At 65.9% G+C, this 56,881-nt stretch carries 48 protein-coding genes and 1 tRNA gene (1 of these 49 only partly in view); 25 read left to right on the top strand and 24 right to left on the bottom strand.

What is annotated here, in order from left to right:
- From mctP to ACOJB8_RS17425, 3 genes are all read right to left on the bottom strand, one after another.
- Window positions 1-1,406, bottom strand: the 5' portion of a protein-coding gene (gene mctP, locus ACOJB8_RS17435; protein WP_368729691.1) for a monocarboxylate uptake permease MctP. The gene continues 145 nt to the left of window position 1, outside the view; the window shows 1,406 of its 1,551 coding nt (coding positions 1-1,406); it begins with the start codon at window positions 1,404-1,406; its stop codon lies off the left edge, out of view.
- Window positions 1,403-1,636, bottom strand: coding sequence for a DUF3311 domain-containing protein (locus tag ACOJB8_RS17430; protein WP_342920986.1), 234 nt, complete (start codon window positions 1,634-1,636; stop codon window positions 1,403-1,405). The genes mctP and ACOJB8_RS17430 overlap by 4 nt, the downstream gene beginning before the upstream one ends.
- A 314-nt stretch (window positions 1,637-1,950) precedes the next feature.
- Window positions 1,951-2,889 carry a class I SAM-dependent methyltransferase gene (locus ACOJB8_RS17425; protein WP_342947919.1) on the bottom strand — a complete coding sequence of 313 codons (939 nt, stop codon included), beginning with the start codon at window positions 2,887-2,889 and terminating at the stop codon, window positions 1,951-1,953.
- Window positions 2,890-3,180: 291 nt separating this feature from the next.
- Here ACOJB8_RS17425 and ACOJB8_RS17420 point away from each other — a divergent pair, with 291 nt between their 5' ends.
- Complete coding sequence (locus ACOJB8_RS17420) at window positions 3,181-3,906, top strand: hypothetical protein (protein ID WP_475013450.1); 726 nt, start codon at window positions 3,181-3,183, stop codon at window positions 3,904-3,906.
- 31 nt (window positions 3,907-3,937) lie between these two features.
- On the top strand, window positions 3,938-4,525 hold the full coding sequence (locus ACOJB8_RS17415; RefSeq protein ID WP_069265370.1) for a hypothetical protein: 588 nt from the start codon (window positions 3,938-3,940) through the stop codon (window positions 4,523-4,525).
- A 69-nt stretch (window positions 4,526-4,594) separates the two neighbouring features.
- Here ACOJB8_RS17415 and ACOJB8_RS17410 read toward each other — a convergent pair whose 3' ends face one another.
- From ACOJB8_RS17410 to ACOJB8_RS17390, 5 genes are all read right to left on the bottom strand, one after another.
- Complete coding sequence (locus tag ACOJB8_RS17410; RefSeq protein ID WP_069265371.1) at window positions 4,595-5,095, bottom strand: DNA-deoxyinosine glycosylase; 501 nt, start codon at window positions 5,093-5,095, stop codon at window positions 4,595-4,597.
- A 19-nt stretch (window positions 5,096-5,114) separates the two neighbouring features.
- Window positions 5,115-5,771 (bottom strand): chorismate--pyruvate lyase family protein, encoded by a 657-nt coding sequence (locus ACOJB8_RS17405; protein WP_342947917.1) that lies wholly within the window; start codon window positions 5,769-5,771, stop codon window positions 5,115-5,117.
- 497 nt (window positions 5,772-6,268) lie between these two features.
- A complete protein-coding gene (locus tag ACOJB8_RS17400; protein WP_475013449.1) occupies window positions 6,269-8,326 on the bottom strand; it encodes an ankyrin repeat domain-containing protein in 2,058 nt (685 codons plus the stop codon).
- A gap of 595 nt (window positions 8,327-8,921) precedes the next feature.
- Window positions 8,922-10,835, bottom strand: a complete 1,914-nt coding sequence (gene htpG, locus ACOJB8_RS17395; RefSeq protein WP_342947914.1) for a molecular chaperone HtpG — start codon at window positions 10,833-10,835, stop codon at window positions 8,922-8,924.
- A 109-nt stretch (window positions 10,836-10,944) separates the two neighbouring features.
- Complete coding sequence (locus ACOJB8_RS17390; protein ID WP_069265373.1) at window positions 10,945-12,432, bottom strand: aminotransferase-like domain-containing protein; 1,488 nt, start codon at window positions 12,430-12,432, stop codon at window positions 10,945-10,947.
- Window positions 12,433-12,627: 195 nt separating this feature from the next.
- On the opposite strand from ACOJB8_RS17390, the gene ACOJB8_RS17385 reads away from it, so the two are divergent.
- From ACOJB8_RS17385 to ACOJB8_RS17355, 7 genes are all read left to right on the top strand, one after another.
- Window positions 12,628-13,317, top strand: coding sequence for a VOC family protein (locus ACOJB8_RS17385; protein WP_475013448.1), 690 nt, complete (start codon window positions 12,628-12,630; stop codon window positions 13,315-13,317).
- 22 nt (window positions 13,318-13,339) lie between these two features.
- Window positions 13,340-14,245 carry a DMT family transporter gene (locus tag ACOJB8_RS17380; protein ID WP_368616987.1) on the top strand — a complete coding sequence of 302 codons (906 nt, stop codon included), beginning with the start codon at window positions 13,340-13,342 and terminating at the stop codon, window positions 14,243-14,245.
- Between the two features lie 108 nt (window positions 14,246-14,353).
- Complete coding sequence (locus ACOJB8_RS17375; protein ID WP_368683921.1) at window positions 14,354-15,553, top strand: PLP-dependent aminotransferase family protein; 1,200 nt, start codon at window positions 14,354-14,356, stop codon at window positions 15,551-15,553.
- 72 nt (window positions 15,554-15,625) lie between these two features.
- Window positions 15,626-16,090 carry a RidA family protein gene (locus ACOJB8_RS17370; protein WP_069265377.1) on the top strand — a complete coding sequence of 155 codons (465 nt, stop codon included), beginning with the start codon at window positions 15,626-15,628 and terminating at the stop codon, window positions 16,088-16,090.
- Window positions 16,091-16,226: 136 nt separating this feature from the next.
- The gene (locus ACOJB8_RS17365; protein ID WP_342947910.1) at window positions 16,227-17,105 is read left to right on the top strand and encodes a PhzF family phenazine biosynthesis protein; all 879 of its coding nucleotides are present in this window, start codon (window positions 16,227-16,229) and stop codon (window positions 17,103-17,105) included.
- Window positions 17,106-17,424: 319 nt separating this feature from the next.
- A complete protein-coding gene (locus ACOJB8_RS17360; protein WP_069265379.1) occupies window positions 17,425-19,800 on the top strand; it encodes a bifunctional diguanylate cyclase/phosphodiesterase in 2,376 nt (791 codons plus the stop codon).
- Between the two features lie 109 nt (window positions 19,801-19,909).
- Complete coding sequence (locus ACOJB8_RS17355; protein ID WP_475013447.1) at window positions 19,910-21,115, top strand: chromate transporter; 1,206 nt, start codon at window positions 19,910-19,912, stop codon at window positions 21,113-21,115.
- Between the two features lie 20 nt (window positions 21,116-21,135).
- Here the strand turns inward: ACOJB8_RS17355 and ACOJB8_RS17350 are convergent, their stop codons facing one another.
- The 3 genes from ACOJB8_RS17350 to ACOJB8_RS17340 are packed head-to-tail and all read right to left on the bottom strand — an operon-like array spanning window position 21,136 to window position 24,817.
- Window positions 21,136-22,158, bottom strand: coding sequence for a histone deacetylase family protein (locus tag ACOJB8_RS17350; RefSeq protein ID WP_475013446.1), 1,023 nt, complete (start codon window positions 22,156-22,158; stop codon window positions 21,136-21,138).
- A gap of 23 nt (window positions 22,159-22,181) precedes the next feature.
- Entirely contained in the window at window positions 22,182-23,453 is a 1,272-nt protein-coding gene (locus tag ACOJB8_RS17345) for a Zn-dependent hydrolase (RefSeq protein ID WP_475013445.1), read from the bottom strand.
- 44 nt (window positions 23,454-23,497) lie between these two features.
- Complete coding sequence (locus ACOJB8_RS17340; RefSeq protein WP_475013444.1) at window positions 23,498-24,817, bottom strand: MFS transporter; 1,320 nt, start codon at window positions 24,815-24,817, stop codon at window positions 23,498-23,500.
- A 151-nt stretch (window positions 24,818-24,968) separates the two neighbouring features.
- Here ACOJB8_RS17340 and ACOJB8_RS17335 point away from each other — a divergent pair, with 151 nt between their 5' ends.
- Window positions 24,969-25,919: a LysR family transcriptional regulator gene (locus tag ACOJB8_RS17335; RefSeq protein WP_475013443.1), complete on the top strand. Its 951-nt coding sequence runs from the start codon at window positions 24,969-24,971 to the stop codon at window positions 25,917-25,919.
- 39 nt (window positions 25,920-25,958) lie between these two features.
- Here ACOJB8_RS17335 and ACOJB8_RS17330 read toward each other — a convergent pair whose 3' ends face one another.
- The 4 genes from ACOJB8_RS17330 to ACOJB8_RS17315 form a co-directional block, all read right to left on the bottom strand.
- Complete coding sequence (locus ACOJB8_RS17330) at window positions 25,959-26,417, bottom strand: CopD family protein (RefSeq protein WP_069265385.1); 459 nt, start codon at window positions 26,415-26,417, stop codon at window positions 25,959-25,961.
- Window positions 26,418-26,646: 229 nt separating this feature from the next.
- Complete coding sequence (gene parC / locus ACOJB8_RS17325; RefSeq protein WP_069265386.1) at window positions 26,647-28,962, bottom strand: DNA topoisomerase IV subunit A; 2,316 nt, start codon at window positions 28,960-28,962, stop codon at window positions 26,647-26,649.
- Between the two features lie 38 nt (window positions 28,963-29,000).
- Window positions 29,001-30,992, bottom strand: a complete 1,992-nt coding sequence (locus ACOJB8_RS17320; RefSeq protein ID WP_475013442.1) for a DNA topoisomerase IV subunit B — start codon at window positions 30,990-30,992, stop codon at window positions 29,001-29,003.
- Between the two features lie 296 nt (window positions 30,993-31,288).
- The gene (locus ACOJB8_RS17315; RefSeq protein ID WP_475013441.1) at window positions 31,289-33,217 is read right to left on the bottom strand and encodes an ATP-binding cassette domain-containing protein; all 1,929 of its coding nucleotides are present in this window, start codon (window positions 33,215-33,217) and stop codon (window positions 31,289-31,291) included.
- Between the two features lie 219 nt (window positions 33,218-33,436).
- Between ACOJB8_RS17315 and ACOJB8_RS17310 the strand changes: the two genes are divergently transcribed.
- From ACOJB8_RS17310 to ACOJB8_RS17270, 9 genes are all read left to right on the top strand, one after another.
- Window positions 33,437-33,619, top strand: a complete 183-nt coding sequence (locus ACOJB8_RS17310) for a rubredoxin (protein WP_069265388.1) — start codon at window positions 33,437-33,439, stop codon at window positions 33,617-33,619.
- A 184-nt stretch (window positions 33,620-33,803) separates the two neighbouring features.
- Window positions 33,804-33,878, top strand: a tRNA-Arg gene (locus ACOJB8_RS17305).
- A gap of 116 nt (window positions 33,879-33,994) precedes the next feature.
- Window positions 33,995-34,267 carry a hypothetical protein gene (locus tag ACOJB8_RS17300; RefSeq protein ID WP_069265389.1) on the top strand — a complete coding sequence of 91 codons (273 nt, stop codon included), beginning with the start codon at window positions 33,995-33,997 and terminating at the stop codon, window positions 34,265-34,267.
- A 118-nt stretch (window positions 34,268-34,385) separates the two neighbouring features.
- On the top strand, window positions 34,386-34,649 hold the full coding sequence (locus ACOJB8_RS17295; RefSeq protein WP_069265504.1) for a hypothetical protein: 264 nt from the start codon (window positions 34,386-34,388) through the stop codon (window positions 34,647-34,649).
- Between the two features lie 138 nt (window positions 34,650-34,787).
- Window positions 34,788-36,116: a DNA (cytosine-5-)-methyltransferase gene (gene dcm, locus ACOJB8_RS17290; protein ID WP_083245301.1), complete on the top strand. Its 1,329-nt coding sequence runs from the start codon at window positions 34,788-34,790 to the stop codon at window positions 36,114-36,116.
- Window positions 36,117-36,156: 40 nt separating this feature from the next.
- Window positions 36,157-36,606, top strand: coding sequence for a very short patch repair endonuclease (locus tag ACOJB8_RS17285; protein WP_475013440.1), 450 nt, complete (start codon window positions 36,157-36,159; stop codon window positions 36,604-36,606).
- Window positions 36,607-36,792: 186 nt separating this feature from the next.
- A complete protein-coding gene (locus tag ACOJB8_RS17280) occupies window positions 36,793-37,296 on the top strand; it encodes a YbhB/YbcL family Raf kinase inhibitor-like protein (protein ID WP_475013439.1) in 504 nt (167 codons plus the stop codon).
- A gap of 71 nt (window positions 37,297-37,367) precedes the next feature.
- Window positions 37,368-38,774, top strand: a complete 1,407-nt coding sequence (locus tag ACOJB8_RS17275; protein ID WP_342947899.1) for an MFS transporter — start codon at window positions 37,368-37,370, stop codon at window positions 38,772-38,774.
- A gap of 110 nt (window positions 38,775-38,884) precedes the next feature.
- Complete coding sequence (locus ACOJB8_RS17270; RefSeq protein ID WP_069265393.1) at window positions 38,885-39,475, top strand: hypothetical protein; 591 nt, start codon at window positions 38,885-38,887, stop codon at window positions 39,473-39,475.
- 170 nt (window positions 39,476-39,645) lie between these two features.
- Here ACOJB8_RS17270 and otsA read toward each other — a convergent pair whose 3' ends face one another.
- The 4 genes from otsA to ACOJB8_RS17250 form a co-directional block, all read right to left on the bottom strand.
- Window positions 39,646-41,118, bottom strand: coding sequence for an alpha,alpha-trehalose-phosphate synthase (UDP-forming) (gene otsA / locus ACOJB8_RS17265; protein ID WP_083245302.1), 1,473 nt, complete (start codon window positions 41,116-41,118; stop codon window positions 39,646-39,648).
- Between the two features lie 221 nt (window positions 41,119-41,339).
- Window positions 41,340-41,561: a hypothetical protein gene (locus ACOJB8_RS17260; RefSeq protein WP_069265394.1), complete on the bottom strand. Its 222-nt coding sequence runs from the start codon at window positions 41,559-41,561 to the stop codon at window positions 41,340-41,342.
- Between the two features lie 477 nt (window positions 41,562-42,038).
- Complete coding sequence (locus ACOJB8_RS17255; RefSeq protein ID WP_069265395.1) at window positions 42,039-43,424, bottom strand: sigma-54-dependent transcriptional regulator; 1,386 nt, start codon at window positions 43,422-43,424, stop codon at window positions 42,039-42,041.
- 309 nt (window positions 43,425-43,733) lie between these two features.
- A complete protein-coding gene (locus ACOJB8_RS17250; RefSeq protein ID WP_342947898.1) occupies window positions 43,734-44,051 on the bottom strand; it encodes a hypothetical protein in 318 nt (105 codons plus the stop codon).
- A 389-nt stretch (window positions 44,052-44,440) separates the two neighbouring features.
- On the opposite strand from ACOJB8_RS17250, the gene ACOJB8_RS17245 reads away from it, so the two are divergent.
- From ACOJB8_RS17245 to ACOJB8_RS17235, 3 genes are all read left to right on the top strand, one after another.
- The gene (locus ACOJB8_RS17245) at window positions 44,441-45,523 is read left to right on the top strand and encodes a sigma-54 interaction domain-containing protein (RefSeq protein WP_069265397.1); all 1,083 of its coding nucleotides are present in this window, start codon (window positions 44,441-44,443) and stop codon (window positions 45,521-45,523) included.
- A 340-nt stretch (window positions 45,524-45,863) separates the two neighbouring features.
- Entirely contained in the window at window positions 45,864-46,376 is a 513-nt protein-coding gene (locus ACOJB8_RS17240; RefSeq protein WP_069265398.1) for a hypothetical protein, read from the top strand.
- A gap of 5 nt (window positions 46,377-46,381) precedes the next feature.
- Window positions 46,382-46,939: a hypothetical protein gene (locus tag ACOJB8_RS17235; RefSeq protein ID WP_406952912.1), complete on the top strand. Its 558-nt coding sequence runs from the start codon at window positions 46,382-46,384 to the stop codon at window positions 46,937-46,939.
- An 82-nt stretch (window positions 46,940-47,021) separates the two neighbouring features.
- Here the strand turns inward: ACOJB8_RS17235 and ACOJB8_RS17230 are convergent, their stop codons facing one another.
- Together ACOJB8_RS17230 and ACOJB8_RS17225 are read right to left on the bottom strand one after the other, a co-directional pair.
- Complete coding sequence (locus ACOJB8_RS17230; protein WP_069265506.1) at window positions 47,022-48,371, bottom strand: ABC transporter ATP-binding protein; 1,350 nt, start codon at window positions 48,369-48,371, stop codon at window positions 47,022-47,024.
- A 40-nt stretch (window positions 48,372-48,411) separates the two neighbouring features.
- Window positions 48,412-50,175: an ABC transporter permease gene (locus ACOJB8_RS17225; protein WP_368610239.1), complete on the bottom strand. Its 1,764-nt coding sequence runs from the start codon at window positions 50,173-50,175 to the stop codon at window positions 48,412-48,414.
- 766 nt (window positions 50,176-50,941) lie between these two features.
- Between ACOJB8_RS17225 and ACOJB8_RS17220 the strand changes: the two genes are divergently transcribed.
- On the top strand, window positions 50,942-52,621 hold the full coding sequence (locus tag ACOJB8_RS17220) for a GGDEF domain-containing protein (RefSeq protein ID WP_069265401.1): 1,680 nt from the start codon (window positions 50,942-50,944) through the stop codon (window positions 52,619-52,621).
- Window positions 52,622-52,798: 177 nt separating this feature from the next.
- On the top strand, window positions 52,799-53,065 hold the full coding sequence (locus ACOJB8_RS17215; protein ID WP_028207711.1) for a double-stranded DNA-specific endonuclease: 267 nt from the start codon (window positions 52,799-52,801) through the stop codon (window positions 53,063-53,065).
- Between the two features lie 123 nt (window positions 53,066-53,188).
- On the opposite strand, the gene ACOJB8_RS17210 is transcribed toward ACOJB8_RS17215, so the two are convergent.
- Together ACOJB8_RS17210 and ACOJB8_RS17205 are read right to left on the bottom strand one after the other, a co-directional pair.
- On the bottom strand, window positions 53,189-54,505 hold the full coding sequence (locus ACOJB8_RS17210) for an ATP-binding protein (protein WP_342947894.1): 1,317 nt from the start codon (window positions 54,503-54,505) through the stop codon (window positions 53,189-53,191).
- Entirely contained in the window at window positions 54,489-55,220 is a 732-nt protein-coding gene (locus ACOJB8_RS17205) for a response regulator (protein WP_028207713.1), read from the bottom strand. Before ACOJB8_RS17205 ends, ACOJB8_RS17210 begins: the two co-directional genes overlap by 17 nt.
- A gap of 234 nt (window positions 55,221-55,454) precedes the next feature.
- Here ACOJB8_RS17205 and ACOJB8_RS17200 point away from each other — a divergent pair, with 234 nt between their 5' ends.
- Window positions 55,455-56,024: a Spy/CpxP family protein refolding chaperone gene (locus ACOJB8_RS17200; protein ID WP_475013438.1), complete on the top strand. Its 570-nt coding sequence runs from the start codon at window positions 55,455-55,457 to the stop codon at window positions 56,022-56,024.
- 119 nt (window positions 56,025-56,143) lie between these two features.
- Here the strand turns inward: ACOJB8_RS17200 and ACOJB8_RS17195 are convergent, their stop codons facing one another.
- Window positions 56,144-56,842 carry a pirin family protein gene (locus ACOJB8_RS17195; RefSeq protein WP_368616969.1) on the bottom strand — a complete coding sequence of 233 codons (699 nt, stop codon included), beginning with the start codon at window positions 56,840-56,842 and terminating at the stop codon, window positions 56,144-56,146.
- Window positions 56,843-56,881 lie beyond the last annotated feature (39 nt).

Genomic DNA, 56,881 nt, shown 5'->3' with positions numbered 1-56,881 from the left:
GCCATGCCGAACAGGTGGATCGTGAAGATCGAGCCCTTCAACTGCAGCGAGATCGCCATCCACGTGCCCGTGGCAATGCCGGCCGCCCACCCGATCAGCAAACCGCGATAGTCCAGCATGCGCGTGTAGAGACCGAGCACGATGGCGGGCAGCGTCTGGATGATCCAGATACCGCCGAGCAGCTGCAGCTGGATCGCGTACGTGAGCGGCAGGCCCAGGATGAACGCCACCGCGCCGACCTTCACGATCAGCGAGACCAGCTTGGCGATGTTGGTCTCCTGCTCGTGATTCATGTTGCGGTTGATGAACTCCTTGTGGATGTTGCGCGTGTACAGGTTGGCCGCCGCAATCGACATGATCGCCGCGGGAACCAGCGCGCCGATACCGATGGCCGCGAACGCCACGCCCACGAACCACGACGGGAAGAAGTGCAGGAACAGCGCCGGCACTGCGAAGTTCGGACCGAAGGCCTTGAAGTACGGCGCGAATTCCGGCATGTCCTTCACGCCGGCGGCGAGCGCCATGTAGCCGAGCAGCGCGAGCAGACCGAGCACCAGCGAGTACGCCGGCAGCATCGCCATATTGCGGCGGATGGTGTTGCCCGACGACGACGACAGGATGGCCGTGACCGAGTGCGGGTACAGGAACAGCGCGAGCGCCGACCCGACCGCGAGTGTCGCGTAGGCGCTATAGCCGTTCAGACTCGTGGCGTCCGGCGACTTGAGCAACAGCTTGGCCGGCGGCACCGCGCCGAAGATGTGGCCGAAGCCGCCCATCTGCGCGGGAATCACGATGATCGCGACGATGATCGTGATGTAGATGAGGACGTCCTTCACCACGGCGATCATGGCCGGCGCGCGCAGGCCCGACGTGTACGTGTACGCGGCGAGAATCGCGAACGCGATGATGAGCGGCAGGTCGCCGACAAAGCCCGTCGTGTCGAAGCCGAGCGCGCCGATCACCACTTCGATACCCACCAGCTGCAGCGCGATATACGGCATGGTCGCGACGATGCCCGTCACGGCGATGGCGAGCGCGAGCATGCGGCTGCCATAGCGCGCGCTCACGAAGTCGGCCGAGGTGACGTATTGATGGCGCTTCGCGACGGCCCAGAGCTTCGGGAACACGACGAACGCGAACGGATAGATCAGGATCGTGTACGGCAGCGCGAAGAAACCCGTTGCGCCCGCACCGAACACGAGCGCCGGCACGGCAATAAAGGTGTACGCGGTGTAGAGGTCCCCGCCGAGCAGGAACCAGGTGACGATCGTGCCGAAACGGCGGCCGCCGAGGCCCCACTCTTCGAGGTGCGCGAGGTCGCCCTTGCGCCAGTGCGCGGCGACGAAGCCGAGCACCGTGACGCCGAGGAAAAACAGAATAAAGACAATCGTTGCTGTGACGTTCATTGCGCGCCCCCTTCATCGCCCTTGCGGGTCTTCGTCTTGAAGTAGACGAGCGCGGTAATGACTGCGCTGATCAGCACCCAGAGAAGCTGATACCAGTAGAAAAACGGGAAGTCCCACAGAGTGGGCTCGATTCTGTTGTAAGACGGCACCCAGACCATGGCGATCCAGGGCAGCAGCAAAAGCCACAGCCAATGCTTGCTTGGTTTTCCGGCGTCGGCGTCGTGAGCCATGACGTCTCCTCGTTGCTTATGTAGTTATGCGGCCTTGCTTTGTCTGCGGTCCGCCGCCCGGCGTGAGGCGGCCGATGGCCTCACGGACGGATGGTCCGCAAGGTCCCCGAAAGCGCAGAAAAGAGTATCGAGGCCACGCCGCACGGTCAAGCAGGGCGGACCCCAATTCCGAGGACGTTGTCAAGAGCCAACGGCTTGAGCCGCGTCCTGATAATTGGCCGGAAATGCGCTATGCAGGCGAAAAAAAACCGGCCCAGGGATGCCCCTGAAGCCGGTCTTCCGTGCCGCAACGGCGTTGCCGCCGTTCGCGCGGATCAGATCGAGAACGTTGCGCCGTGCTGGCCGCTCGATTCGCGCAGCGCCTTGACCCACTGGTGCGCCGGCAGGCCGAGCTTGCTTTCGAGCAGACGCGCGCGCTTTTCGAGCGCATCGAAGGTGACTTCGAGCGCCGGGCCCGAGAACGCGAGCGCCACGCGATTGCCTTCGTGCACTTCGGGCAGCGCGATCACGCGGCCCTCGAAGGCTTCGTTCAGGCGCTTCATGTTGCGCACGAAGCTCGGGTGGTCGCCGAACAGGTTGATGGTCGCGACGCCCGCATTGGTCAGGCAGGCACGCACGGCGCGGTAGAACGCCACGCTGTCGAGTACCGGGCCGCGCGCGGTCGCATCGTACACGTCGATCTGCAACGCGCCGATGGTGCCGTGATTGGCGCGATCCTGCACGAAGTCCCACGCGTCGAGTTCGCGCACGGTGAGGCGCGCGTCGTCGTACGGCAGATCGAACATCGTGCGCGCGGCCACCACGACCGCCGGATTCAGTTCGATCGCCTCGACCTTCGCGGGACGCAGATAGCGGTGCGCGAACTTGGTGAGCGCGGCGGCGCCCAGACCCAGTTGCACGATGCGCTCGGGCGTGGCCAGGAACAGCAGCCAGGCCATCATCTGCTGCGCATATTCCAGTTCGATGTGCAGCGGCTTCGCCAGACGCATCGCGCCCTGCACCCACTCCGTGCCGAAGTGCAGATAGCGCACGCCGTTCTCTTCCGAGAACGTGACCGGCGCGAAACGCGGCTTGCGCGGCGTTTCGATGACCGGGGCGTTGTCGAGTTCTTCGGCGGCAGCGGCGGCAGCGGCGCGGCGCGGGCGCTTCGTGACCTTTGCGGTCTTGCTCGCGGTGTCGCCCGATTGCGTCGCGTTGCCGGTTTGCTTGAATGCGCGGGCCTCGGCTGAGGCGCGCTTGATGAGAGTCGTCATGTAGAAAATCGCTTGCTGTGGGGGCGCAAATGCAGGTGCATTTGCTCAGGCGACCGAGAGCATAGCATTCGCGGCGCTTCGGGCCTGATTTCGCAGGCACTTCGAGCGCCTGGCCCACGCGCTGCGCGAGTCAGTGACTGTCGCCTGGGCAGGCGCCTGGCATGTGCGTCATGGGCAAAATGATCAGGGGCAGACGTTTCTTGTTCGTTATGGTCCCGTGTCCCGACGGGATCAGCGCGCGCCGCAGCGTGCTGCGGAACGATGCTAGCGGGGCGAGTTTGCAGCGCGCTTATGTTTGCGTGCGCCAGCACTCATAGGCGCATCGGTGCGCAGTCTCGCAGACTCAAGATTCGCAATTCAGCGCCGATATTCCTCCAGGAGACCAAAACTGATCCGGCGCACAAGACCGAAAGTCTCCGAGGCAGCAGAGTTCCGCAATCACAAGGTAAAACAAATATGTTCAACACCGTGCGAACCATCGGCGTGATCACGCCGCTCCTGTTTCTGGCCGCATGTGCTGTGGTCGCTCCGCCGTACTCTCCCGACGTCGACAATATCCAGTCGCTCAAGAACGTGACCGCAGCGCACGCGAAAGTCGGCGCATTCGATTCCCAGGCAGACGCAAAAAATCCGTATCCGGTTCCCTTGCGTGCAAATAGCTTGAAGTCGCCGGCCGGCAATTCATTCGGCGCCTATCTTGCCGATGCAATGACGAAGGAATTGCAGATGGCCGGCAAGCTTTCTCCGGAAAGCGATGTCGAGATCAAGGCGACGCTACTGGAAAACGACATCGACGTCGGCGTTGCAACCGGCGCTGCACGACTGTCGGCACGCTTCATCGTGATGCGATCGGGCAGCGTGCGTTATGACCAGGTGAAATCCGCGCACACGCAATGGGATTCGGCGTTCGCGGCCATGATCGCAGTACCGAAGGCGCGCGAAGAATATCCGCTCGCCGTGCAGAAGTTGCTCGGCGAACTCTACGCCGACCCTGCCTTCATTCAGGCAATCCAATAACTCAACCAGCCTACAACGGGGAACGAACACCATGACAATGATTCGAATGATCGCAGCGGCAAGCGTGGTCGCCGCACTTTCAGGCTGTGCGCACGAAATTTCGCTGACCGGCGACGCAAGCAAGATTCCGACGCTCTCGACGCAACCGCTCGACAAGTCCGTGGGTCTCGTCATTACGGACGACGAGTTGTCGAAGGAAGTGATCACGCCCGGCGGCGGCGGCGACAAGGTGAGCTATCACCCGTACCACGACCTCGAACTGCCGATGTACGTTGGACTCGGTCACGTGTTCAAGAACGTGACCAAGCTCAAAAGCGCACCGGATGCGGCAACGATTCAGGCCAAGCATCTCGACTACGTGATCACGCCGACGATCAAGACGACGTCGTCGTCCCCTAGCCTTCTCACCTGGCCGCCCACGGATTTCTCGGTCACGCTTGCCTGCACCGTCACGGACCCGAGCGGCCAGACCGTGACCACAACGGACGTGACGGGAACCGGCCACGCGGAGTTTAGTGAGTTCAAGCGCAACTTCAGCCTGGCTGGCCAGCTTGCAACGGCCGATGCGGTGACCAGGTTGCAGTCGGCGCTCGCAACGGCGCCCGAATTGCAGAAGTAACGCTTCGACGGCGCGGCTGGAGCGACTATCCGGCCGCGCACTTTTGCCGTGTATTGACAGGCGCAGCGGTCACGGCGAAACCCACTGGCGCAGCTTCTCCCACTCGCGCAACTTTCCCGCATAAGGCACGGCCGCATACGCCGGGCTGCTCGACGGTAGCTTGACGAGATCGAGCGATACGCGGCTCACCGCCAGCGCCTGCGTGCCGATCTTCGCAGCCGTCCCGCCGTTGAACGCAATACACGCCAGATTGGGCAACGTGGCGATCAGTGCCACGAGATCGTTCGCCGCGTGGTCGCGAATGCGGCTATCGAGACTGCCTTCGCGTTTCGCTTGCGCAATGACGTCCCACAGCCCCACGCGATGCTCGAGCAGCGCTTGCAGTCGCGCTTCGTAGTTCATGCCCGGCAGCGCTTCGCCAATCACATCGCCGATCAAATGCCAGAACTTGTTCTGCTTATGCGCGTAATACTGCTGATGCGCGAGCGACGCCTCGCCAGGCAAGCTGCCGAGGATGAGCACACGCGTGCGTGCATCGACGACGGGATCGAAGCAGCGCTTGAAGGTCATGGCAACGAATGCGGCACGTTCAACGCGGCGCGTGATGCGCGCGCGAGGCGGTGTGATCGAGCGGGCCGCGTTCGCGTCCGAGATGCACGCCGGCTTCTTGCGCCAAAGGTCCGCTTGCGAGGCGCGACCACAGCGCGGGCAGCATGCATTCGGTCACGAGCAGCGGCGCGCCTGCGCGCTCGAATACCGAGCGGCGCGCGACGAACGCATGCGGTGTGTGCTTCGCCTCGAGCATGAGCTCGCGCGCCGCGAGTGTATAGAGCGGATGCCGCGCGCTTACGCGCCGGCTCACGAGCGCGGAGCGCGCCACACCGCTATCGCTATAGAGAAGTTCCGCGAGCGGCCGCGTACGCAAGCGGCGCATGGCCTTCCACACGCCTTGACTCGCGGCGAGTGGCGTCACGCTGTGCGCGGCGACGAACGGCACACCATCGACTTCGAGCACGATCTCGCGCACCCACGCGCGCTCGCGCGGCGCCAGACCGAGCGCGGCACATTCATCGGACCAGGGCATGTCGACGGCTTCGCGCGTGACCCGCACCACGACGCGGCCGAGCGTGCGCAAATGCGCCGTGAGCGAACCGCCGCGCGTGAGCCAGTCCTTCTGGTCGGCGCTCAAGGCGGGCAAGGGCGTGACGCGCCAGTGCGCGTTAGCGGCATCGAATCGAAGAGGCATGGCGCGCATTATAGGCTGCGAGGATTTCAGTTCGCTGCAAGCGCGGCGGACAAGCGATGACGGGCGGCGGTGTTTGTCGCGCGATAAAATCACGCGCCGTACGCTCCCGAGATTCCCCGCCACCCACAGAAGGCTAGCAAAGCGACATGCGTGTGCTCTCAGGGCTGCGCCGAAGTGCACTTAAACCAATCAAGCCATGCCACAAGTTCCCCACCTGCTTGTGCAAGGCCCCCGACCAAAAAATCGATTAGCTGGCGTACCCGTGGAACCGCATAGCGTGCGATGTAGAACCCCATATACGCCGTCTTCGGGAACGATATAGTCGGGCATCAAGATCTTGAGTGGACCGTAGCGCAAGTCGGCAGCGGCATCCCAGATGGTCTTGTGCACAGTGCCATGTCCGGCCAGCGCCAGGCGACGTACAAGAGCGCCGTCGTCGGTTTCCGAAGCGCGATCCACCGCGACTGTATGGCTCCACTGTCCAGATTCTGGCTACCCTATTTGACCAACTCGGGCTTGTCCGCAGCCTGCAGCAAGGCCTCCACACGCCGGTACCGTGCGGCCGATCCGGCGTCGCAGCCGCAACGCGCCGCAATGTCGCCACGCTCATGAACGCGCGCCGGCAGGGGCGGCCAATTTGGGCTCGCGGCGGGGACACGGGCACCATGTGCAAGAAGCGTGGCGACCGCCTCCGGATTCGCCATCAGCGCGGATCGGGTCAGGGCGGTGGTTCGATCAATGTCGGCCGCCGTCAGATTCGGGTTCGCGCCATGATCCAACAGCACCTCAACCATCGCCGCCTGCACGCTCGGGACCGCCCCTGACCAGTCGAACAGATAGATCAAAGGCGTTTCTCCTCCCGCATTCTGCTGGTTCGGATTTGCCCCGATTGCCAGCAATTGCATTAGCTTTTCTGCCGCATTGTTGTCTTTGAACGGCGCCACAGCGAAGATCGGAGTCCGGCCGTATTTGTTCGGCTGATTGACCGCCACGCCTGCTTTCGACAGGAGATCTATGACCTCATCCCCACCAAATTTGCTCAACGCTCCCGCCGCACGATAGAGCGCATTGTCGCCTTCGTCATCCACCTGGCTGATCAACGCGGGATGCGTCGCCAGCAAAGTGCGAAGGATTGCCATTTTTGCGGCGGCAGCCTCGGGAGTCCAGGAGGAGAGACTTGCGGCCAGCGGAAACGGATTAACGCTTCGATTGCTGCCAAAATATTCCGTCTCCGCACCGGCCTTGAGCAGCACCTGTACCGTCTCTGCATCGTTGTTATAGATGGCCCGCACCAGCGGCGGTGCGACTCCGTCGCCGAGCGCTGTGTTCGGGTCCGCGCCGCGCGCAATCAACTGGCGCGCAAACTCGCCCTGCCTGGCTTGCAGCGCCGCCAGCACGGCCGTGACGCCAGCGGGATTCAGCTCGTTCACGTCGATGTCCGGATCCGCCAACGCCTGGGCAAACGCGCCGGCATCCCGTGCCGCTATGGCGCGAAACAGTCCATAGTGAGGATGACAAACCTGTTCATTGAGCTTTTCGCTGCCCAGGGCCTTGCTCAATCGAGCCGCCGTGACCCGCGGCACTTTTGCCGGACCCAAGGCCGAACAGTACAGACGATATTCCTCTTGCCCGTATTGCGAGGCATGTTGGTAGAATCGTTCGCGGCAAACCTGCGGCCCGGTTTGCGCATAAATGTCGCCTAGATTGAGATGCGCCACTGTCCGGGCGGGCTCGCGCCGCAGAATGTCCTGCAGCATGTTGACGGCTTCGAACTGGCCGTCACAACGGTCGCCGGACGACAGGAAGTAAGCCGCGTCGTTGAGCTGCCCGGTATCGAGCCCCGCGTTGCGCCAGTCGCTGCGAGTCAGCAAGGGCTCCAGGACATTTGCCGCGCTCGCGCGTTGCCCTGGCTGGCGGAACAGCGCGCGCGCCCGTTCAATCGTATCGGCCCATTCCGTGGGCGAGGGGCGGGGCGCGGTGTGGAAATGGAATGCAGACGGAGGGCTGCCGGCGAAGTTCTGATTGAAGGGCGAACCCTGCCACACGGCCCGCAATGCCGCTTCCAGCACCGCCGTATCGGCAGACGGCTCCTCGCCGGCCGGCCAGACCGTGACCTCGCCGGGCGTCGTCGCGGAGAACGAAAGCATAAGACCGCTGGGAAGCCGGATATAGAATGAGCTCGCCCCGGCACAGGGCGCACTGAGGAGTAGCCTGTCGTCCGACAGCGCCGAAATTCTCATATCGCCGAGCCGGCCTGCCGCATAACATTCCCCGAGTGGCAACGGCGCGGAACGCCATATGCGGTTCTTGTCATGATCGTAGCCATCGAGATAGAGCACCCCCGCGCCAAACACGGTGACCGTATACGGATGATCGGACTTGCCCCCGAAAGCAATCGCACGCTCGCCGACGCCGACGTGAAACTGGTCCAAAAAGAGTCGCTCTATATACCCATCGTCAAGTTGCGCGTTCGCCAATCCCGGCGATAGCAAAAGCAAGGCCCCGAGCGTCAGGACGCAGCTCGCGATATGTTTTTTCATCTTCCCAACTTTCATGAATTTCCAATCCCTCGGTCGTAGGGGCCTAAGCGACGATGAGGGAAGCACTGGTTAATAAGTCCATCGCCGAGTACTAAGCGTATGTGACGCAAGATTTCAGGTCTGGAGGTCTATGAGGTAAGTTACAGGCGGCTTTTCGAACAACCTTCCCGGATTCTTTGTATGACGACAGCGCTGCTGGACCGCCGGACCCCTCACTACCTCGTCGTGCAAACCGGGACGCGATCTACCGCTTCCGCCGCAGCAGCGCCAGTAAAAAGAGGCGCACCCAGTCGCGCGAGGTCTCGCGCAAGAACAATGCGGCAAGCGATCCGGCGGTGAGCTGAGAGCCGGGCACTGGCATCCACCTGATAGCGCTCGCCCATCGCGTACGCCGAAACTCGGACATCTATTTGCATGGCCATGGCGATCGGATCGTCCCACAAGACTCGCTACCTGCATTGTCAACGACCTATGCAGGACGGTCGACTGACAATTGATTGCCAACAGCGGCAAGAATTGTCCATCCTCAACTAAAATTCGCGAAGAGCCAAAGAAAAACCCCTTGCAGCCAGTAGCCGCAAGGGGTTTCGCTCACGCAAAGCCGCGCGCTTTAGCCAGCGCGGGCAATCAGCAACGCGTTCGTACGCTTGACGAAGCTGGCCGGATCTTCCAGCGCGCCGCCTTCCGCCAGCAACGCCTGATCGAACAGCAGATTGCACCAGTCGCCGAAGTCCGCGCTATCGGTGCGCAGCGCCTTCACGAGCGGATGCTCCGGGTTCACTTCGAGGATCGGCTGCATCTGCGGCGCATTTTGTCCCGCCGCCTTCAGCATGCGCTGCAGATAGCCGCTCATGTCGCCTTCGTCGGCCACGAGGCACGAGGGCGAATCGGTCAGGCGGAAGGTGAGACGGACGTCCTTGGCCTTGTCCTTGAGCGCTTCCTTCATGTGCTCGACGAGCGGCTTCAACTCTTCGCTCACCTTCTCCTGCTGCTGCTTTTCCTCGTCGTTGAGCACGCCGAGGTCGAGGTCGCCGCGCGCCACGCTCGCGAGCGGCTTGCCGTCGAACTCGTTCAGGAACGACAGCATCCACTCGTCCACACGGTCCGTGAGGAGCAGCACTTCCACGCCCTTCTTGCGGAACACTTCGAGGTGCGGGCTGTTCTTCGCGGCTTGCCACGTATCCGCCGTGACGTAGTAGATCTTCGTCTGCTCGGGCTTCATGCGCGCCACGTAGTCGGCGAGCGTGACGGTCTGCTCGTTCGTGTCGTTGTGCGTGGACGCGAAACGCGCGAGCTTCGCTACGCGCTCGCGATTGGCGTGATCCTCGCCGATGCCTTCCTTGAGCACCTGGCCGAACTCGGCCCAGAATGTGGCGTACTTCGCCTTGTCCTCTTCGCTTGCTTCGGCGTCCGTAACAGCGCTCGCCATCTCTTCGAGCATCGAGAGCACGCGCTTGGTCACGCCGTCGCGAATCGCCTTGACGTCGCGGCTTTCCTGCAGGATTTCGCGCGAGACGTTGAGCGGCAGATCGCTCGAATCGACTACGCCCTTCACGAAGCGCAGATAGTTCGGGAGCAGCTGCTCGGCGTCGTCCATGATGAACACGCGCTTCACGTAGAGCTTCAGACCGCTCTTGTGATCGCGATTCCACAGGTCGAACGGCGCATGCGACGGCACGTAAAGGAGCTGCGTATATTCGCTGCGGCCTTCCACGCGGTTATGCGTCCACGCGAGCGGGTTCTGGTGGTCGTGCGCGAGGTGCTGATAGAACTGCTGATACTGCTCGTCGCTGATCTCGCTCTTCGAACGCGTCCACAGCGCGCTCGCCTGGTTGATGGTCTCGTACTCGTCCTTCGTGACCATCTCGCTCTTTTCGGCGTCCCATTCTTCCTTCTTCATCTCGATGGGCAGACCGACGTGATCCGAATACTTCTGGATGATCGACTTGATCTTCCATGCGGAAAGCAGCTCGTCCTCGCCTTCGCGCAGATGCAGCGTAATCGTCGTGCCGCGCTGCGCGCGCTCGATCGCCTCGACGGCGAACTCGCCCTCGCCCGCGCTCGTCCAGCGCACGCCTTCGGCCGCCGTCAGGCCCGCGCGGCGGCTTTCCACGGTGATCTTGTCCGCGACGATGAAGCCCGAATAGAAGCCCACGCCGAACTGGCCGATCAGCGCCGCGTCCTTCTGCTGGTCGCCCGAGAGCTTGCCGAAGAATTCCTTCGTACCCGAGCGCGCGATCGTCCCGAGGTTCGACACGGCTTCGTCATGGCTCATGCCGATGCCGTTGTCGTCGATCGTGATGGTGCGCGCTTCCTTATCGAAGCCCACGCGAATGCGCAGATTCGGATCGTTCTCATAGAGCGCGCTGTTCGCGATCGCCTCGAAGCGCAGCTTGTCCGCCGCGTCCGATGCGTTCGAGATGAGTTCGCGCAGGAAGATTTCCTTGTTGCTGTACAGCGAATGGATCATCAGGTGCAGAAGCTGTTTCACTTCTGCCTGGAAGCTCATGGTTTCTTGTGCCATGGTCGAGTCCTCTTACGTTGCAGTTCTAGTCTGACAAATTTATGGCCGCGAGTTCTCGGCAATTCGCATCGCGACGCGCCCGCCCAGTTGGGGACAGACGGCACCGTTTTCAAGAGCCGCCCCGCCGGCCCACGCCTTCGAGGTAGTCGGCGAGGAACGCGGGCAGCGCCGGGTCGCCGCAGTTGGCGATGTTGAAGCGCATCCACGTGGTCGGCGACTGGTGCGGCGAGAACAGGCTCCCCGGCGCGAGGAGGAACCCCGCTTCGTGGCCCGCCGCGGTGAGCGCATCCGCGTCGACGCCCGTGTCCGCCCACAGGAACATGCCGGCGCCCGGCGCCGCAAAAAGGCGCAGGCCGGCGCGCTCCAGCATGCGCTCCGCCTTGTCGCGCACGCCGTCCAGCCGTGCACGCAGGCGCTCCACGTGACGCCGGTAGTGACCCTCCGTGAGCACGCGGTACAGCACACGCTCATTGAGTTCCGGGCTCGTCATGCCGACGAGCATTTTCTGGTCCGCCACCGCCTGGGTCACGTCGAGCGCGCTCGCGATATAGCCCACGCGCAGGTTCGGTGCGAGCGTCTTCGAAAAGCTGCCGAGATAGATCACGCGGCGAAGCTGGTCGAGGCTCGCGAGGCGCGTGGCCGGATAGCCGGCCGGGCAGAGGTCGCCGTAGATATCGTCTTCGACGACGATGAAATCGTACTGTTCGGCAAGCCGCAGAATGCGGAACGCCTGCGCGGCGGTAAGCGAGGTGCCCGTGGGATTTTGCAGCACCGAATTGATGACGAGCATTTTCGGCCGCCAGGTCTCGACCAGCGCTTCGAGCGCGTCGAGGTCCGGCCCGTCTGGCGTGTACGGCATGCCGACGAGCCGCGCGCCCTGCGAGGCGAAGCGCCCGAACATCTGGAACCACGCGGGGTCGCCCACGATCACCGTGTCGCCGGGCTGCACGTAGATGCGTGCGAGCAGGTCGATCGCCTGGGTGATGCCGGAGACGAGCACGATCTGGTCGGGCGTCGCGCCGATCTCGAGTTCCGCCATGCGCGTCTGGAGTTGCTGGCGCAGCGGCAGGAAGCCTTGCGGTGAGCCGAAGCCCAGCAGTTGCGTGCCGCTCTGGCGGCCAAGCGAGCGCATCGCGCCGGTCAGCAGCTCGCCATCCAGCCAGCGCGCGGGCAGATAGCCCAAACCCGGCCCTTTTTCCGGCCGCGTGGATGTGTGAAGCATGTTGCGCAGCAGCCAGACCACGTCGATGGTGGGCGGCGCGGGGGCAGCAACCGCGTCGGCGCGCGCCGGGACGCCCGCGGTCAGCGGCTGGCGTTCGCCGCCGGCCACGAGCGCCAGCCGCTCGCGCACATAGAAACCGGAACCGCGCCGCGAGTCGAGGTAGCCCTGCGCGACCAGACGCTCGTACGCCTCGACCACGGTGAAGCGCGAGACGCCCTTGTCGAGCGCGAGCTTGCGGATGGACGGCATGCGCATGCCGGGCCGGAACACGCGCTCCTCGATGCGGCGGCGGCCCCACTGCACGAGCTGGTCGACGAGCGTGAGCGTGGCCGCGTCGTGCGGGGCGGGAATCTGGTCTAGCGGTACGGAGGACATGAGGACTCCCTGAACTCGAACTGTACAGAGCACTATCGGGCCGATTGTACCGTTACTGTCTGCCACCATACCGGTACATTTGATCGCATGCGTACCGGTAAGGATTCGGTAGCGGCGTCGGCACACTGTCCAGGCGCAGGCTCCTGTCCCCCTTCTCTCCGGCCCCTCCGTATTTTTGGCTCCGCTCGACCGCCCATGAACGCCTCGCCGCTTCGCCTCGATCACCTCGTCGTTGCCGCGCGCACGCTGGAAGAAGGCGTGCAGTACGTGAGCGACGCGCTCGGCGCCGCGCCCGCGGGCGGCGGCGCTCACCCGCTCATGCGCACGCACAACCGTCTGCTCGGGCTGTGGGGCGGTGCGTATCTGGAAGTCATCGCGATCGATCCGGCGGCGAAAAGTGACGCGAACGCCCGCGCGCGCCTCTTCGCGCTCGACGACCCCGCCGTACTGGCGCGCCTCGAACAGGGCCCGTACCTGTCGCATTGGGTCGCGCGCGTCGATCCGCCGAAGAGCCTCGCACGCTGGCGCGAGCAGTATCCCCAGCGCATTCCCGCGCTCGTGCCGATGACGCGCGGCGACTTCTCGTGGCAGCTCACCGTTCCGGAAAACGGCGCCTTCCCGTTCTGGCAAGGCGCGGGCGACGGCATTCTGCCCTCGCTGATCCAGTGGGACACGGCGCATCATCCGTCGCAGGTGCTGGCCGACACCGGCATCGCGCTCACCTCGCTCACCGGGTTTCACCCAGAGGCGCAGGCGGCGCGCGAGCAGTTGCAGTGGCTCGGCGCGGCGCACCTGATCGCCGTGGAGGAAGCCCTCTCGCCCGCGCTCGTCGCGCAGTTCGAAACCCCGTCCGGTCCGCGCACGCTCGGCGCGCCGGCACGCTGATCCGTCGAGCGCAAAGTCCCGCATGAAAGCACGCGAAACCCAAGGCATGCTGCTCGGCCTCGTCGGCGTCATGATCTTTAGCCTCACGCTGCCGATGACGCGCATCGTCGTCGCCGAATTCCACCCGCTTCTGAACGGCCTCGGCCGCGCACTCGCCGCCGCCGTGCCGGCCGCGCTGCTGCTCGCCATCCGTCGCGAGACATGGCCCACCTGGCCGCAGGTCAAGAGCCTCGCCGTGGTGTCGCTTGGCGTGATCGTCGCGTTTCCGGTCTTTTCCGCCTTCGCGATGAAGACCGTGCCGGCCTCGCACGGCGCCATCGTCAACGGCCTGCAGCCGCTCGCCGTGGCGATCTACGCGGCGTGGCTCTCGCACGAGCGGCCCTCGAAGGCGTTCTGGGCCAGCGCGCTGATCGGCAGCGCGCTCGTGGTCGCGTTCGCGCTCCAGGCGGGCGGCGGCTCGCTGCATGCAGGCGACGCGTGGATGCTCATCGCAGTCGGCATCGGCGCGCTCGGCTACGCCGAAGGCGCGCGCCTCGCGCGTCAACTGGGTGGCTGGCAGGTGATCTGCTGGGCGCTCGTGCTCTCGGCGCCGTTCCTCGTGCTGCCGGTAGGCTGGCTCGCATGGGCGCATCACGTGGCGCACCCGGGCCCCGTCGCGCTCAAGACCTGGCTCGCCTTCGGCTACGTCACGCTGTTTTCGCAGTTCATCGGCTTTTTCGCGTGGTACGCGGGGCTCGCCATGGGCGGTACGGCGCGCGTGGGCCAGGTGCAGCTGCTGCAGATTTTCTTCACGATGGCGTTCTCGGCGCTCTTTTTCGGCGAGCAGGTCGCGCCCTCGGCGTGGCTCTACGCGGCCGCGGTGATCGCCACAGTCGTACTCGGTCGCCGCGCGGCGATCGGCACGGCCCCGGCGCCCGCGCGCGCATGAGCCGGTTTCACGTCATAATTCAAGGTTTTCGGCGGCATCCGGCGGCGCGCGATCGCGCCCCATGCCGCCGCTGAACAGTCACTCGCCTCACCCCAACAAGGAGACCCCATGGACCAGAGCGATCTCAAGGCCGCGCCCGCGTGGCAACTGTCCGAGCGTGCAATCAAGCTGACCAGCTCGGCGATTCGCGAAATCCTGAAGGTCACCGAGCGTCCCGAAGTCATTTCGTTCGCGGGCGGCCTGCCCGCGCCGGCCAGCTTCCCGGCCGAGGAAATGCGCGCCGCCGCCGACCGCATCCTGCGCGACGACCCCTCGGGCGCCCTCCAGTACAGCGCGACCGAAGGCTATATGCCGCTGCGCGAATGGATTGCCGCGCGCCACTCGGTGGGCGGCGTGACGGTGCGTCCCTCGCAGGTGCTCATCACCACGGGTTCGCAGCAGGCGCTCGACCTGATCGGCAAGGTGCTGGTCTGCCCCAATAGCCCCGTGCTCGTGGAAACGCCCACCTACCTCGGCGCGCTGCAGTCGTTCTCGCTTTACGAGCCGAAGTACGTCCAGGTCCCGACCGACGAAAAAGGCCTAGTGCCCGAAGGCCTGACGCCCGAACTCACGGCCGGCGCGCGCCTGCTCTACGCGATCCCGAACTTCCAGAACCCCACGGGCCGCCGCCTGCCGCTCGAACGCCGCCGGGCACTCGCGGAATTCGCGAAGCACTCGCCGTTCCCCGTGATCGAAGACGACCCCTACGGCGCGCTCCTCTACGCGGGCGAGCCGCTGCCGACGGTGCATTCGCTCGCGCCCGAGCATGTCGTGCATCTGGGTTCGTTCTCGAAGATCCTGGCCCCGGGCCTGCGCGTGGGCTACATCATTGCGCCCGAAGACCTGCACTTCAAACTGGTGCAGGCCAAGCAGGCCACCGATCTGCACACGCCGAGCTTCACGCAGCGCATCGTCTACGAGGTGGTGAAGGACGGCTTCCTCGACACGCACATCCCGAAGGTGCGCGCGCTCTATCGCGACCAGTGCGAGGCGATGCTCGACTCGCTCAAGCGCAACATGCCCGAAGGCGTGAGCTGGAACCGCCCCGAAGGCGGCATGTTCATCTGGGTGACGCTGCCCTCGAACATCGACAGCATGAAGCTGCTGGCCGAAGCCGTCGCGCAGAACGTGGCCTTCGTGCCCGGCGCGCCGTTCTTCGCCGACGAGCCGCAACACAACAAGCTGCGCCTGTCGTTCGTCACGGTGCCGCCCGCGAAGATCGAAGAAGGCGTCGCGAAGCTCGCGGCCCTGATCCGCGCGCACGCCTGACGCAAGCCCGGCGAAGGCCTGGCGCAGCGCCAGGCTCTTTCCGACTCAACACCCGAACGAGGAATCCTGATCATGGCTGACATCAACATCTACGACCGTCTCGAACAGCTCGGCATCACCCTGCCCCAGGCAGGCGCGCCCGCCGCGGCCTACGTGATGAGCGCCCAGAGCGGCAACACGGTGTACCTGTCGGGTCACATCGCCAAGAAGGACGGCAAGGTGTGGGCCGGCAAGCTCGGCGAGTCGCTCACGACCGAGGAAGGCAAGGCCGCCGCGCGCTCGATCGCGATCGACCTGCTCGCCACGCTGCACGCCCACACGGGCGACCTCAACAAGGTCAAGCGCGTGGTCAAGCTCATGAGCCTCGTGAACTCGACGCTCACCTTCACGGAACAGCACGTCGTCACGAACGGCGCTTCGGAGCTGATCGCCGATGTGTTCGGCGAAAAGGGCAAGCACGCGCGCTCGGCCTTCGGCGTCGCGCAGATTCCGCTTGGCGCATGCGTCGAGATCGAGCTGATCGCCGAAGTCGAGTAAACAACACTAGCGACCTTTGCCAGTGCGCGCGGACCTGCATCGGGGTCCGCGCACGTTACTGCATTTTCTGTTGTGCGTTCGCGCAACCTGGCGCGCCTCTTGCGTCGCGCCTTACCCCTTCCATGATCGTCCCGCCATGACCCAGCCCAGCGTCCGCTTCAAACAGGTCGACGTCTTCACGTCGGTACCCTTCAAGGGCAACCCGCTCGCCGTGGTGTTCGACGCCGACGGTTTGAGCGGCGACGAGATGCAGGCCATCGCGCGCTGGACCAATCTCTCGGAAACCAGCTTCCTGCTCGCCCCGACCGACGCGCGCGCCGACTACCGCGTGCGCATCTTCACGACCAAGGGCGAACTGCCCTTCGCAGGCCATCCGACGCTCGGCACGGCGCATGCGTTTCTCGAAAGCGGCCGCACGCCGAAGACGCCCGGGCGCCTCGTGCAGGAATGCGGCGCCGGTCTCATCGATCTGGCCGCCGCGGAGAACGGCGCATGGGCCTTCGCCGCGCCGCCCGCGCGCGTGACGCCGCTCGCCGCCGCACAGTTCGACGCATTGCGCGCGGCGCTGCGCTCGAACGCCGTCGACTTCTCGGCCGCGCCCTGCGGCGTCGACAACGGCGCGCCCTGGCTCGTCGTCCGTCTCGCGTCGGCGCAAGCGGTGCTCGCGCTCGACGTCGACTACGAAGAGATCGAAGCCGTTGCCGCGAGCGTGGGTGCACATGGCGTGGCCGCCTACGGCCCGCACGAGGCCGATGGTCCCGCAACCTTCGAAGTGCGCTGCCTCATGACCGGGCTCGGCAAGGGCGAAGACCCTGTCACCGGCAGCGCGAACGCCGCCATCGCCATGCTGCTCGAACAGCAGAACCGGCGTCCGGGCGCACGCTATACGGTGCGCCAGGGCACGGCGCTCGGCCGCGACGGGCGCGTGCGCGTCGACTATGACGATGCGGCGAAAAAGATCTGGATTGGCGGCCACTCGGTGACCGTCGTCGACGGGACCTGCCGGCTCGGCTAAGCGCCTGCAGCGGCACCCCGATTCATGCAAGGTGCATCGACCACGATGCACCGCCTCGCAGCTATGCACCGCACATCAGCATCGCGCGCGGGTTGAGGCGACCCTCGCGTATACCCGAGGGACCACAGCTTCCTTAATCATTCCCCAACCAGTAATATCGAAACATCGGACGCACGACGCGTCCGGCGTGCATTGCGCGCGCGCAATGCACGTATTCCCCCAGCCATCCGTCCTTCATGCCGCCGACTCAACCGAGCGCATCCTTGCCGTTCCGGCCGCCGCATCCGCGGTGTGAGTTCCCGCGCCTACGGCGGCCGCGATGAGCGCCACGCGGGGTCCGTTCTCGCGCGATTCGAGCCTGCGCAACGCGCCCGGCCCGGCATACACGCGTCCGCGCGCACTGCTCGCCATTCCGCTGCTCGGCGTGCTGGTGCTCGTGCTGCTATGGGCGGTCATCTTCACGCGTCTGTCCGTCGAGAAGGAAGCGACCATGCGCGAGGCCACGGCCTCGGCCGCGATTCTCTCGGCGGCGCTCGAACAGCACACCGTCAAGGCGATCCACCAGGTCGACCAGATCACGCGCTTCGTGAAGTACGAGTTCGAAAAGTCGCCGGGCCGCTTCGATCTCGGCAGCACAGTCGAAAAGGGTGTGGTGCAGAGCGACTCGCTCGTGCAGGTGTCGATCATCGACGAGCACGGCACGCTCGTCGCCAACACGGCCGATCCGAATCCCAAGCCCATCGACCTCTCGGACCGCGAGCACTTCAAGGTGCACGAGCACGAGAACGACGACCAGCTCTATATCAGCAAGCCGGTGCTCGGCCGCGTGTCGGGCCACTGGACCCTGCAGATGACGCGCCGCCTCAATCACCCGGACGGCTCGTTCGCGGGCGTCGTCGTGGTTTCTGAGGACCCGAGCTACTTCACGAGCGACTTCTACAACAACGCCGCGATCGGCCGCGACGGCGTGATCGCCGTCATCTCGGACAGCGGCGCCGTGCTCGCGCGCCGCACGGGCAGCGCCGAGCGCGCGAACGGCACGTTCTCCGCGAGCGGCGTGTATCCCATTTCCGAGCATGTGTCGGGCACCTACGTCGATCCGATCGATCACGTCACGCGCATCGTCTCGTACCGCCATATCGATGGCTATCCGCTCGCCGTGCTGGTCGGTCTCTCGCAGGCCGAGGAATTCGCCGACTACAACCACACGCGTGACGTCTACCTGATGATGGCGACGTTCATCTCGCTCGCCATGCTCTCGTTCTTCGCCGTGGCCACGGGACTGATCGGCAAGCTGCTCGGGCGCGAGCGCGAGATGTCGCAACTCGTGCAGTACGACCTCCTCACGGGCCTGCCCAACCGCTACGCCACGCTGCAGCGTTTGCGCCATGAGGTCTCGCAGCCGGGCAACCTCGGGCGGCTCGCCATCCTCTTCATCGACCTCGACAATTTCAAGACGGTCAACGACACGCTGGGCCACAACGCCGGCGACATCGTGCTGCAGATGAGCGCCGCGCGCCTCGCCGACGCCGTGGGCGGCGCGGGCACGCTTGCGCGCATCGGCGGCGACGAGTTCGTGGTGATCGTGAAGGGCGACGACATCGAAAAACGCGCCATCGCGCTCGCCGAAGCCACCAACGCCGCGTTCACGCATCCGTTCGACGTGCGCGGCAGCGCCTTCGTGCTGCACGCGAGCACGGGCATCGCGCTCTTCGCGGTAGCGCACGAAAGCGAAATCGATCTGCTCAAGAAAGCCGACCTCGCGATGTACGCCGCCAAGGAGGCCGGACGCAACTGCTTTCGCTTCTACTCGCCGCAACTCGCCCACCGCGCCGACCACCTGATGAAGTGGGAGCAGCAGCTGCGCGTCGCGCTCGCCGAGGACCAGCTCTTTCTCGCCTACCAGCCGAAGATCGATCTGCGCCGGCGCTGCATCACGGGCTTCGAGGCGCTCGTGCGCTGGAACCATCCGCAATACGGACTCATTCCTGCGGGCGAATTCATTCCTGTGGCCGAATCCACGGGCCTCATCGTGCCCGTAGGCGACTTCGTGATCCGTACCGCGTGCGCGCAACTCGCGCAGTGGCAGCAGCAGGGCTACGAGTCGCTCACGCTCGCCATCAACATCTCGGCGGTGCAGTTCTGGCGCGGCGACCTGTACGAGACCGTAGCGCGCGCCATCGAGGAAACCGGCATTGCCGCGCACCGGCTCGAACTCGAGATCACCGAAACCGCGATGATGGAGTACCCGGAGCTCGTTTCGGAAAAGATCTTCGCGCTGAAGCGCCTTGGCGTGCGCGTCGCGCTCGACGACTTCGGCACCGGCTATTCGTCGCTGTCCTACCTGAACCGCTTCGCCGTCGACACGCTCAAGGTCGACCGCTCGTTCGTGCAGGCCATCCCCGCCGACCGCAGCGTGTGCGTGATGGTCTCGGCGATCGTCAATCTCGCGCGCTCGCTCGGGCTCACGGTAGTCGTCGAGGGCACCGAAACCGAAGAGCAGATCGCGTGGCTCTCCGCGCTCGGCCCGATCGAGGCGCAGGGCTTCCTGTTCTCGCGCCCCGTGCCCGTGGAAGGCGTGGCCGCGCTGATCGAGCGCTTCGGCGTCTGTAGCGCGACGCAGCCGGCGGGCACGCAAGCCGCACGCGAAGATCGCCGCAACGAGCGCCTGAGCGACGCGCCGCAATCGCGCTGACGCGAGGCCGGCGCGCAGATTGCGCATTGTCCACGCTTTCCAGTGAGTTGCGCGAACCGCGTGCCTTCGCGCACAGATCCGCACTGACCTTCGCCCGCACGATGCAGCCATGCAAACCCGCACCGACGAAGCGATCGCGGCGCCAATCCGCGACCATCACGAACCGCTCCTGACGCTCTTTCGCGTCGTGCTGACCGTGTCCGCGGTCTCATGGGGCGGCCTCGCGCTCATGGCGCAACTCGAGCAGCACTACGTGGAGCGCGAAGCGCGTCTCACGCAAACCGCATTCTCGGATCTGGTAGCACTCGCCTGGATGGTGCCGGGGCCGGTAGGCTGCAACGTCGCGGTGCAACTCGGCCATGCGCTGCGCGGACGCGCGGGCGCGTGGGTCGCGGGCGTGGCGAGCGTGCTGCCCTTCTTCGCGCTGATGACGCTGTTCGCCATTTTCTACCGCACGCCGCTCGTGCATGCGGTCGCCTCGGGCACGCTGCTCGACCATTTCAGCGTGGTGCTCGCCATGCTGATCGGCGTGACCTGGTACAGGCAGACGCGTGCGCTCGTGCGCGGCCCGCTCGAATGGGGCGTGGCGATCGCTGCCTGTGTGGCCCTCGCGCTCGCGGCGAGCGGCGCGGCCTACGTCGCGATTCTGCTCGTCGCGTTTGCCGCGGGCTGGGTCGCAAGCCCCGTGCCTTCGCAGCGGCTCGAATTACGCGTGACACGGCGCGATGGGCAATTGCTCGCCGCGCTGGCCGCGCTGATCGTCGTGTTCGCGCTGCCGCTGCCGCATCCGCTCGATTCGGCGCTGCTCTGGCCGCGTCTCGCGGGCGCGGGCATGACGCTGTTCGGCGGCGGCTTTTCGGCGCTGCCCGTGTTGAAAACGCTGTTCGTCACGCCCGCGGTCGGCATCACCAACGACGACTTCACGCTGGCGTTCACGCTCTCGCCGCTTTCGCCGGGGCCGCTCCTGAACGTGGTGCCGTTCTTCGGCTATCTCGTCGATGGCTGGGTCGGCGCGCTCGTCGCCACGCTCGCGCTGTTCGTGCCGTCGGGCTGCCTCGTCGTGCTCGCGCGGCGGCACTTGCACCGCATGAAGGCGAACCCGCGCTTCGAGCACGCCATGCGCGGGCTGCGCGCCGCGACCACCGCGTTCCTCGCGATCGCCGTCTGGCATATCGCGCGGCACGTGCCGCTGCATCTTTCTTATCTGCTGACGGCCGTCTTCTCGGCGATGTGCTTCGGCAAGCTCAAGCTCCCCGCTTACGCGGTCTACGCGACGGTAGGACTCGCGTGCGGGGCGAGGCTGCTGCTGGCCTGAAGCGCGCGTTCACGCGCTGATCAGCGCGCTGCCGCAAAACCGCCGAAGAATGCGCGTGCGTTGTCTTCGAGGCTTTCGAGGTGATAGCCGCCTTCCTGCACGATCACCGAAGGCAGGCCGAGCGCGCCGATCTCCGCGCCGAGCCGGCCGAAACCCTCGGTGGTCACGGCGACTTTCGACTGCGGATCGTCCTTGTAGATGTCGAAGCCGAGCGCCAGCACGAGCGCGTCCGGCTCGAAGCGCCTGAGCACCCGCAGCGCCGCTTTCACGCGCTCGAAGAAGTCGGCTTCGGACGCGCCATGCGGCATCGGCAGATTGACGTTGTAGCCCTCGCCAGCACCGTTGCCGCGCTCTTCCTCGTAGCCCGCGACCACGGGATAGAAGTTGGTCGGATCGCCGTGAATCGAGATGTAGAGCACATCGCTGCGACCGTAGAAGATCTCCTGGACGCCCTGGCCGTGGTGCATGTCGGTGTCGAGGATCGCCACACGCTCGAAGCGGCTGCGCAGCGACTGCGCCGCGATGGCCGCGTTGTTCAGATAGCAGAAGCCGCCCGCCGCGTCCGCGCGGGCATGGTGGCCGGGCGGACGCGAGAGCGCGTACGACTCGCGCGCGCCTTCGTTCACGCATGCGGCCGCCGCCAGCGCGCTTTGCGCCGACCAGTAGGCCGCACGCCAGGTATTCGTACCGATGGGGCAACTGCCGTCCGCGAGATAGCGCGCCGCCTGCGCGAGCACGCCACGCAGCGGATTCGGCTCGCGCACGTAGATGTTCGACATCACCTCTTCGCCCCAATCCTCGGGCACGCGCTTCCATTCGGTGTGCGCTTCCTCGAGAAAACGCAGATAGTTCATGTCGTGCACGGCGGCGATGGGCGCGGTGCCGAAATCGGCGGGCGCCTGCACGTCGAAGCCGAGCGAGCGCGCCGCGGCAACGAGATGCTCGGCACGCTGTGGCACTTCCTGCGGCGCACGCAACTGGCCGCGCGAGAAATAGGCGCGCGGATGGTGCAGCAGCTGATCGGGGTGAAACCAGGTTTTCATGCTCAGTTCTCCTTCTATTTCTTTTACGCGTCGGCCGGGTTTTCCACTTCAACGGCCAGGCGCACGCCCGCGCGCGCCGCGACGGCGTTGAGCAACACGTTCGCGCCGGCCGTGATGTCTTCCGGCAGAGCGTCCTCGGCTTCGTTGTGCGAAAGACCGGCCACGCAGGGAATGAACACCATCGCGGTCGGGCAGTAGCGCGCGAGGTGGATCGCGTCGTGGCCCGCACCGCTTACGATACGCTCGTGTGGATAGCCAAAGCGCGCCGTTGCCTGCGCGACCAGCTCGACGCATTGCGCATCGAACGGCGTGGCTGGGCTCGTCCAGCAATGTGCGATCTGCACGCCGAGGCCCCGCTGTGTGGCCACGTCCGCGCATAGCGCGCGCAAGTCGTGCTCCATCGCATCGAGTTGCGCATCGTCGGGATGGCGCAGATCGACCGTGAACGTCAGGTTCGCCGCGATCGTGTTGCGCGACGAGTTCACGATCTGCGCCTGGCCGATCGTCACGAGACCGAGCGGTGCGTAACGCGCCATCGTGCGTTCGATGTCGAGCGACATCTGCGCCGCGCCGAACCATGCGTCCTTGCGATAGCGCATCGGCGTCGTGCCCGCGTGCGCGGCCACGCCCGTCACGTTCACGTCGAACCAGCGAATCGCCTGGCCGCCCGTCACGACGCCGATGGTCGTCTCGTTCGCCTCCAGAATCGGGCCCTGTTCGATATGAGCTTCGAAGTAGGCGTCGACGGCGACGCCTTGCACGGCGCGCGTGCCGCGCACGCCGCATGCGTCGAGCGCGGCGCCGAGCGTCACGCCGTCGGCGTCCGTGCGCGAGAGTGCCTCCGCCAGCGTCATCGCGCCAGTGAACACCGCCGAGCCCAGCATCGCCGGCGTGAAGCGCGCGCCCTCTTCGTTGGTCCACGAGCAGATTTCGATCGGCTTCACGGTGCGTGCGCCCGCGTCGTTGAGCGCGCGCACGACTTCGAGCGCGGCGAGCACGCCGTAGACGCCGTCGAAGCGGCCGCCTTCGGGCTGCGAGTCGAGGTGGCTGCCCATCAGCACCGGCGCAGCCTGCGCATCGTCGCCTTCGCGGCGCGCGAACAGGTTCCCCACTTCGTCGGTCCACACCGTCATGCCCGCCTCGCGGCACCAGCGCGCGAACAACTCGCGCCCGCGCCGGTCTTCTTCGGTGAGCGCGAGGCGGCGCACGCCGCCGCCCGCCGTCGCGCCAACACGCGCCATCTCCATGAGGCTCGCCCACAGGCGCGGGCCGTCGATCTGCAAAAGGTCTTTCATCGGTCCATCCATTTCAGTCGAACTATTCAAACAGCTGAACAACGTCATCGTGCGCTCAACGCCTCGGCTCCCGCCTCGTCTAACGCATGCTGGTGACGGCGCGCGTCGAGCGCGACGATGCACAACAGCGAAACGCCCGCGAGGCACGTATAGAACACCGCGAGCGGCCACCACTGCCCCACATGGCGATGGGCGAGCCACGTACCGACCAGCGGCGTGAGGCCGCCCGCGATCGCGCCGCACACCTGGTAAGAGAGTGAAATCGCGGAGTAGCGCACGCGCGTGGGGAACACGCCGGAGACGAAGCCTGCGATCACCGAATAGAAGCTCGCCATGCAGACCACGGCGATCGCGATGCCGATCACCATCGGCACGACCTTGCCGCTTTGCACGAGCACGAACATCGGATACGGCGAGAGCATCGCGGCGAGCGCCGCGCACTTGAGGAAGCGTGCGCCGCCCATGCGTTCGGCGAGCCACGCGGCGAGCGGCTGCACGAGGAACTGGATGATCGCCACCGCGAACAGGCAGTCGAGAATCAGCGAGCGCGTGATGCCGACGTATTGCGTGGTGTAGGCGATCATGAACGTGTTGGTGAAGTACACGCCCGCAATGCCGATGGTGTTCGCGCCGATGCACAGCAGCACGAGGCCCCACGCCGAGCGGAACACTTCGGCGACGGGCAGCTTGAGCGTGCGGCGCTGGTCCTTGAGCTTCTCGAATTCGGGCGACTCGTTCACGCCAAGGCGGATCATGATGCCGACCACGAGCAGCACCGCCGAAACGAGGAACGGCAGACGCCAGCCCCACGAGAGAAAGTCGGCCTTGTCGAGCGACGTGACCGAGCGGAACGCGAGCAGCGAAAGAATCAGGCCGGCCGGCGAACCCAGCTGCGCGAACGAAGCGAAGAACGTGCGGCGGCCTTCGGGCGCGTGCTCGCCCGCCATCAGCACCGCACCGCCCCACTCGCCGCCCACGGCGATGCCCTGCACCACGCGCAGCAGCACGAGCAGCACCGGCGCGAGCATCCCCACGCTCGCGTACGACGGCAGCAGGCCGACGCAGACGGTCGCGACGCCCATCATCATCAGGGTGGTCATGAGCGCTTTCTTGCGGCCGATGCGGTCGCCGAGGTGGCCGAAGATCAGGCCGCCGAGCGGACGAGCGAAGAACCCGACGGCGAAAGTCGCGAACGACGCCATCGTGCTCACGAAGCGGTCTTCAGAAGGGAAATACAGCTCGCCGAACACGAGCGCGGCGGCCGTGGCGTAGATGTAGAAGTCGTACCACTCGATCATCGTGCCGATGAACGCCGCGGCGGCGGCGCGCACCGGTTGCCGGGTGCTGGGTTGTGGGCTGGCCATGCGTCGGTCTCCTTCAGGCGCGTTTGGGATGGGTTTGTGTTGCATGCACGCTTTATCGCCAGCCACAAATCATTAGTCAAATTTCGCGTTATTATTCTGCACATAAATTTAACTAATGCCCTTGGCGCACCCTTGCGCCGGGAAACCGCCCATGCGCTCCGATACCACCCGCTTTCTCAATGACCGTCTCGACTGGAACCTGCTGCGCACCTACCTCGCGATCATGCAGGAACGCAGCCTGAGCCGCGCCGCCGCCCGGCTCTATGTCACGCAGCCGGCCGTGAGCCAGGCGCTCAAGCGCCTCGAAGACGCGCTCGGCCGCAAGCTCATCGAGCGCCGCGGCGCGCAGTTCGTACCGACCGAGGCGGGCGAAGAGGTCTATCGCATTGCGAGCGACATTTACGGCACGATTTCCCAGCTCGAAACCGGCCTCGACGAGCGCACCGCCGACATCACCGGCTCGATCCGCCTGCTCACGGTGAGCCGCATCGAGTCGCGCGTGTACGACGAATTTCTCGCGGAATTCCACACGGCCTACCCGCGCATCGACTTGCAGATCGAAGTGATGCGCTCGTCGGACATCATCTCGTCGCTGCTGCAGAAAACCGCGACCGCGGGCCTGAGCCTGTGCCGCACGCCCATCGACAAGCTGGACATGCGCTGCTTTCTGCGCCAGCGCTACGCGATGTTCTGCGGCCGGCATCACCGGCTCTTCGGGCTTTCCCAGCTGACGATGGACGACCTGCTCGCGGAAAATTTTGTCTCCTTTACGAGCGACCAGATTGGCGACAGCCTGTCGCCGCTCACCGTGTTTCGCGACCAGCGCGGCTTCACGGGGCGGATCGTGGCGTCGTCACCGAGTCTGGACGAGGTGCGGCGGCTGATCTTTGCGGGCTACGGCATTGGCTGCCTGCCCGAGCATACGGTGCGGGACGATCTGGCGCGGCAGCGCCTGTGGCGGCTGCCGCCGGAGGAAGGGCTCGTGGACGTCGATATCCACTTGCTGTGGCATCGCGAACGCAAGCGCAATGCGGCCGAAGAAGCGTTCTTCGACGCGATGGAGCGCTGCATGCAGCGTCATGCGCTCGCGGAGCGCCTGTAGTGCGTCAAGCGCAGACCGCGAACGTTGCAGGAGAAACGATTAGAACCCGCGCGCGAGCACGGCAACGCCGATCGTCACGATACCCAGCACGAGATTGATGACGACGAGCCGGCGCACGGTGCCCACGGCGCGCGCGCCGTCGGGCCACTTCTGCGCCTGCACGGCGCGGCGAATGCGCGGGAACACGGCGAAGCGGATGTGGCCGAAGATCAGCATCATCAATACGCCCAGGCCCGCCATGGCGTGCAGTTGCCAGGTGGCATGCTCGCCGCCGGACTGCATGAGCAGGAAGCCGCCGGTCAGCAGGATCACGATGACCGAGACGCCCACCCAGTTGAAGAAGCGGCCGAACACCGATTCGATGAGCGGCAGGCGCAGCTGCGGCGAGAGGTCTTCGAGCGCTGGGCGCAAACAGAAATGCGCGAAGATCATGCCGCCCACCCAGACGGCGACGCCCAGCAGATGCAGAAAGAGCGCGACTGCGATCGCGTGGCCCATGCTTGATTTCCCTCGTAACGTGTCATTATCGGCGGCATGTCGACGGGAGCGAGTGCAACGCACTCCCGTCCCATGCCTTTGCGCGGCATTATTCCATGCCGCGCCGCGATTCGCGCCGGATATGTGTCGGCCGGAGTTAGCGCTTTAGCACTTTGCGATCCGGAGTTAGCGCTTCAGCGCTTACTCCGGTCCCACGCAGAGCGCTCCGGCGCCATGCAGAGCAGCTAAGTTACTGCGGCAACACCGGACGCATGCCCGTCACGACCTTGAGCTTCGAGTCCGGCGCGCGGCCCTTGCGTGCGCGCTTGCCGATCTGCGGAGCCAGCACCGCGCCCGCCATCAGGTCCTCGGTCGCCTTGCCGCCGCGGCCCGTGCCCACGAGCACGACGCCCGCCGCGCTGATCGCGAGCGCCTGCACGAGCTTCTCGTTCTCGTCGAGCTGCATGAGCGTAACGCCACGTCCGCCGCCCGAGAGCGTCTTCATCTCGTCGAGGCCGAACACGAGCAAACGACCGCCCGACGACAGACACGCCACCTGCAGCGCGTCGGGCAGCATCGGCATCGGCGCGAGCGGCACGCAGCCCTCGTCGATCGTCATGAACGCCTTGCCTGCCTTCACGCGGCTCACCATGTCGCCGATCTTCGCGATGAAGCCGAAGCCGTTGCTCGACGCCAGCAGCAATTGCTGTTCCGCGTTCGCCGCGAAGTAGTGCAGCAGATGCGTGCCCGCTTCGAGTTCGATGAGCGACGTGACCGGCACCCCGTCACCGCGGCCGCCAGGCAGATTCGCAATCGACACCGAATAGACGCGGCCATTGCTGCCCCACGCGATCAGCGTATCGGGCGTGCGGCACTGGAACGCCGCATAGAGGCCGTCGCCGGCCTTGAAGGTGAAACCTTGCGTATCGAGCCCGTGGCCCTTGAGCGCACGCACCCAGCCCTTCTGCGAGACGACGACCGTGACCGGCTCGTCGACCACGCGCGCTTCGAAGCTCGCCCGCTTTTCCTGCTGAATGAGCGTGCGGCGATCGTCGCCGTACTGCTTCGCGTCGGCTTCGATTTCCTTCACGATGAGCCGCTTCATCGACACATCGTTCGCGAGCAGTTCTTCGAGCTTCGCCTTCTCTTCGCGCAGCTCCGCGAGTTCCTTCTCGATCTTGATCTTCTCGAGCCGCGCCAACTGACGCAGACGGATTTCAAGAATGTCCTCGGCCTGGCGCTCGGAAAGTCCGAACGCGCTCATCAGCGCGCTCTTGGGCTCGTCCGACTCGCGGATGATGCGGATGACCTCGTCGATATTGAGGAAGACGATCATCCGCCCTTCGAGGATATGGATGCGGTCGTCGACCTTCGTCAGGCGATGCTGCGTGCGGCGCGTGACCGTGGCGAAACGAAAGCCGATCCACTCGCCCAGAATCTCGCTGATGCCCTTCTGGCGCGGACGGCCATCGGCGCCGATCATCACGAGATTGAGCGATGCGTTCGATTCGAGGCTCGTGTTCGCGAGCAGCGAGTTGACGAACTCGGCCTGGTCGATGCGGCTCGTCTTCGGCTCGAACACGAGGCGCACGGGCGCGTCCTTGCCCGACTCGTCGCGCACGGCGTCGAGCAGCCCGAGCATGGTCTGCTTGCTCTGCAGCTGCTCGGGTGTGAGCGTCTTCTTGCCGAGCTTGAGCTTCGGGTTCGTGAGTTCCTCGATCTCTTCGAGCACCTTCTGGCCCGAGGTGTTCGGCGGCAGCTCGGTCACCACCAGTTGCCACTGGCCGCGCGCGAGGTCCTCGATCTTCCAGCGCGCGCGCACCTTGAGGCTGCCGCGGCCCGACTCGTATGCCGCCGCAATTTCCGCGTCGCTCGAAATGATCTGGCCGCCGCCCGGGAAATCGGGCCCCGGCAGCTTTTCCATGATCTCCGCATGCGAAAGCTTCGGGTTGCGAATCATCGCCACCGCCGCCGACGCGACTTCGCGCAGGTTATGCGACGGGATTTCGGTAGCGAGACCCACCGCAATCCCCGACGCGCCGTTGAGCAGCAGCATCGGCAGGCGCGCGGGCAGCGTCTTCGGCTCCTGGAACGAGCCGTCGTAGTTCGGCATGAAATCGACAGTGCCCATGTCGATTTCGTCGAGCAGCAGCTTGGCGATGGGCGTCAGCCGCGCTTCGGTGTAGCGCATGGCCGCCGCGCCGTCGCCGTCGCGCGAGCCGAAATTGCCCTGGCCGTCGATGAGCGGATAGCGCATCGAGAAGTCCTGGGCGAGGCGCACGAGCGCGTCGTAGGCCGACTGGTCGCCGTGCGGGTGGTACTTGCCGAGCACGTCGCCCACCACGCGCGCGGACTTCACGGGCTTGGCGTTGTCGCCCAGGCCCATTTCGTTCATCGCGAAAAGAATGCGCCGCTGCACCGGCTTCTGGCCGTCGCAGACGTCGGGCAGCGCGCGGCCCTTCACCACGCTCACCGCGTAGTCGAGATAGGCGCGTTCCGCGTAGTGGCCGAGCGTGAGCGTGTCGCCGTTCGGGGCGTCCGTCACTTCAGCAAAGAGATCGTCCATGTTTCAATCGTTCCGTAATCTTGTATGGGCGCGTGCGCTTAGATATCCGCTTCGACTTCGTTGCCCTTCTCCTCGAGCCAGGAACGGCGCGAGGCCGCTTCGCCCTTGCCCATGAGCATCGTCATGCGCGCAACCGTGGACTCGTAGTCGAGGTCGCCGAGCGCGATGGGCGAGAGACGCCGCGTGTCGGGGTTCATCGTCGTGTCCCAGAGCTGTTCGGCGCTCATTTCGCCCAGGCCCTTGAAGCGGCTGATGGTCCATTGCGTTTCGCGCACGCCGTCCTTGCGCAGCTTGTCGAGGATCGCTTCGAGTTCGCCTTCGTCGAGCGCATAGAGCTTCTGCGCGGGCTTCTTGCCACGCGCGGGCGCATCGACACGGAACAGCGGCGGGCGCGCCACGCACACGTGCCCGCGCTCGATGAGCTGCGGGAAATGCTTGAAGAAGAGCGTGAGCAGCAGTACCTGGATGTGCGAGCCGTCGACGTCGGCATCGGAGAGAATGCAGATCTTGCCGTAGCGCAGATTCGAAAGATCGACCGTCTCGTCGGGGCTGTGCGGATCGACACCGATCGCCACCGAAATATCGTGCACTTCGTTGTTCGCAAAGAGCCGGTCGCGCTCGGTCTCCCACGTGTTGAGCACCTTGCCACGCAGCGGCAGGATGGCCTGGTACTCCTTGTCGCGCCCCATCTTGGCGGAACCGCCGGCCGAGTCGCCCTCCACGAGGAAGAGTTCGTTGCGCGCGATATCGGTCGATTCGCAGTCGGTGAGCTTGCCGGGCAGCACGGCCACGCCCGAGCTCTTGCGCTTCTCGACCTTCTGGCCCGCGCGCGTGCGCGCCTGCGCCTGCTTGATGACGAGATCGGCGAGCTTCTTGCCGTGCTCGACGTGCTGGTTGAGCCACAGCTCCAGAGCCGGACGCGAGAACGACGACACGAGTTTGACGGCGTCGCGGCTGTTCAGGCGCTCCTTGATCTGCCCCTGGAACTGCGGGTCGAGCACCTTGGCCGAGAGCACGAACGAGACGCGCGCGAAGACGTCTTCGGGCAGCAGCTTCACGCCTTTCGGCTGGAGATTGTGCAATTCGACGAAGCTCTTCACGGCCTGAAACAGACCGTCGCGCAGGCCGCTTTCGTGCGTGCCGCCCGCGGGCGTCGGGATCAGGTTCACGTACGACTCGCGCGTGAGCGAGCCTTCCTCGCTCCACGCCACGACCCACGCGGCGCCCTCGCCTTCGGCGAAGGTGTCGTCGGTGGTGCGCGCGTCGGCGTAGCGCTCGCCTTCGAACAGCGGGATCAGCAGGTCGGCGCCGCCCATGCCTTCGAGCAGATAGCCGCGCAGGCCGTCTTCATACTTCCAGCTCTGGCGCTCGCCGGTCTTCTCGATGACGAGTTCGACCTCGACGCCCGGCAGCAACACGGCCTTCGAGCGCAGCAGGCGCTGAAGTTCGCCGAGCGGCAGATTGGGCGAGTCGAAATACTTAGGATCGGCCCAAGCGGTCACGCGCGTGCCGCTCTTCTTGTCGTCGCGCGCGGCGTTGCGCGTAGTGAGCTGCTTCGTGACGTTGCCGTCAGAGAAACCGATTTCGGCGACCTTGCCGTCGCGCCAGACAGTCACGTCGAGGCGCGTGGACAGGGCGTTGGTGACCGAGACGCCCACGCCGTGCAAGCCGCCCGAGAACGTATAGGCGCCGCCGGCGGCCTTGTCGAACTTGCCGCCCGCGTGCAGGCGCGTGAAGACGATTTCGACGACGGGCACCTTCTCTTCGGGGTGCAGGCCGAACGGAATGCCGCGGCCGTCGTCCTCGACGGAGACGGAATGGTCGGCGTGCAGCGTCACGGTGATGCGCTTGCCATAGCCGCCGAGCGCTTCGTCCGAGGCGTTGTCGATGACTTCCTGGATGATGTGCAGCGGATTCTCGGTGCGCGTATACATGCCCGGCCGCTGCCGGACGGGCTCGAGGCCCTTGAGCACCTTGATCGACGCTTCGCTATAGCCAGTGTTTCCAGCGTTGGACTTCTTCGTTGACATGGTGATCCACAGGGGGTTGTCCGCGCGCTTGTCCACAGGTCCTGTGGACATCTGCGGGGAAAACGCGTTGAGCGTTCAAAAAAACCGATACGAAACAACGAAGTGAACCGGCTGCGCGCCGCGGTGGCAGGTGCGCTCGCGGCGGCGCAGTGGTTCGCGCAGTTGTTCGAATTCGCGAGGTATTGTACTGATTTGGGCTCGCACGGCAATTTGCTTGGGGGTTGGCTGGCTGAACGGATGAGTAAGGGCCGCCCGCCTTAAAAAAAGCGGCCTTCATCAGGCCGCTTTGTCTCGCATCACTTGCGCTTGCTCTCCAGCTCCTCCCACCGCTCCAGCGCGACGAGCAATTCCTCGTCGATCGCCGCGTAGCGCTCGGTGAGCCGCGTGCCTTCGGCCGCGTCCTTCGCAAAGATCGACCCGTCCTCGATCTTCGCGCCGATCGTCTTCTGCTCGGTCTCCAGCGCCTCGATACGCTTGGGCAGGTCCTCGAGCTCGCGCTGCTCCTTGAACGAAAGCTTCACAATACGTTGCGCATTGCGGCCAGCCGCGCTCTCCTTGGGAGCGGCAGCCGCAGCAGCCGCTTCTTTCGGCGCGCGCGCCTCGGCAATCTCCTGCGCACGCGTGCTCTGCGTTTGCCAGTCGGTGAAGCCACCCACGTACTCGCGCCACTTGCCCTCGCCCTCGGACGCGATCACCGAAGTCACCACGTTGTCGAGGAACGAGCGATCGTGGGAGACGAGCAGCACGGTACCGTCGTAGTCGGTGAGCAACTCTTCGAGCAGTTCGAGCGTCGGGATGTCGAGGTCGTTGGTCGGTTCGTCGAGCACCAGTACGTTCGCGGGCCGCGCGAACAAACGCGCGAGCAGCAGACGGTTACGCTCGCCGCCCGAAAGCGACTTCACGGGCGAGCGCGCACGTTCGGGCGCGAACAGGAAGTCGCCGAGATAGCTCATGACGTGCTTCTTCGCGCCGTTGATCTCGACCCAGTCGCTGCCGGGGCTGATGGTATCGGCGAGGCTCTTTTCCATGTCGAGCTGCGCGCGCATCTGGTCGAAGTACGCGACCTGCAGGTTCGTGCCTACGCGCACAGTGCCCTCGTCGGGCTTCAACTCGCCGAGAATCAGCTTCAGCAGCGTGGTCTTGCCGGCGCCGTTCGGACCGACGAAGCCGATCTTGTCGCCGCGCATGACCGTCGACGAGAAGTTATCGACGATCGTGCGGCCGCCATAGCGCTTGGTCACGTCCGTGAGTTCGGCGACGATCTTGCCGGACTTCTCGCCCTGCGCGACGTCGAGCTTCACGTTGCCCTGCACGTTGCGGCGCTCGGCGTGCTCGCTGCGCATCTGCACGAGGCGCGCGATACGTCCCACGCTGCGCGTGCGCCGCGCTTCCACGCCCTTGCGGATCCACACTTCTTCCTGCGCGAGCAGCTTGTCGAACTTCTCGTTCTCCACGCGCTCGACTTCGAGCTGCTGCGCCTTGCGCTCCTGGTACTGCGAGAAGTTGCCCGGATACGAAAGCAGCTTGCCGCGATCGAGTTCGACGATGCGCGTGGCCACGCGGTCGAGAAACGCGCGGTCGTGGGTGATGAAGAGCAGGCTCGAACGCTGTGCCACGAGCAGTTCCTCGAGCCAGCGGATGCCGTCGAAGTCGAGGTGGTTGGTCGGTTCGTCGAGCAGCAGGATATCGGGCTGCACAACGAGCGCGCGGGCGAGCGCCACGCGCTTTTGCATGCCGCCCGAGAGCGCGCCCACGCGGGCTTCGCCTTCGAGGCCGATCTGCGCGAGCGTCGTGGCAACGCGCGTGCGCCAGCTCCAGGCGTCGGCATGATCGAGCGACGATTGCAGCGTGTTCATGCGCGCGAGCAGTGCGTCGTGTTCGGCGCCTTCGGGCGTATCCGCGAGCTTGTGCGCGACCGTGTCGTATTCGTCGAGCAGCGCGCGCACGTCGGCGAGGCCCGAGGCGACGGTGTCGAAGACCGTGGCGTCGGCGTCGAAGTCGGGCTCCTGCGGCACGTAGACGGTCGAAAGCTCCTGCTGGCGCGTGACGAGGCCGTCGTCGGGCCTGGCGAGATCGGCGACGATCGTGAGCAGCGACGACTTGCCCGCGCCGTTGCGGCCGATCAGCCCGACGCGCTCGCCGGCTTCGAGCGAAAAGTCCGCGTGGTCGAGCAGCGCGACGTGGCCGAACGCCAGTTGCGCGTCTGTGATGGTGTAAAGCGACATGGATGGAAAGCGATGCGTGCGGTGGACCTGAAGGGGGCATTGTACCGGGCCGCGCAGGTCGGGCCGCGGAGGTCGGGCCTCCGCGCCTAGCTTCCCTTTAGCGCGGCAGCACGCGAGCCGTTTTCCGGTAACATCGCGGGTCGCCCGCGCCGCCCAGCCTTGCACATAAAGGGCCGCATGAAGGGTCAAGCATCGAATCGACTAGACGAAGGACACGCTGTGAGCGAAGTAATCGAGTACAAGAGCTGGGTCTGCCTCATCTGCGGCTGGATCTACAACGAGGAAGAAGGTCTGCCCGACGAAGGCATCGCCGCCGGCACGCGCTTTGCGGAAATACCCGACGACTGGCGCTGCCCGCTGTGCGACGTGGGCAAGGCGGAATTCGCCGTCGTCGAGTTCTGATTGCGACGATTCCCACGCAGCTAAAGGGCGTCATTTTCGCGCCCGAACACGTTTGCTATACTCTGGGCCCTGCGCCGCGATATCGCTCGGACCTGCAAGGCCGAACCGGTTCGCGCGCCGCTCCGCGCCATGACGGGTCACTTGGGAAACATGGCGATCGAACGGAGCCATGCTCGACCTCGCGCTCCCTGTAGTTCAATGGATAGAACAAGTGCCTCCTAAGCGCTAGATGCAGGTTCGATTCCTGCCAGGGGGACCAGCCGCTGGGCCATCCCGAGCCGCGCAGGCCGGGCCGCGAAATCCGCAACCGGTTCGCAGATTCCCGTCCCGTCTCTTTCGCGCCCTCGCGCACCCTCTTTCCCGAGCAGGTTTTCCATGGACATCAACAAGCAAGTCGCCGCCCTCACCGCTTCCGAACTGCAGACGGCCGGAGCCAGCCAGGCCACCGCCATCGCCGTGAGCGTGCTGCTGCGCCACCTCAATTCGCCCGAACTCGCCCGCCAGCTGGGCGCCGCGTTCGAGAACCACCAGGCCGTCATGCTGCAGACGCCTTGGCCCGAGCAGATGCTGAACTCGTTCGAAGCGACGCGGCGTTTCTTCGAAAGCGCGGCCCAGGTGCAAGGCGCGACGCCGCCGGCTGCCGAATAAACGGAAGCTGACCGGCTAATTACGGGTAAATACCGAGTTAAATAACCCTAAAGTAGGGAAAAATAGTGCCGTAAAGGCCTTCATGGACTCCACGCGTCCCCTCCCCGCCGGTCATATGATGTCGACCCTCATCGATCAGGATATCGCGCACATTCGCCGCGTGATGCCGCTGTCACTCGCCGGCGACTTCGGCGGGCCGATTCTCCCCGCGCTCTACTGGCGCCAGCGCCTGCACCGCCTGCTCGACACCGGTCACGTGAACAAGGGCCAGCTGTGTGAAATCGACAGCCTGCTGCTCATCCTCGACCTGCACGAGCTAAACGTCGCCTCGGCCTCCGCGGCCCTCGCGAAGCAGGCAAACGCCGGCCCCCAACACTCCTGACTTCCCGCTGTATTCAACGCTCGCGCGTGCAGGCATTCGGCTGCGCGGCGCACGTCCGCGCACGCACATCGGGAATTCCTGGTGCCGCGGGTCGACCATCGGTCATAATGTCCGCAAAAATACCCTAACGAGGACTCCGTGCTCACGGCCGAACCGAGAGACCTGCTCCAGCAGGCACGCAAGCGTTTCACGCAACAGCAGATCGCCACACACGTCGGCCGCGACGTGAAGACCGTGCGGCGTTGGGAAAAAGGCGAGACGCCCTGCCCCGCGATGCTCGAAGCCGCACTGCGCGAACTGCTGCTAGGCGGCGCTCACGCCAATGGCGGCGCGGCGCGCTTTCGCTTCATCGACCTGTTCGCCGGCATCGGCGGCATCCGCAAGGGGTTCGAGGCCCACGGCGGCGAGTGCGTCTTCACGAGCGAATGGAATCCGTTCTCGCGCAAGACCTATCTGGAAAACTACGGCGAGGATCATCCGTTCATCGGCGACATTACGGCCGTGGACGCCGCCGACGTGCCCGATCACGACGTCCTGCTCGCGGGCTTTCCGTGCCAGCCGTTCTCGATCGCGGGCGTGAGCAAGAAGAACGCGCTTGGCCGTCCGCACGGCTTTGCCTGCACCACGCAGGGCACGCTGTTCTTCGACGTCGCGCGCATCATCGCCGAGAAGCGGCCCGCCGCCTTCCTGCTCGAGAACGTGAAGAACCTCGTCTCGCACGACCGTGGCCGCACGTTCGACGTGATCCTCCAGGTGCTGCGCGACGAACTCGGCTACGACGTGCACTACCGCGTGATCGACGGAAGCCATTTCACGCCGCAGCATCGCGAACGCATCATCATCGTCGGTTTTCGCGAGCCGGCGGCGTTCTCGTGGGACGCGCTCGCGCTACCCGAGGAAGGCCCGCGGCTCGCCTCGATCCTGCACCGTACCGACGGCTGCGAGCCGCTGCTGCCGTGGGACGGCGAGCGCTTCTTCGATCACGGCGCGCGCCGCGTGCAGCCGAAGTACACGCTCACGCCGGGGCTCTGGGCCTATCTGCAGCAATACGCAGAGAAGCATCGCGCGGCCGGCAACGGCTTTGGCTTCGGCCTCGCGTTTCCCGATAGCGTCACGCGCACGCTTTCTGCGCGCTATCACAAGGACGGCTCGGAGATCCTCGTCTATCAAGGCGAAGGATCGCGCCCGCGCCGCCTCACGCCGCGCGAGTGTGCGCGGCTGATGGGCCTGCCCGACACCTTCCGCATTCCGGTGAGCGACACCCAGGCGTACCGCCAGTTCGGCAACAGCGTGGTGATGCCGGTGATGCGCGAAGTCGCGCGCACGATGATGCCGCATCTCGATGCGTTGCTGGCCGCACGGCACGAAGCACCGCGTGCGCAAGCGACGACGGTTCCCGCCGTCGCGCGCACCACGCGCGCCAAGCGCAACGCGGCCTCGGCGACGGCCACGGCGGGAGGCCGCTGACCGGCGCGCGCCGCGGCCAACCGAAGCGAGGCGACAGACGATGGTGGACGTCGTCGATACGGCGACCCGCAGCCGGATGATGTCCGGCATACGCGGACGCAACACGAAGCCCGAAAAGCTGATCCGCAGTCTGCTGCACCGGCGCGGCTTTCGCTTTCGCCTGAACGTGCGCGAGCTGCCGGGCCGGCCCGACATCGTGCTGCCGCGCCGGTGCGCCGTGGTGTTCGTGCACGGCTGCTTCTGGCACGGCCACAACTGCGCGCTCTTCAAGTGGCCGCGAACGCGCCCCGAGTTCTGGCGCGAGAAGATCGCGCGCAACCGACTGAACGACGCCAAGGCGCTCGCCGCGCTCGCAGCCCAGGGCTGGCGCGTGGCGGTGATCTGGGAATGCGCGTTGCGTGGCGCGCAGCACGATCCGCAAGCGGTCGTCGAGCGGCTGGCCGCATGGCTCGAAGACGAGTCGTCGACCTGGTTCGAGGCGCGGTCGTGACACGCCCTCGCGAGATGTCACGCGAAACGTGACCGCAAGCCGATGCGCCGCGCATCTCGCGCTGCGAAGCTGGCCCTGCCTGTAGGGCCCGCGGTGATAAACTCGATCGACCGGCTGCGCGCCCACCTGCACGCGTCACACGTGCTGGCGCAACCGTCCCACGACCCCAAGCGAAGGAGACACCCGATGGCTGATTTCCGACTTTGGTCCGATGACTTTCCCAGCAACGGTTTCATGCCGAAGGCGCAGGAGTTCGACGACCGGGCCTTCGGTGTCGACGGCGACAACGTTTCGCCCGCGCTGCAGTGGGACGAGCCGCCCGCCGACACGCGAAGCTTCGCGCTCACCGTCTACGATCCGGACGCGCCGACGGGCAGCGGTTTCTGGCACTGGGTCGTGGTGAACATTCCGCCCGACGTGCGCTCGCTCGCCCGCAACGCCGGCAAGGCCGACGGCAGCCTGCTCCCGCAGGGCGCAGTGCAGGTGCACAACGACTACGGCACGGTCGGCTTCGGCGGCGCGGCGCCCCCGCGCGGCGACAAACCCCATCGCTACATCTTCCGCGTGCATGCGCTCAAGGCAGCGCAACTGCCCGTCACGCCGGAAACGACGAACGCGGTAGCGCGTTTCATGACGCATCTGAACGAGGTGGATTCGACCACCTACGTCGGGCTCTATGAACTGAAATAAGCCGCCACGGAACACCAGAAAACAACATCCAGCCGGCGGCGCACGTCCATCGCGCGCCGCCTCTCCCGTCGATGCCCACGCTTTCCGAACGCTCCGCCCATTCCACCGCCGACATCGAAAACGGCCTGCCCTTCCCGCAACGTTACTACGCGATCCTCGTGGTCGCGCTCGGCATCACGCTCGCCGTGCTCGACGGCGCGATCGCCAACGTCGCGTTGCCGACCATCGCACGCCATCTTCACGCGAGCGCGGCAAGTTCGATCTGGATCGTCAACGCGTATCAGCTCTCGGTGACCATCGCGCTCCTGCCGCTCGCCTCGCTCGGCGACCGCATCGGTTACAAGCGCGTGTATCTGGCCGGCATGGTGCTGTTCACCGTCGCGTCGCTCGGCTGCGCGCTGGCGACCACGCTGCCCGAACTCGCCCTCGCACGCATGGTGCAGGGCTTCGGCGGCGCGGGGATCATGAGCGTGAACACCGCGCTCGTGCGCATGATCTATCCGCGCGCGCAGCTCGGCCGGGGCGTGGCCATCAACGCGATGGTCGTCGCGATCGCCTCGGCGGTCGGGCCGACGCTCGCCTCGGGCGTGCTCGCCATCGCGACGTGGCCCTGGCTCTTTGCGATCAACGTGCCGATCGGCATCGCCGCGCTCATGCTGGGCCTGCGCGCGCTGCCCGTGAACGAGCGGCACCCCGCGCCGTACGACTATTTGAGCGCCGTGCTCAACGCCATCGTGTTCGGCCTCCTGATCTTTGCCGTCGACGGCCTCGGCCACGGCGAGAGCAATCGCCTCGTCGCGCTCGAATTCGTGCTGGCGATCGTGATCGGCTGGTTCTTCGTGCGCCGCCAGCTCACGCAGGCCGCGCCGCTCCTGCCCGTCGATCTGCTTGCCAACCCCGTCTTCGCACTGTCGATCAGCACCTCGGTGTGCTCGTTCTGCGCGCAAATGCTCGCGTTCGTCGCGCTGCCCTTCATGCTGCAGGAGACCTTCGGTTTCTCGCAGGTCGACACGGGCCTCCTCATGACGCCCTGGCCGCTCGTCATCGTCGGCGCCGCGCCGCTCTCGGGCGCGCTCTCCGACCGCTATCCGGCGGGCATGCTAGGCGGCATCGGACTCGCGCTCTTCGCGCTCGGCCTGCTCTCGCTCGCGACACTCGGCGCGCATCCCACGGTGTTCGATATCTGCTGGCGCATGGCGTTGTGCGGCGCGGGCTTCGGCGTGTTCCAGTCGCCCAACAACCGGCAAATTCTTTCCTCTGCACCGCGCGAGCGCAGCGGCGGCGCGAGCGGCATGCTCGGCACCGCGCGCCTCACCGGGCAAACGCTCGGCGCGGCGCTCGTCGCGCTCATCTTCGGCGTGGCACCGCAACACGGGCCGACCATGGCGCTCTACGTGGCGACGGCCTTTGCCGCGGTCGCGGCAGTGGTGAGCCTGCTGCGCCTCATGCCGGGCACCGCGGCGCGCACGCCGCGCTAAGCGCGGCCTAACCCTGCGCGCGCGCAGGCACTAACATGGATTCAGGGCGAGCCGCATTCGCGGCTGCGCCCGGCGAGTCAACCTGCCGAGTCCGGCAAAGGGGGCTTCCCATGTCACTGATCGTCGCTGGTCGGTTCACGACCTTTCCCGCCGCCGAAGCCGCCGCCGAAAAGCTGTACGCGGGCGGCTTCCTCGAAGAAGACGTCAACCTGTTCTTCGTCAATCCGCGCGGCCAGCATGCGCACCACAGCGTCCAGGGGACGGCGATGGGCGCGCCGCCTACGCTCGCCGCAGGGCACCCGCATCACACCCGCAATATCACCGCAGGCGCCGTGGCGGGCGCCGTAGTGGGCGTGGTGATTTTCAGCGCGTTCTCGGCTGCGCTGCCTTCGGTCGTGATCGCGGCCGGCGTAGGCGCCTGGATCGGCGCGCGCATCGGCGCGAGCGTCGGGGCAAAAGCCGCTGCGCAGCAAATCTCGGCGCACCACGAGCGGGTGCATCGCGAAACGCGCAGCGACGGCGTGCTGCTCTCGGTGCACGTCTGCTACGAGAACCAGGATCTCGCTGCGCAGTTGCTGCGCGACAGCGGCGCCGCCGATATCGAGTGCGCTTCGGGCCAATGGCACGACGGACACTGGGCCGATTTCGATCCGACCCGCGCGCCAATGCCGTTCGCCGCACCGAGCGGCCAGCGGGTCTGAGCGCAGGCCGCGCCGCGGATCGACGGGTATCGCCGGGTATCGCCAGGTATCGATCTCGCGGACGTAAAAAAACGCGGCGGCCCGAAGGCCGCCGCGCGGATGCAATTGCGTCGAGAAAAACGTTAGAGGGCTAAAGGCGTCACGCCGCCTCGCCGCTCACCGCTGCGTCGCTACGCGCGCGCTGCGCGATGCGGCTGTTCGGGCGCGCTCGTTTGCACGGGAGCTTTCCCCGCCGGTGCGGCGTTGCGCGCCCTGGCCGTGACCGAAGCGGCCGTCGCCACGCTGCGCAGATCGGCAAGGAACGTATCGCGCCACACCGAAAGATTGTTCTCGCGCAGCGACGCCATCATGTCGTTGTATCGCGAGACGCGCTCGGCGTGCGGCATCGAGAGCGCGCGCTCGAGCGCCTCGGCTGTCTGGTTCAGGTCGTACGGATTCACGACCAGCGCGCCGGGTAGTTGTTCGGCCGCGCCCGCGAACTGCGAAAGCACCAGCACGCCGGGATCGTCGGGATTCTGCGACGCCACGTATTCCTTCGCCACGAGATTCATGCCGTCGCGCAGCGGCGCGACGTAGCCCACCTGCGCCTCGCGGAACAGCGCCATCAGCAGATTGCGCTCGTACTTGCGGTTCAGGTACTGGATCGGCGTCCAGTCGAGCTGCGCGAAACGGCCGTTGATCCGGCCCGCCTCGCCTTCGAGATTGCGGCGAATCGTCTGGTAGGTCTGCACGTCGGAGCGCGTCGGCGGCGCGATCTGCAGGAGCGAGACGCGGCCATGCCAGCCCGGCCCGTTCTGCAGCAGGCGCTCGAACGCCTGGAAGCGCTCGGCGAGCCCCTTCGAATAATCGAGCCGGTCCACGCTCATGATCAGCTTGCGTCCGCGCATGGCTTCGCGCAGGCTGCGCACGGCCTTGCGGTCGGCGAACTGCGACGAGGCTTTGGCAATGGCGTCCGGATAGATGCCGATCGGGTACGCCCCGACCTTGAGGAAGCGGTCCCACGCGTGGACCATGCCGTCGTCGCTTGCGGTGCCATGACCGCCGCGCTCGATGTAGTCGAGAAAGGCCTGACGGTCCGCGTCGGTCTGGAAACCGACCACGTCGTAGTGGCACATGAACTTCATGAGTTCTTCGTGCGGCGGCACCGAGCGCATGACTTCGGGCACCGGCAGCGGAATGTGCAGGAAGAAGCCGATCGGGTTCTTCACCCCGAGATCGCGCAGGCAGCGCGCGAACGGAATCAGGTGATAGTCGTGCACCCAGATGATGTCGTCGGGCTCGATGAGCGGCTGCAACTGGCGCGCGAGCGATACGTTTACGCGCAGGTAACCGCCGTACTCCTGGCGCTCATAGCGCGCGAGGTCGTTGCGGTAGTGGAACGTCGGCCAGAGCGTCGTATTCGAGAAGCCCTTGTAGTACTGGTCATAGTCACGCCGGGTAAGACCCACCGTCGCGTAGGTGACGCTGCCCTGCTGCTCGATGACCGGTGCGGACGGTTCCGCGACGGTCTCGCCGCTCCACCCGAACCACACACCGCCGGTTTCCTTGAGCGCGTCCAATACGCCGACTGCGAGCCCGCCCGCTGCGGGACGGCCCTCCTGGGTCGGCGCAACGCGATTCGATACCACGATCAGTCTGCCCATTGCGGCTCTACCTCCTGTTTCGTTGGGTCCGAAGACAATGCTTCAGGTACGCACGCAAGACGCGTGCCGGATAGACAGGGTCGGAGCAAAAATCTTTCCTCGTAAGTGACGGCGCGAGCAAATTCCGCGCGGCAATCGCGCAAGTCCGGAATGCCCGGTGATTAGCGAGACCAGGAAACCGGCCTGCAAGCAGCGCGCGGCGAACTGCGGTTCGAAGCGGATCAGGCGTCCTGTTCCGAGCCGAGATCGCGCTGGTACTCGATGCCCTCAGCCCGCGCCCCGCCTTGGTTGTGCTCGCCGTCGGGCGGCACGCCGGGCGCTGCGCGATTCTGGCCCGCGGGGTCCGGCGCGTTCGACTGCTGCGGACTGCTTTTCTCTTGCGAATCGCGCGGGCCACGCTTGCCCGTGTAACGTGCGGAGCGGCGCAAGGCAGGATGTCTCATGTCGATGCCTCCAGCGGGAAGGCGGCCACGCGGCCGTGGCGCTTTTTTATAGTCCAGGGGTTGCCGCGTGAATCCGCCGGTAAAAATGGTGGGGCCTTTGTAACTAGTACATAAAAACCATCAGGATCTGCTGATGACTTCTTAAGGCCGCGCGAGCAGATGCTCACGTGGCGGGCAATGCGCCAGACGAACGACGAAATCGAGAGGAGACCGAAGGGTCGAATCGGGGCCGCGCGTGCGGCACTTCGCCCGGTGGCTCTGGTGGATCGCCAATAGGAGGCACGTCGGGCTCACCGGGCTGGTCCGGCGGCGGTTCGTCGGGCTGCGGGGTATGCGCGAGCCAGGGCTTCACGCGGACGGCATCACTGGATTTGCAGCTCGGCATTTTTCGCTCCTCATCGTGGACGCGAAACTCACACTGCAAGCGTCGTACCGCCCGTGCGAGCGCGCCCAGGCGGACGCGCTCGCACATGCTGCTCAGGCGCCGGCTACGCGCGCGGGCGCATCGCCCTTGCCGGCGCTTTCGTTGCCGTACTCCACAAGACGGTTATAGAGCGTCTTCAGGCTGATGCCGAGGATTTCCGCCGCGCGCGTCTTCACGCCGCCGCACTGCTCGAGCGTCGCGAGGATGAGCTGGCGATCCGCATCGGCAAGCGAGGTGCCGAACGGGATCGTCACCGCCGTGCCCGCAATCGGCTTCGAGAGCGAGATCTGCAGCGGCACCGTCGCCGTGAAATCGCCGTCGTTGCCCGACATGATGTGCGCGCGCTGCACGTAGTTCTTCAGCTCGCGCACGTTGCCGGGCCACGGGTAGGCGGCCAGCATGTCGCGCACCGCCGCGGGAAACTGCTTCTTCGTGCCGTGACGCTCGTTCAGCTCGTCGAGGAACGCCTGGGCGAGCAGCTCGACGTCCTTGCCGCGCTCGCGCAGCGGCGGCAGGCTGATCGGAAACACGTTCAGGCGGTGATAAAGGTCCAGACGCAGCTTGCCCTCGGCGACGGCCTGCTCCGGGTCGCGGTTGGTCGCCGCGATCAGACGCACGTCGGTCTCGATTTCCTTGGTCGTGCCCACGCGCATGAACATGCCGGTCTCGAGCACGCGCAGCAGCTTCACCTGCAGTTCGATCGGCATTTCGGTGATTTCGTCGAGGAACAGCGTGCCGCCGTTCGCGCGCTCGAAATAGCCCTTGTGCTGCCGGTCGGCGCCCGTGAACGAGCCGCGCTCGTGGCCGAACATCTCGGACTCGATCAGGTTCGGCGAGATCGCGCCGCAGTTCACCGCGAGGAATTCGTGCTTGCGGCGCAGGCTCAACTGATGGATGGTCTGCGCGGCCACTTCCTTGCCGGTGCCCGATTCGCCCACCAGCATGACCGAGGCGGGCGTCGGCGCAACACGGCTGATCTGGTCGTAGACCTCCTGCATGGTCGGCGAATTGCCGAGCATCAGGCCGAAGCGGCCCATGCGGCGCAACTCGCCGCGCAGCGTGCCGATTTCGGCCTTGAGGTCGCCCGCGCGCGGCAGGCGGTTCAGGATCGCCTTCACGCGCTGGAGGTTGATCGGCTTGACCAGGTAATCGATTGCGCCGGATTTGAGCGCATCGACTGCCGTCTCGACCGTCGCATGCCCCGTGATGACCACGAGTTCCACGCCCGAGCGCGGGTCGAGATCCTCGAAAAGGTCGGTGCCACTGCCGTCGGGCAGCTTCAGGTCGGTGAAGACCACGTCCGGCGTCTGCCGCACGAGCTGGATGCGCGCCTCGCGCAGGTCGCCTGCCTGGGCAGTGGTGAGCCCGTCGTCGCTCACCACGGCCGCCAGCGCCTCGCGGGTTTGCGCATCGTCATCGACAATCAATACATGTGGCATCGCGTCTCGTCAGCCTTGATAGGTGAATGGCTCCAAAGCGCGCGCGCCGCGCCCTTCGCAGGCGTGCCGGACAACGTTGCCCGGCACCGCGGAAGTCGCGACGCACGTGTTTGCGCTGCAGTGGAGTACGAAACGGTCGGACGCAAACCCAAGACGACAAAAGCCTGAATATGCGCGGTTTTGCTACATCGGAGCAACAATACCGTCAGCCGCGGGCCGCCCGAACCTCGATTGTTGTTGATATCACTATTATAGACTTATTCGAGACAAGCGGGCACGGCTCTCGCGTGGCCCTGCCACGCCTGCCTTCTAGCTGTGCGGAAACGGCCAGGGCATGCCAGCCGAGCCATTCGCGCCGTTCACGCCATTCGGCATCCGGCCCTTCGCGCCATGTGCAGGCGAGTTCGAAGCGCCCCCGGCCATGGCCACTTCCGGGCCCAGCCCGTTGTTGCCGGTGGTATCGGCAAGTGAGCCGCCTTCGCCTTCCCAGCGGCTCAGATCGCGATAAAAGGTTTGCCGTTGCATGCGATGACGCTGCGAGAAACGCCAGGCCAGCATGCCAGCCATGGCGCCAAGCGCACCGACGGTTACGAGGGTTCCTACTAAACCGCTGCGGTTCTTCGACATATCGCTTTCTCCCAGATACGCCTCGTCAAAGACGGAAGACGCGAGTTGACTCGAATGACATCGCCCGGGGCGTGGCCGATCCGCTGCCCCTATCCATGCAGACGGCGCCGGGCTTCTCGAGTTCCGCAGCAGGATGCGTGCCACACTCCCTCGCGCTGTGCCTGGACAGGTCCATTGCCCTGTCAGGCGCGGCAGTGGTTAAATGTTTACGCGAAAGCGAGATACCAGGCTCGAAGACGCAAACCTCGCGGCCGTCGGAGCGGCAAGTTCCGCACCTGTCCTGGACGGCCAGCCCCGGATCGCAGGGCCTGTTCGCCGACACGCGCAGAAGCATGCCGATGCGCGCAGAAGCAAACGCCCCGCACTACCTTTGCAGGACGAACATCCCTATGGCGTCAATCGAGCCGGGCTCGCCCGCCGCCACAAAACGCAACAGCGAAAACAACGCAAATCCCGCAGCGGACGCCGAGGCGCGCGTCGCGGGATTGCAGTCGTACGGTCTGCTGTACGGCTCGTCGGCGGTCATGCTGGATCTTTATGCGCAGATCGACCGCGTGGCCGTGACCGAGGCGACGGCACTCATCGTCGGCGAATCGGGCACGGGCAAGGAACTGATCGCCCGGACCATCCACGCCCACAGCGAACGCCGCGACGGCCCGTTCATCGCGGTCAACTGCGGCGCGATTCCCGACGAACTGATCGAGGCCGAGTTGTTCGGTCACGAAAAAGGCAGCTTCACGGGCGCCGTGCAGGCGCGCGACGGCCACTTCGAGCACGCGCGCGGCGGCACGCTGTTCCTCGACGAAATCACCGAGATGTCGCTGCTGCATCAGGTGAAGCTGCTGCGCGCGCTCGAAACTGGCGAGTACTTTCCGGTGGGCGGCAACGAAGCGATTCGCGGCGACGTGCGCATCATCGCCGCCACCAACCGCGACCCCGTAACGGCCGTGAAGGAAAACTGCCTGCGCGAGGACCTGATGTACCGGCTCGCGGTGTTTCCGCTGCGCGCGCCGCCGCTGCGTGAACGTGAGCGCGACCGCGAGCTGCTCGCGCAGCATTTCCTCACCGAACTGAACGACCAGGAAGGCACGCAAAAGGCGTTCAGCAAGCGCGCGCTCGAAACCGTGCGCAACTGGTCGTGGCCCGGCAACGTGCGCGAACTGAAAAACGCCGTGTACCGCGCGTACATCCTCGCGGAAAAGGTCGTGGAGATCGCACATCCGCAGTTGGTGCCGCGCGTGAAGAAGCCCGTCACCCAGGGCGACGCCATGAGCGTCTGGATCGGCACGCCGCTCGCCGATGCGCAGAAGCAGATCATTCTCGGCACGCTCAAATACTGCGGTGGCGACAAGCGTCTCGCGGCGCGCACGCTCGGCGTGAGCCTCAAGACGCTCTACAACCGGCTCGGCAGCTACGGCGCCGACGATGGCGAAAGCGAAGCGCCCACCGAGCCGGACGCGGACGAAGCCTGATTGCCCTCCCCCGTCCATCGCGGCACGCTCGTTGCGCGACGAGGCGGGAGCAGTACGGCAGGCCGATCAAAGGTCGGTCTGCCGTGCACGCCCTTTTGCAATTTCTTGCACTTTACCTATCCCCGTAAGCAATGCCGTGCTGCACAATCCGCAGCACGTCAAGTAAGCAAAACATGCCGGATATCCGCGCAATGCGGCGCTATCCGGCTAGCGGCAGGGAATCATCATGCAAGAACGAAGTGCTCGGGCGCGCGTTGCGCCATCGGTGTCAGCGGCGGTCATGGAAGCGATTGCCGGCGGCAGCCCGCGCCCTTCCGCGCATCCTCCCCGGCGACGCGTCATGTCGCTCACGCTGCTCGCCACGGTGGCGAGCCTCGCGTGCTCGGCGTGCAGTTCGCTCTACTCCGAAGGCGCGCAAACGGGCGCCGGTATCGCCGGCGCAGCAGTTGCCTCGAAAGTGACGAGCAACGCCGCCGTGGCGACCGGCATCGGCCTTGGCGCCGTGGCCGCGGCGAAGGCCGGCGTGCAGTACTCCGAGCGCGTCGTCCACACCAACACCCAGAACAGCATCGCCCACGCGGCGGGCCCGCTCGCAGTCGGCGCGGTCGCGCCATGGTCGATCACGCACTCGTTCCCGATCGAGGACGACGAACACGGCCGCGTCACGGTGAGCCGCACGATCAGCAGCGGTGCGCTCGACTGCAAGGAGATCGTGTTCTCCGTCGACCACGAGGCCACGAAGGACAAACCCGCCTCGAGCGCGTTCTTCGTCGCATCGGTGTGCCGCGACGGCGACAACTGGAAGTGGGCCTCGGCCGAACCCGCTACCGCCCGGTGGGGTGCGCTGCAATGAACGGCATGAACGCGCGCGCGAAGCGCGTACGGCACGTTGCAACGGAGTCGTCGACGGCTCGCCCCGTGATGCTCATCGCGCTGGCCGCGCTCTGCGCGGGCATCGCGCTCGCGGCGAGCGGCTGCTCGTCGATCGGCGCGGCAAGCGGCGCTGCGGCTGCGGCGGCAACGGGCATCGTCACGGCGAATCCTGCCGTGGGCATCGGCGTAGGCATTGCCGTGCAGGCGGCCACCGACGAAGCCGTCGGCCGCTTCATGAAAAACATGCACGCGGACCAGCAGGCACTGATCGCCGAAACAGCCGGCCGCCTGCCCGTGGGCGGCATGGACCTCTGGCGCATCAAGCACGATTTGCCCGTGGAGAACGGCCACGGCCAGGTGCGCGTGACGCGCGCGTTCGCCAACGCCCTCACGCTGTGCAAGGACTTCGTATTCTCGGTGCAGGACGGCGAGAAAGCCGACGCGCCCGAGCAGTGGTTCACCGCGAGCGCCTGTCAGGACCAGTCGGGCTGGAAGTGGGCCACGGCCGAGCCCGCGGTGGAGCGCTGGGGCACGCTGCAATAGCCTGCCTCATCCGCAAACGAAAACGGTCGCCGGGTGAACGCACCCCGCGACCGTTTTTAATGCCTGGCGAAAAGCGCGTCGCTCAGGACTCCACGTCTTCGAGGCTGAAGATTTCCGACTGGTCGTTATACGAGAAGATCTCGCCATAACGCCCCCAGTCGATCACGGTGTCGAGCGTTTCTTCCGCCGCGCCATCGGAGAGAAAGTCCTCCAGCTCCTGCTCGAAACGCACGCGCGGCGCGCGATGGCCCGGGCGCTCGTTGAGCACTTTCTTGATGCGCGCCGCGAGCGGCACGTGGCGCAGCAAATGTTCGGCGAACATCATCTTGCGCTCCTGCGTGCCGAACTCCGCGAACACGCGCGCGGGCGGCGTGAGCAGCACGTCGCCTTCGCGCACGTCGGCGAAACCGAGGTTCTGCAGCACTTCCGCGATCGGGAACAGGTCGTCCACTTCCAGATGCAGCGAGCGCGCAATTTCCGGCATGTCGGCGCGGCCGTGATACGGCGCCATCGCGAGCGTTTCGATCAGACCGGCCATCAGGTTGGTCGACACGCGCGGCAGCCAGCTGCCGAGTTCGAGGCCCTTCCTGGTCGTCTCGTCGGTCTGACGCGCGGTCATCTTCGCGTAGATGTCGTCCACGAGCTTGCGGAACGCCGGGTCGAGACGGTTGCGCGGATGTTTGAACGGTACCTTGATCTCGGCCACCACGCGGCCCGGATTCGACGACAACACCAGGATGCGGTCGCACATGAACACCGCTTCTTCGATGTTGTGCGTGACGATCAGCACCGACTTGATCGGCAAGCGGCCTTGCGTCCACAGGTCGAGCAGGTCGGTACGCAGCGTTTCGGCCGTGAGCACGTCGAGCGCGGAGAACGGCTCGTCCATGAGCATCAGCATCGGGTCGACCACGAGCGCGCGCGCGAAACCCACGCGCTGGCGCATGCCGCCCGAAAGCTCGCGCGGATACGCGTTTTCGAAGCCGTCCAGACCGATCAGGTCGATGGCCGCCAGCGCCCGTTCGCGGCGCTCGCCTGCGCCTACGCCCTGCGCTTCGAGGCCCGCTTCCACGTTCTGCAGCACCGTGAGCCACGGGAACAGCGCGAAGGTCTGGAACACCATCGCCACGCCTTCGGCCGGCCCTTCGAGCGGCTTGCCGCGCCAGGTGACGTCGCCGGAGGTCGGCGAGATCAGGCCCGCGATGATGCGCAGCAGCGTGGACTTGCCCGAGCCCGAGCGGCCCAGCAGCCCGACGATCTCGCCCTCGCGCAGCTGGAGGTTGGCGTCGTCGAGCACGAGCAGCTCGCCCTGGTTCTTTTTGAAGCCCCGGCACACGTCCTTCACGTTCAGAATTTCTTCGCCGAGGCGCGGCGGGTTCGGGGCCGTCTGCACATCGCCGTGCGCGGCGCTCAGCGTCTTGGGGTTTTGCATCGCGTTACCTTCGATCATTCGTTGTTCGATCAGTCGTCGATCAGTCGAGCCGCAGACGGGACTCGGCGTACGTGTACAGCGGGCGCCACAAGAGGCGGTTGAACAGCGTGACGAAGAGCGACATCACGGCAATGCCGAGGATGATCTTCGGGTAATCGCCGGCCGCCGTCATCTGCGCGATGTAGGCGCCGAGGCCGTGCGCGACGACCTTCGTGTCGCCCCACTGCACGAACTCCGCGACGATACTCGCGTTCCACGCGCCGCCCGAAGCCGTGATGGCGCCCGTCACGTAGTACGGGAAAATGCCCGGCAGCATGGCCTGACGCCACCACTGCCAGCCACGAATGCGGAAGTTCTTCGCCGCTTCCTTGTAGTCGTTCGGATAGGCGCTGGCCCCCGCGATCACGTTGAACAGGATATACCACTGGGTGCCGAGGACGATCAGCGGCGACAGCCAGATGTCCGGGTTCAGGTGAAAGCGCACGATCACGATCACGAACACCGGGAACAGCAGGTTCGCCGGGAACGCCGCGAGGAACTGCGCGAGCGGCTGCACCTTCTCGGCGAGCGCCGGGCGCAGACCGATCAGCACGCCGAGCGGCACCCAGATCACCGAAGCGATGGCAATCAGCAAGATCACGCGAAAGAGCGTGATGAAGCCGAGGCCGAGCACGTGCCACACTTCGTCGAGCGTCACACCCGTGCGTACGAAGGTCACCACGCGCCACACGACGAACACGGTCAATGCGATCACGAGCACGGCCCACACGGCGTCGCCAATGCGTGCGCGCAAGCCGGGGCGGCCGCGCGCGACGGGCGCCGCGAACGTCACGTTCGGAAACGACGGCAGCTTGATCGGCATGCGCGCAGCCTTGGCGAAGAGCCAGCCGAGCGGCACGAGCAGTTGATGAATGAGATGGGTGCGGCGAATCAGGTCGAGCAGCCACGATTCGGGCGCGTCGCCCGAGCTCGTGTTCTCCATGCGGAACTTGTCGGCCCACGCGACGAGCGGGCGGAACAGGAACTGGTCGTACGCGAGAATCACGACGACCATCGCGAGGATCACCCAGCCCACGGCGTGCAGGTTCTTTTCCGCGATCGCCTGGGCCAGATACGCGCCGACACCCGGCAGCGTGATCGTGTTGTTGCCCACCGTGATCGCTTCGGAGGCCACCACGAAGAACCAGCCGCCCGACATCGACATCATCATGTTCCAGATGAGGCCCGGCATCGAGAACGGCACTTCGAGCTTCCAGAAGCGCTGCCATGCGGTCAGATGAAACCCGCGCGAGACTTCATCCAGATCGCGCGGCACCGTGCGCAGCGACTGGTAGAAGCTGAACGTCATGTTCCAGGCCTGGCTCGTGAAGATCGCGAAGATCGCCGCGAGCTCGGCCCCCAGCACGCGCGAGGGAAAGAGCGCGAGAAAAAACGTGACCGTGAACGAGATGTAGCCGAGCACCGGCACCGACTGCAGGATATCGAGAATCGGCACGAGCACCTGACCCGCGCGGCGGCTCTTCGCCGCGAGCGTGCCGTAGACGAGCGTGAAGATCAGCGAGGCCACCATCGCCGCGAGCATGCGCAGCGTGGTGCGCATGGCGTACTCGGGCAGGTTCGCGGGATCGAGCGAGATGGGCTGCGCCTTCAACGTGGCAATGGGCGCCATCGTTTCGTGAAAGCCCACGGCCGCCATTGCGATCAGGCCGATCATCAGCGGGAACGCCACGAAGTCCCAGCGGTTCGGCAGCACGCGCCACGCCGAGGCGTTGGCCGTGCGGTTCAGGTTGAAGCTGAACTCCATTCAGACGCCCTCCGCGACGGGTTTCAGAAAGGCGGACGACTTGACGTCCGTGCCGCCGGAAAGGCACTGCACGAGCTGCGGGGATGGCGGATCGACAAAGGCAAGGCGCATGGACTCAGAATTTCGTTGGCGTTGATGACACGGCGACGATGCCGCGGTGGTACGCACCGCCCGCGCCGCAGTTGCGGCTGGCAACTGGCGGGGGGGCTTGCCTCGACTGAAACGGCACGACACTACTACAACCTTGATGACACTCACAACCGCGCCCGGCACGCCTCGAAAGCCAGACCACACGGGCTTTCGCGGCGCTTTCGCCGGCCTTCTGGAGAGCTTCCAGAAGGCGCCGCGCGCGGGATGTGCACGTCATCGTGATGACGCATCGATGACGCCTTGATGACACAACGACGCCGGGGCCGCCTCCGCGCTTGCCTCATTCGCGCCGCCAACGCCAGTGGGCGTCGCTTGCGCGCCACACGCTGGCACGCGCGTGAACCGTTCACGCGAAGCCGCGCCGACCGCGTTTAACGCTCCGTCGACCCCGCTCATCGCCGCGTGTCGCCGTGCTGACGGCATGCGCCTTGCATGTTAGCGGTCCACGCTCTCGCCGCCGCCCGCTCGCGCCGCCTCGCAACGCCGCACTGACGCTTAGATAGCGGGCTCGCCAGCCCCGTTTCGAGGGGTAAAATCGACACGCTCCGTCAGTAGCGCTCCTACGCCCCGGGCGCCGACACCCACGCCTCAATACCACTCACGAACCAGAAGGCCGATGAACAGGAGACTCTTGCGTCAGGCAGCCGGGCCCCTCGGGGTCGTGGTGGTCGCGCTCGTCTGCTGGGCGGCGGCCGGCTGGCTCGCGGACCGCATGGTCCGCCAGGAGTTCGAGGCCGCGCTCGCCGCACAGCGCCAGATGATGCGCTCGGTCGTGGACAACATGGCCGAAGTGATCGCCAGCGACCTCGCCATGTCGCGCGCCATTCCGGCGACGATGGCCGAAACCCGCGTCGTCCAGCAGGCGCTCACTGGGGCCGCGCATTATGCCGCGTCGAGCGATTCGACGGAACTGGCGCGGCGCAAGGAGTTGCAGGGCGTGCCGGCGCTCGCCGGGGTCGACCGCTTCCTCCACGACGCCCAGGGCTTCTCCGGGCTCGATGCAATCTGGCTCGTCAACGCGAACGGCATCTGCATCGCGTCGAGCAATGCACTCGAAAAAATCTCCTACGTCGGCGTGGACATGCGTCCGCGCGCGTATCTGAACGACACGCTGCTCGGGGCGTTTTCCGAGGCCTACGGCGTGGGCACGGCAAGCGGCGAGCCAGGCATTTTCGTCGCCGCGCCCGCCTATGACGACGGCCTGCTGGTCGGCGCCGTAGTCGCGAAGGTCAGCATCGCGCGGCTGCGCCACTGGGTCACCCGCCCCGGCACCTTCGTCGCGGACAACAATGGCGTCATCATCATGGCCCATGACAGCGCGCTCGAAGGACGCGCACTGCCGGGCTCACACGTCGCCGAAATGAACGCGCTGGACCGCGTGAACACCTATCTGCGCGAGCACTTCGCGCCGCTCGAGCTGCGCTCGGCATCGAAACCCGTGTTGAGCGAAGCGCCGTGGATCCCGCGCGCCGACGCCGCGCAAATGGTCGCCTTGCCGGGCCAGCGCACGCCTGCCCTCTACGAGCAGCGCGGCGGCTTGAACTCCGGGCTCTCGGCGCACCTCGTCGATCCGGTCAATGCGTGGTCCGAGCTGATCGCGAACCATCGGCGCGACCGGCTCCTCATTTTCCTCACGCTCGCGGGCACCGCGGCGCTCGCTGCGGTGATCTCGGTGTCGTGGGTGCGCGAGCGGCGTCTGCACCACGCGAGCCGTGATCTCGCCGGGCAGTTGCAGGCCGCGAACGCCCTGCTCGCCGCCGAGGCGCGCCACGACGCCCTGACCGGCGCGCTCTCGCGGCGCTACTTCCTCGACCTGCTGCGCCGCGAGATCGACACGGCCTACGAGGCAGGCGAACCGCTGTGCATGGCGATTGCCGACCTCGACTATTTCAAGCAGATCAACGACCGCTTCGGCCACCCGGCGGGCGACCGCGCGCTCCAGCATTTCGTGGAGACCTGCCGCGCCGAACTGCGCGCCGACGACGCCGTCGGACGCCTGGGCGGCGAGGAGTTCGGCATCCTGCTGCCCGCGACCTCGCTTGCCACGGGGCTCATGGTGCTCGATCGCCTGCGCGAGCAGGTGAGCAAACGCATTTGCGTGGAATTGCCCGAGGAAGCGAGCGTGAGCGTGAGCATCGGCGTGACCGAACTTGCGGCCGCGCAGGATCAGCCCGAGCGTCTGATGAGCCGCGCCGACCTCGCGCTCTATATGGCGAAGGCGGCCGGGCGCGACCGTTGCGAGGCCATGACGGCCGAGGGCGTCGTGCCGCCGCGCGCCGCGGCGCCGACCTGGTGAGTGCGCAACGAGCTTGCCCAACCCATCACACGAGGGATGCCCGTACCAGGCTGCTGGGCTCGCCCGGCTCAACCGGCGAGGCGCGGTATCATGGGATGAACGGTGCGCGCCAGTCCATACGGTGCGCATGAGTCAAACCGCGTCACTTCGGTGTTCCGCACAAATCTGGAGGCATGCATGAAGGGAAATCTGGTCATTGTCTGCCGCGATCAGGATGCGCTCGCGTTCGACCAGTTGATGGTCGAGTACGGCGCGTTCCAGACGCGCCTGTCATCGACCGCGTGGTACCTGAAACTCGACGCCACGCCCGAGCTGATTCAGGAAGAGATTCTTGCCCGCCTCGGCAAGTACACCACGCACTACATCTTCGAGGCCGACACCGTGACCTACAACACGGTGGACAACGAGGCCGCCGCCGCGCTCGATACGCTCTTTACGGCCTGAGCGGCTGCGCCAAACCTGACCTGGCTGAACCTGGCGTCGCTGTACCGGCGCCTTCGGGCGAGCCCCTCCGGCCATGCCCCGCCCGTTCGCTGAGGGCCTGCGCCAAACCCATTCCAGCGCGATTTACCAGATCTGCGCCGCCTCGGTGACGGTGCGCTCCACCACGTCGAACGCAAACGTCATGCGCACCGCGAGGCCGCCGCTCTCGCCGTTGCCGATCGAAAGCTCGCCGCCCGCGCGGCGCACGAGCCGCTCGACGATCGCGAGGCCGAGGCCGCTGTGGCCGTTGCCGCCGCGCGCCGGGTCGAGGCGCACGAACGGCCGGCTCGCCTGCGTCAGCTCCTGGTCGGGGATGCCCTTGCCGTGGTCGCGCACGGTGAGCGAAAAACCCGTCGCGCCGCGCTCGCTCTCGATCACGACAGGCGGTGCGCCGTACGCATGCGCGTTGTCGAGCAGGTTCGATACCACGCGTTCGAGCGTGGCCGCAGGCAGGCGAAACTCCGGACCCGCACGCAGACGCGTTTCGATCGCAATCGTCTCGCCGCTCGCCGTGCGGTGGTTGCGCGCGATACGCTCGCACTGGTCGTCGACCTCGACGGGCTCGCTGCGATCGGCGCCGTCGTGCGCGAACACGAGGAACTGGTCGACGATATGCGCCATCGACTCGACATCGCGCACCACGCCGTCGCGCACCTTTTGCTCGTCCATCATTTCGGCGCGCAGGCGCAGCCGGGCAAGCGGCGTCTTGAGATCGTGCGCCACGCCCGCCAGCATGACGGCGCGGTCTTTCTCCGTACGCTCGACTTCCTTGACCATCTGGTTAAAGCCTAGCGTGAGCTGACGCAGCTCGCGCGGCCCGCGTTCGGGCACGGGCGGCACGGGCTCGCCGCGGCCAAAGCGCCCCACGGCCTGCGCGAGCGCGCTCAGCGGCTGTTGCAGCATCCACGCGGCCACGAGCGCGGCGACCACAGCGGTGGCGAAAATGGTGATGACCCAAGGCAGAAACTTGTCGAGCGGCCGCATGATCCGCAGCGGCTGGCCCGGCAGCACGATCCAGCGGGCGTCCTGCGGCCCGCGCACCCAGAGCGTGGGCGGCCCGCCGGGCGGCCCGACGCGCACGTCGGTGCCAGGCGGCATGCGTTCGCGCACGTCGTCGATGAAACGGCGCAGCGGCTCGGGCATGCGGTCGGTGACCGGCGGCACGGCGGGACTCGCCGGATCGACGAGTTGCACGCGCGAAGGCAGCGGCTGGTCGGGCTCGCGCTCGACGTGCTGGCGCACCGCGTCGACGAGGAAGGTCGCTTCCTCGACGGCGTAGCGCGTTTGCATCTGATTGTGTTCGACGCGCATGAGCGTGAACCACGCGACATGCGACACCAGTAGAACGCCGATGAAGATGACCGCGAGGCGCCCGAACAGCGAATCAACCGGCTGGCGCATGGTTGCCCTGCTCTCCGTCGGGAACGAACACGTAGCCGCGCCCGCGGACGGTCTGAATGAAGCGCGGCGTGGACGGGTCGCTTTCGAGAATGCGTCGCAGACGCCATACCTGCACGTCGATGCCGCGGTCGGTGCCGTCGTACTCGGGACCGTGCAGCAATTCCAGCAGGCGCTCGCGCGTGAGCGTACGCATGGGGTGATTCACGAAAATCTTCAGCAGCGCGAACTCGCTGCCCGACAGCATGATGGGCTTGCCCTCCTGCTGCAGCGTGCGCGACTGGAAGTCGAGCGTGAAGCGGCCGAACGCGTACGGCTCGCGCTGCTCGGGCGCGGCGGCCGAAGGCACCGTGCGGCGCCGGCGCAGCACCGCCTGCACGCGCGCGAGCAGTTCGCGCGGGTTGAACGGCTTGCCGAGGTAGTCGTCCGCGCCCAGTTCGAGGCCGACGATGCGGTCCACGTCGTCCGCGCGCGCCGTCAGCATGATCACGGGGATGTCGTCGCCGGCTGCGCGCAGCTTGCGCAGTGCGGTCAGGCCGTCCACGCCCGGCATCATCAGGTCGAGCACGATCAGGTCCGGACGCTCGCGCTCGAGCCGCCGCTCCAGCGAGCCGGCGTCGTGCAGCACCGAGACTTCCATGCCCTGGCGCGCGAGATAGTCGCGCAGGAGGTCGCGTAGTTCGAGGTCGTCGTCGACGACAAGGATTTGAGTAGCCATGGGATGAAGTGTAACGCGCGCGCACGGGCCGTTTGCTTACAGCTCTTCCAGCTGGGTTACGAGGTGTTACCGCGAAAGGCGCGTGTAATGTCGCGTAATCTCGGCGCCCCGCCGCGTAACACGCGCTGGCTGCCCGGTCGATACGCTAGGGACACCGGTTGCGAGCGCCACCACTTTCCGAAAGCGCCGCGCCAGACCGGATAAAACCCTCATGGATTTGTCAGGAGCATCACCATGTACAAGACGACTTCGCGCCTTCTCGCTATCGCCGCTGCCTCGCTCGCGCTCACCCTGGGCGCCACCGCCGCCAACGCCCAGACCCCGCCGCCCCCGGGCGGTCCGGGCATGATGCACGGCGCTCCAGGCATGCATGGCGGCCCCGGCATGCACGGCGACTTCATGCTCGGCTTCAAGAAGCTGCACGACAAGCTGAACCTGAACGCCGCGCAGGAAAAGCAATGGCAGGCCGCGCTCGACACGATGAAGCAGAACGGTCAAGCCATGCGCAAGAATCATGAGCAGATGAAGCAGCAGTTCGATTCGATGAAGAACCAGCCGATCCTCGACCTGAACGCCATGCACACGGCGCACGAGCAGGTCGAGCAGCAGAACCAGCAGTTGCGCGAGCAAACCACGCAAGCGTGGCTCGCCTTCTACAACGGCCTGAACGACCAGCAGAAGACGACCGTGAGCACGGCGATCAAGGAACGCTTCGCGAAGATGGAGCAGCGCCACGAGCAGATGCGCGAGCGCTGGGAGCAGCACCATAAGGGCGGCGCTTCGGCACCGGCTGCCCAGCAGTAATCGGCACACGCGCGCGCGCATTGCGCGACAAAGCGGCGCGACAAAGCGCCGCGGGATTCGCACCCCGCGGCGCTTTTTTTCATGGCGCGGGCGGCCGCTTGCCGCCGCCCGTCAACGGCTCAGGCGAGATCGAACAGCAGCACTTCGGCCGCGGCACCGTTTGCAAGCGCGACGGCCGCCTCGGTCTCGATCATCGCGGCATCACCGGCTTCGAGGCGTTGGCCATTCACGTCGAGCGCACCGCGCGCCACATGCAGATAGACGCGCCGCCCGGCAGGCACCGAATACTCGACGCGCTCGTCGCCGTCGACCAGAGCCGCGTAGATCGCGGCATCCGACTGCACGGTCACCGAGCCGTCGCGCCCGTCGGGCGAGGCGACGAGGCGCAGCCGCCCGCGCTTGTCGGCGTCGTCGAAGCGCTTCTCCTCGTAGCCGGGCGCCCCGCCCCGCTCACGCGGCAGCAGCCAGATCTGCAGCAGGTGCGCTTGCTCTTCCTTCGAGCCGTTGAACTCGCTGTGCATCACGCCGGTGCCGGCGCTCATGCGCTGCACGTCGCCGGGGCGGATGGTCGAGCCGTTGCCCATGCTGTCGCGGTGGGCGAGCGCGCCGGAAAGCACATAGGTCACGATCTCCATGTCGCGGTGGCCGTGCGCGCCGAAGCCCTGGCCGCCCGCGATGCGGTCGTCGTTGAGCACCCGCAGCGCACCGTAGTGCATGTGCGCTTCGTCGAAATAGTCGGCAAACGAAAAGCTGTGGTACGAGTCGAGCCAGCCGTGGTTGGCATGGCCGCGTTCGTCGGCGCGTCGGATAGTCAGCATGGCAATCTCCGGTCAATCATGTCGATGTCCGAAGGTAAG

It is taken from the genome of Paraburkholderia sp. BR10141, from assembly GCF_056155635.1.
The sequence above is the reverse complement of the archived record's forward strand: the minus strand, read 5'-3'. Positions and strand labels throughout refer to the sequence as shown.

Excerpts from the sequence above, each read along its gene's own strand:
- ACOJB8_RS17430 (WP_342920986.1), bottom strand. The coding sequence starts at position 1,636 with ATGGCTCACGACGCCGACGCCGGAAAACCAAGCAAGCATTGGCTGTGG.
- ACOJB8_RS17210 (WP_342947894.1), bottom strand. The coding sequence starts at position 54,505 with ATGCGCCAGCCGGTTGATTCGCTGTTCGGGCGCCTCGCGGTCATCTTC.
- ACOJB8_RS17350 (WP_475013446.1), bottom strand. The coding sequence starts at position 22,158 with ATGAAAACCTGGTTTCACCCCGATCAGCTGCTGCACCATCCGCGCGCC.
- parC (WP_069265386.1), bottom strand. The coding sequence starts at position 28,962 with ATGGACGATCTCTTTGCTGAAGTGACGGACGCCCCGAACGGCGACACG.
- ACOJB8_RS17295 (WP_069265504.1), top strand. The coding sequence starts at position 34,386 with ATGTCGACCCTCATCGATCAGGATATCGCGCACATTCGCCGCGTGATG.
- ACOJB8_RS17260 (WP_069265394.1), bottom strand. The coding sequence starts at position 41,561 with ATGAGACATCCTGCCTTGCGCCGCTCCGCACGTTACACGGGCAAGCGT.
- ACOJB8_RS17385 (WP_475013448.1), top strand. The coding sequence starts at position 12,628 with ATGAACGCCTCGCCGCTTCGCCTCGATCACCTCGTCGTTGCCGCGCGC.
- ACOJB8_RS17420 (WP_475013450.1), top strand. The coding sequence starts at position 3,181 with ATGTTTGCGTGCGCCAGCACTCATAGGCGCATCGGTGCGCAGTCTCGC.
- ACOJB8_RS17250 (WP_342947898.1), bottom strand. The coding sequence starts at position 44,051 with ATGTCGAAGAACCGCAGCGGTTTAGTAGGAACCCTCGTAACCGTCGGT.
- htpG (WP_342947914.1), bottom strand. The coding sequence starts at position 10,835 with ATGGCACAAGAAACCATGAGCTTCCAGGCAGAAGTGAAACAGCTTCTG.
- ACOJB8_RS17365 (WP_342947910.1), top strand. The coding sequence starts at position 16,227 with ATGACCCAGCCCAGCGTCCGCTTCAAACAGGTCGACGTCTTCACGTCG.
- ACOJB8_RS17370 (WP_069265377.1), top strand. The coding sequence starts at position 15,626 with ATGGCTGACATCAACATCTACGACCGTCTCGAACAGCTCGGCATCACC.
- ACOJB8_RS17205 (WP_028207713.1), bottom strand. The coding sequence starts at position 55,220 with ATGGCTACTCAAATCCTTGTCGTCGACGACGACCTCGAACTACGCGAC.
- ACOJB8_RS17255 (WP_069265395.1), bottom strand. The coding sequence starts at position 43,424 with ATGCCACATGTATTGATTGTCGATGACGATGCGCAAACCCGCGAGGCG.
- ACOJB8_RS17300 (WP_069265389.1), top strand. The coding sequence starts at position 33,995 with ATGGACATCAACAAGCAAGTCGCCGCCCTCACCGCTTCCGAACTGCAG.
- ACOJB8_RS17320 (WP_475013442.1), bottom strand. The coding sequence starts at position 30,992 with ATGTCAACGAAGAAGTCCAACGCTGGAAACACTGGCTATAGCGAAGCG.
- otsA (WP_083245302.1), bottom strand. The coding sequence starts at position 41,118 with ATGGGCAGACTGATCGTGGTATCGAATCGCGTTGCGCCGACCCAGGAG.
- ACOJB8_RS17425 (WP_342947919.1), bottom strand. The coding sequence starts at position 2,889 with ATGACGACTCTCATCAAGCGCGCCTCAGCCGAGGCCCGCGCATTCAAG.
- ACOJB8_RS17230 (WP_069265506.1), bottom strand. The coding sequence starts at position 48,371 with ATGCAAAACCCCAAGACGCTGAGCGCCGCGCACGGCGATGTGCAGACG.
- ACOJB8_RS17375 (WP_368683921.1), top strand. The coding sequence starts at position 14,354 with ATGGACCAGAGCGATCTCAAGGCCGCGCCCGCGTGGCAACTGTCCGAG.
- ACOJB8_RS17225 (WP_368610239.1), bottom strand. The coding sequence starts at position 50,175 with ATGGAGTTCAGCTTCAACCTGAACCGCACGGCCAACGCCTCGGCGTGG.
- ACOJB8_RS17410 (WP_069265371.1), bottom strand. The coding sequence starts at position 5,095 with ATGACCTTCAAGCGCTGCTTCGATCCCGTCGTCGATGCACGCACGCGT.
- ACOJB8_RS17200 (WP_475013438.1), top strand. The coding sequence starts at position 55,455 with ATGTACAAGACGACTTCGCGCCTTCTCGCTATCGCCGCTGCCTCGCTC.
- ACOJB8_RS17240 (WP_069265398.1), top strand. The coding sequence starts at position 45,864 with ATGTCGCTCACGCTGCTCGCCACGGTGGCGAGCCTCGCGTGCTCGGCG.
- ACOJB8_RS17195 (WP_368616969.1), bottom strand. The coding sequence starts at position 56,842 with ATGCTGACTATCCGACGCGCCGACGAACGCGGCCATGCCAACCACGGC.
- ACOJB8_RS17275 (WP_342947899.1), top strand. The coding sequence starts at position 37,368 with ATGCCCACGCTTTCCGAACGCTCCGCCCATTCCACCGCCGACATCGAA.
- ACOJB8_RS17400 (WP_475013449.1), bottom strand. The coding sequence starts at position 8,326 with ATGAAAGTTGGGAAGATGAAAAAACATATCGCGAGCTGCGTCCTGACG.
- ACOJB8_RS17405 (WP_342947917.1), bottom strand. The coding sequence starts at position 5,771 with ATGCCTCTTCGATTCGATGCCGCTAACGCGCACTGGCGCGTCACGCCC.
- ACOJB8_RS17280 (WP_475013439.1), top strand. The coding sequence starts at position 36,793 with ATGGCTGATTTCCGACTTTGGTCCGATGACTTTCCCAGCAACGGTTTC.
- ACOJB8_RS17285 (WP_475013440.1), top strand. The coding sequence starts at position 36,157 with ATGGTGGACGTCGTCGATACGGCGACCCGCAGCCGGATGATGTCCGGC.
- ACOJB8_RS17245 (WP_069265397.1), top strand. The coding sequence starts at position 44,441 with ATGGCGTCAATCGAGCCGGGCTCGCCCGCCGCCACAAAACGCAACAGC.
- ACOJB8_RS17355 (WP_475013447.1), top strand. The coding sequence starts at position 19,910 with ATGCAAACCCGCACCGACGAAGCGATCGCGGCGCCAATCCGCGACCAT.
- ACOJB8_RS17340 (WP_475013444.1), bottom strand. The coding sequence starts at position 24,817 with ATGGCCAGCCCACAACCCAGCACCCGGCAACCGGTGCGCGCCGCCGCC.
- ACOJB8_RS17415 (WP_069265370.1), top strand. The coding sequence starts at position 3,938 with ATGACAATGATTCGAATGATCGCAGCGGCAAGCGTGGTCGCCGCACTT.
- ACOJB8_RS17215 (WP_028207711.1), top strand. The coding sequence starts at position 52,799 with ATGAAGGGAAATCTGGTCATTGTCTGCCGCGATCAGGATGCGCTCGCG.
- ACOJB8_RS17345 (WP_475013445.1), bottom strand. The coding sequence starts at position 23,453 with ATGAAAGACCTTTTGCAGATCGACGGCCCGCGCCTGTGGGCGAGCCTC.
- ACOJB8_RS17380 (WP_368616987.1), top strand. The coding sequence starts at position 13,340 with ATGAAAGCACGCGAAACCCAAGGCATGCTGCTCGGCCTCGTCGGCGTC.
- ACOJB8_RS17335 (WP_475013443.1), top strand. The coding sequence starts at position 24,969 with ATGCGCTCCGATACCACCCGCTTTCTCAATGACCGTCTCGACTGGAAC.
- ACOJB8_RS17330 (WP_069265385.1), bottom strand. The coding sequence starts at position 26,417 with ATGGGCCACGCGATCGCAGTCGCGCTCTTTCTGCATCTGCTGGGCGTC.
- ACOJB8_RS17235 (WP_406952912.1), top strand. The coding sequence starts at position 46,382 with ATGAACGCGCGCGCGAAGCGCGTACGGCACGTTGCAACGGAGTCGTCG.
- ACOJB8_RS17360 (WP_069265379.1), top strand. The coding sequence starts at position 17,425 with ATGAGCGCCACGCGGGGTCCGTTCTCGCGCGATTCGAGCCTGCGCAAC.
- ACOJB8_RS17315 (WP_475013441.1), bottom strand. The coding sequence starts at position 33,217 with ATGTCGCTTTACACCATCACAGACGCGCAACTGGCGTTCGGCCACGTC.
- ACOJB8_RS17270 (WP_069265393.1), top strand. The coding sequence starts at position 38,885 with ATGTCACTGATCGTCGCTGGTCGGTTCACGACCTTTCCCGCCGCCGAA.
- ACOJB8_RS17390 (WP_069265373.1), bottom strand. The coding sequence starts at position 12,432 with ATGTCCTCCGTACCGCTAGACCAGATTCCCGCCCCGCACGACGCGGCC.
- ACOJB8_RS17220 (WP_069265401.1), top strand. The coding sequence starts at position 50,942 with ATGAACAGGAGACTCTTGCGTCAGGCAGCCGGGCCCCTCGGGGTCGTG.